Origin of the sequence: Comamonas sp. MYb21, assembly GCF_037479395.1 — a bacterium.
In the GTDB taxonomy this organism is placed as follows: domain Bacteria; phylum Pseudomonadota; class Gammaproteobacteria; order Burkholderiales; family Burkholderiaceae_C; genus Comamonas.
This window is the reverse complement of sequence record NZ_JBBGZC010000006.1, coordinates 205588-262275: the sequence shown is the minus strand read 5'-3', so window position 1 is coordinate 262275 and position 56688 is coordinate 205588. Positions and strand designations below refer to the sequence as shown.

Sequence of the window (56688 nt, the reverse complement as noted above, 5' to 3'; positions counted from 1 at the left end):
CTTGGAGACGGCCAGCAGCTGCACGCTGCCCTCGGGCCGGCCGCTGGCACGACAGGCGTTGTCGATTTGCAGGCGAACCTGCTGAATTTTTTCGGGAATCGTGCTCATAATGTAAAAATATGCACGGCCTTGGAACTGGTTGACAACGAGGCCTTGCACGCAAAGCGTACCAAAACAACGAGGGAACTGCAGTGGATATCACCCAATTGCTGGCATTCAGTGTCAAAAATAAAGCGTCGGACTTGCACCTGTCTGCAGGCCTGCCGCCGATGATCCGGGTCCATGGCGATGTGCGCCGCATCAATGTCGATCCGCTGGACCACAAACAGGTCCATGCGATGGTCTACGACATCATGAGCGATGCCCAGCGCAAGCAGTATGAAGAGTTTCTCGAGGTCGACTTCTCGTTCGAGATCGAAGGCCTGGCCCGTTTCCGCGTCAATGCCTTCAACCAGAACCGCGGCTCCGGTGCCGTGTTCCGGACCATTCCGAGCAAGATCCTGACCCTGGAGCAGCTCAACGCCCCCAAGATCTTTGCCGACCTGTCGCTCAAGCCGCGCGGCCTGGTGCTGGTGACCGGGCCGACCGGCTCGGGCAAGTCCACCACCTTGGCGGCCATGGTCAACTACCTCAACGAAAACGAGTACGGCCACATCCTGACGGTGGAAGACCCGATCGAATTCGTGCACGAGTCCAAGAAATGCCTGATCAACCAGCGCGAAGTGGGCCCGCAGACGCTGTCGTTCAGCGCAGCGCTGCGCTCTGCGCTGCGTGAAGACCCGGACGCGATCCTGGTGGGCGAAATGCGTGACCTGGAAACCATCCGCCTGGCGATGACGGCCGCGGAAACCGGCCACTTGGTGTTCGGCACCCTGCACACCTCCAGCGCCGCCAAGACCATTGACCGGATCATCGACGTCTTCCCCGCCGAAGAAAAGGAAATGGTCCGCGCGATGCTGTCCGAATCGCTGCAGGCCGTGATCTCCCAGACCCTGTGCAAGACCAAGGACGGCCAGGGCCGCGTGGCCGCGCACGAGATCATGCTGGGCACCCCCGCCATCCGCAACCTGATCCGCGAGGCCAAGGTCGCGCAGATGTATTCCACCATCCAGACCAGCAACAGCATGGGCATGCAGACGCTGGACCAGAACCTGACCGACCTGGTGCGCCGCAATGTGATCAGCCCGGCCGAGGCCCGCGCCAAGGCGAAGACGCCGGAGAACTTCCCGGGCTGATCGCCGCAGTGACCAACTGACAAACGGTTGCACGAAGGGCACCAGCGGTCATTGCCAGTACCGCAGGTGCCCTTTATGCTTTGCGGGATCAAAGGAGACCCTGGGCCATGAACCGCTTGCATTCCGCATCCCCGGCAGACGATGCCGCCGAGGCAGACACCGGCTTCTTCCTCCATGGTTTCCAGCAGGCCAGCACGTCGGAGGTCCCCTATGTGCTCTGGAGCCAGCGCCGCAAGGCCATCCACGCCCAGCTGCTGGCCCCGGCCGACCCGGCCACGGCGCTGCGCATGGTCTGGGCCCAGGATGCGGCGCTGTCCCTGCTGCAATCGCCCTTTATCGACCAGATGGTGCAGTACCTGGAGTTCTACCAGGTGCCGGCCGGGCAAACCCTGATCCAGCAAGGCGAGCTGGGCGACTACCTGCTGATCGTGCTGAGCGGCCAGGTGCGGGTCGATCGGCAACTCGCCAATGGCCAGAGCGTGCATCTGGCCGACACCCACCCCGGCGAAGTGCTGGGCGAAATGTCTCTGTTTGACAGCAGTCCGCGTTTTTCTTCGTGCACCACCACCACCGACTGTGCACTGGCCGTGCTGAAGGCCGATACACTGGATGCCATGATGGAGTTGGACGCGTCCACGGCCGCCTATTTGCTGGCCTTGTTCACGCGCAAACTCTCCACGCGGCTGCGGCAGACCAGCGCCCGGATCGAGCCCTGAGCCCCTCAGGGCGGCCGTTCCCAGGGCGCTTCTGCTGCATCCGCAACAATAACGGAGCGCAGAGAGGATTGTCATGGAACGGGATCAGGCCAGTAAGTTCATCAACGACCTGTTGAAGCTGATGGTGCAGCGCAATGGCAGCGATTTGTTCATTACCGCTGACTTTCCGCCGGCCATCAAGATCGATGGCAAGGTCACCAAGGTCTCCAGCCAGCCGCTGTCGCCCACCCACTCGCTGACGCTGGCCCGCTCGATCATGAGCGACAAGCAGGTCGCCGAGTTCGAAAAGACCAAGGAATGCAATTTCGCGATCTCGCCCTCGGGCATCGGGCGCTTCCGGGTCAATGCCTTCATGCAGCAAGGCCATGTGGGTCTCGTGCTGCGGACCATTCCATTGACCCTGCCAACGATTGACGGCCTGGGCGTGCCCCAGGTGCTCAAGGACCTGGCGATGACCAAGCGCGGCCTGTGCATCATGGTGGGCGCCACCGGCTCGGGCAAGTCCACCACCTTGGCGGCGATGGTCGACTGGCGCAACGAGAACTCCCACGGCCACATCATCACCGTCGAAGACCCGGTGGAATTTGTCCACCCGCACAAGAACTGCATCGTGACCCAGCGCGAAGTGGGCCTGGACACCGACAACTGGGAGGCGGCGCTGAAAAACACCTTGCGCCAGGCGCCCGACGTCATCTTGATGGGCGAAATCCGCGACCGCGAAACCATGGAGCACGCGGTGGCCTTTGCCGAAACCGGTCACCTGTGCCTGGCCACCCTGCACGCCAACAGCGCCAACCAGGCGCTCGACCGGATCATCAACTTCTTCCCCGAAGAGCGCCGCGCGCAACTGCTGATGGACCTGTCGCTCAACTTGCGCGGCCTGGTGTCGCAGCGCCTTTTGAGCAAGCAGGACAGCAAGGGGCGGGTGGCTGCGGTGGAAGTGATGCTCAACTCGCCGCTGATCTCCGACATGATCTTCAAGGGCGAGGTGGGCGAGATCAAGGAGATCATGAAAAAGAGCCGCAACCTGGGCATGCAGACCTTTGACCAGGCGCTGTTTGACCTCTACGAGGCCAACATGATCACCTACGAAGACGCGCTGCGCAACGCCGACTCGGTCAACGACCTGCGCCTGCAGATCAAGCTGGGCAGCCAGCGCGCCAAGCGCAGCGACCTGGCCGAGGGCACGGAGCACCTGACAATCGTTTAAGCTGTCAGCGTTTTGGGTTTTCAGCGACACGGCACCCAGGCCCGCCTTGGGTGCCGCTCTTTTTGGAGTCACCACAATGGCATCGAGTATTCAAGCACGCAGCTATGACAGCACCCCTTCCCTGAACGTCGCCTTCCTGGGCCTGGGCGTCATGGGCTACCCCATGGCGGGCCACCTGGCCCAGGCCGGGCACGCGGTCACCGTCTACAACCGCACTGCGCAAAAGGCGCAAGGCTGGTGCGACGAATTTGCCAGCTCCAAGGCACCCCGCCATGCGGCCACGCCGCGCGAGGCCGTTGCCGGCGCCGATATCGTGTTCTGCTGCGTGGGCAATGACGATGACCTGCGCTCGGTCGTACTGGGCGCCGATGGCGCGCTGGCCGGCATGAAGCCTGGCGCCATCTTTGTCGACCACACCACCGCCTCGGCCAATGTGGCCCGCGAGCTGTATGCCGCGGCCCAGGCCCAGGGCCTGCACTTTATCGATGCACCCGTCTCCGGCGGCCAGGCCGGGGCCGTCAACGGCCAGCTCACCGTCATGTGCGGCGGCGATGACGCGGTGTTCAACACCGTCAAGCCGGTGGCCATGGCCTTCTCGCGCGCCTTCACCTTGCTGGGCAGCAGCGGCGCGGGCCAGCTGGCCAAGATGGTCAACCAGATCTGCATCGCCGGTGTCGTGCAAGGCCTGTCCGAGGCGATTGCCTTTGGCATGAATGCCGGCCTGGACATGCCCCAGGTGCTGGATGTGGTCAGCAAGGGCGCAGCGCAAAGCTGGCAGATGGAAAACCGGGGCAAGACCATGGTCGAGGGCAAGTTCGACTTTGGCTTTGCCGTGGACTGGATGCGCAAGGACCTGGGCCTGGTGCTCGACGAGGCCAAGCGCAATGGCTCGCGCCTGCCGCTCACGGCCCTGGTCGACCAGTTCTATGCCGATGTGCAGCAATCGGGTGGCAACCGCTGGGATACGTCGAGCCTGATCACCCGCCTGGGCAAAAAAGCCTGAAACGGATCACCCCATGCAAAAAGGCCGCTGATGCGGCCTTTTTGCTGGAGGATCTGTGCAGATCAGGGCTTGGTCGTGAAACCATCGTTGAGCGGCTGCACCGGCGTGGTGTTGACCGGCGAGGTGGTCACGCCCGTCGACACGGGTGCTGCCGCAGGCGCTGCCGGTGCGGCGGCAGGCGCGGACACCACGGTCGCAGGCTGGGTGGTGATGGCCGATGCGCTGCTGTCGTTGACGACCGGGGCGGCGTTGCCGGTGCTGCGGTTGTTGCTGAGCGACTTGAGCTCTTCCTCGCTGATCACCTCGAACACGCGCACCACCTTTTGCACATTGGCCACGCCCCGGGCGATTTCGGCCGCGCGCTTGGATTCGCGCTCGGTCACGCGGCCCATCAGGTAGACCACATTGCGCTCGGTCACCACCTTGATGGCGCTGGAGCTCAGGTCCTTGGCATCGATGATGCTCGCGCGCACCTTGCCGGTAATCAGCGTATCGGTCGAGCGCTGCGACAGGCTGGAGTTGAACATCACACCCACATCGTTGACGACGGAGCGCACATTCTGCGCGGCCTTGGCGGCCTCTTCGGCCTTTTGCTTGAAGGCCTCGTTCGGCGCTTCACCGGTCAGCAGCACCTGGCGGTTGTAGCTGGTGACATTGATATGGCCGTCATTGCCAGCACGTTCGCGGATGGCGCTAGCCACACGCATCTCAATGCTTTCGTCCTCCACCTGGATGCCGGCGGTGCGGCGGTCGATCGCCATCACCGTGCCACCGACGGCGGCGCCGCCGATCACCAGCGGAACGCAGCCGGACACGGCCCCAGCGACGGCGCCAGCCGCCACCAGACACAGGGTCAATCGCTTCCAAGACACAGGCATCATTCCTCTTCTCCTAACAATTGGGTATCGATTCCGTCAATCAGACAGTGCAGCACCAGCTGGTGCACCTCGCGCACGCGGGTGCTGCGGTCATGCGGCACGCGCATCAGTACATCGGTTTCGCTCAAGGCATTGGCCAGCAGGCCACCGCTGCGACCGGTCAGCACCACGGCCGACATGTCGCGCTCATGCGCCGCCTCGATCGCAGCCAACAGGGCCCTGTCATGGCCATCGGCACTGATGACCAGCAGTAGATCGCCAGGCTGGCCCAAAGTTCGCACCTGGCGCGCCAGCGCCTGCGGCAGGCCTTCGGGCGTGAGGCTGCTGCCCAGCTGGGCCTGCGCCAGTGCATCGTTGTCGAGCACCAGGGCCGCCAGCTCAGGGCGCTCGCGCTCCATGCCGCTGACGCACATGGCGGCAAATTGCGCCGCCTGCGCCCAGGACAGGCCATTGCCGCAACACATCACCTTGTTGCCGCTGGTCACACAGGCGAGCAGCGCGTAGACCGCGCTGGCGACGCTTTCGCTCATCTCCTGTGACACCTGGTAGTGGAGATCGGCGCTATCGATAAAGTGCTGTTGGATGTGTTGCTCAAGCATGGAGGCCCGATGATAACCTTGGCCGGTTTCCCCCTTGGGTCGGGATGATGACTTTTCTCAGTCCCCATGCGCATGCAAAGCCCAGCAACTGCGCGCTTCAGGACTCGTCTGGCACATCAAAGGCCGCGCGCAGCCAGACGATCTCCTGCTCTACCAGCACCGCATCGAAACGGCAGGCGGGCTGTTGGCGCAGGCTGGCCAGGTAGTGGCGGGCGGCCAGGATGATGCGCCGCTGCTTGCTGCTGCCAATGCTGCCGCCCGCACCGCCAAAGCCGCTGTGCTGGCGCTGGCGCACCTCGACAAACACGACGGTACCATCGCGCTCCTGCATCACCAGATCGATCTCGCCGCCGCCGCGCCCGGGCGTGCGGTAATTGCGCGCCAAAAGGCGCAGCCCCTGTTGTTGGAGATAATGGAGCGCGGCATCTTCTGCCTGCTGGCCACGCAGCTTGCTGTTGTCTGCCCCTTCGCTGGTGGCGCCGGGCGATGCAGCAGACGGGCCCTGGCCGCGCCATTTTTCAAGGATCTTCCACGGTGTCTGCATCTTTCACCTCCGCTTTGCAAGCAGCCCAGGCTGCCGCCGGCACCCAGCACTACCCTGCCTCCACCCTGTATGTGGTGGCCACGCCCATCGGCAACCTGGCCGACATCACCCTGCGCGCGCTGCATGTGCTGGAGCTGGCCGATGCCGTCGCCTGCGAGGACACCCGCCACACCCACAGCATGCTACGCGCCTATGGCGTTGGCAAGTCGGGCGGCCAGCTGATTGCGCTGCACCAACACAACGAGGCCGAGGCGGCCGAGCAGGTCATCCACCGCCTGCAGCAAGGCCAGCGCATTGCCTATGTGAGCGATGCCGGCACGCCCGGCGTCAGCGACCCGGGCGCGCGCCTGGCCGCCGCTGTGGCACGCGCGGGCCTGCGCGTGAGCCCCCTGCCCGGCGCCAGCAGCGTGACCGCATTGGTCAGCGCTGCCGGTGCGGTGGCCGGCGAAGGCGCCAGCAGCGGCTTTGCGTTTATCGGTTTTCTGCCCACCAAGGCGCAGGAGCGCCAGCAGGCCGTCGCCCAACTGGCGCAAGACCCGCGCACCCTCGTGCTGCTGGAGGCGCCCCACCGCATTGCCGACCTGGCCCAGGCGCTGGCCGTGCTGCAGGACCGGCCCGTGACCTTGGGCCGCGAGCTGACCAAGCAGTTTGAAGACATTGCCACCATGCCTGCGGCCGATGTGCCCGGCTGGCTGGCGGCCGACCCGCACCGCAGCAAGGGCGAGTTTGCACTGCTGCTGCACCCGCAGGCGGTGCAAACCGATGGCCTGGCCGATGCCCACCGCGTGCTGGCGCTGCTGCTGGCCGAGCTGCCGACCAAGACCGCCGTCAAGCTGGCCGCCGACATCAGCGGCGCGCCGCGCAATGCGCTGTATGACACGGCACTGGCCTGGAAGCGCGATGCCGAGCAAGGCGGCGACTGATCGCCCTTAACCTTTAAAGCGCCTGGCCGTGCACCAGGCCCGCCGCCACCCCACCAAACAGATCGCCCTCGACCTGCGGGGTATCCGGAAAAGCCTGCGCCAGCGCCGCGCGCAGCGGCTGCAAGGCCGATGAACCGCCGGTCAGGTAGATCGCATCGATCTGCCCTTGCTGCAGGCCCGCAGCCTGCACACAGTCCAGCGCGCACTGCGCGACCTGGGCCAGCAAGGCCTGCAGGCACTGCTGCAGATCGTCGGGCCAGACCTCGGGGCTCAGGCCCGGCTCCAGCCAATCGACTTCCAGCTTTTGCACGCGCTGGTGGTTGGACAGGCCGATCTTGGTCTCCTCGACCGCATTGGCCAGGCGGTGGCCCCAGTGCTCTTGCAAGAGCCGCACCAGCCGGTCATGCAGAGCCGTATCGCTGTAGCTGCTGCGCAGCGCCTGCACCTCGCGTTGGCGCTGCGGGCTGTACAGCCACTGGATCAGGTGCCAGGTCGACAAGTCATGGAAGACCGCGCTGGGCACCTCGCGCCCGCTGGGCCCCACATGCTGCAGACCCAGAAGCGGCATGGCCGCCATCAGGCTCAGGCGCCGGTCAAAATCGGTGCCGCCAATGTGCACGCCGGTGGTCGCCAGAATATCGCTGCTGCGCTCGGGTTTGTTGCGGCGCTCGGGGCCCAGGCGCACCACGGTGAAGTCCGAGGTACCGCCGCCAATGTCGACCACCAGCACCAGCGCCTCGTTGGCAATGCGCTGCTCATAGTCCAGTGCTGCGGCAATGGGCTCCAGCTGAAAGCGCACATCCTTGAAGCCTGCTGCCTGCGCGGCATGCTGCAGGGCCGTTTGCGCCGCCTGGTCACGCCCCGCATCCTCATCGACAAAATGCACCGGCCGGCCCATGACGACGGTGCTTGGCAGGTGGCCCATCTGGCGCTCGGCCGTGGCCGCCAGCTGCTGCACAAACAGCGCCACGATGTCCTGGTAGGCCACCAGCTTTCCGTGCACCACCGTTTTCTCCTGCATCAGCGCGCTGCCCAGCAGGCTTTTGAGCGAGCGCATCAGCCGCCCTTCGGTGCCCTCCAGATAGCGCGAGACGGCATCGCGCCCATAGTGGGTGCTGTGGTCCTCGGTGTTGAAGAACACGGCCGTCGGCATGGCTTGCGCGGCGCCCTCGGCCTGCAGGAGTGTGGAGGGCCCGGGCGCAGCCAGGTCGGGCTTGAACGCCATGGCCGAATTGGAAGTGCCGAAATCAATGCCCAAGATGGCGGATGCAGATGACATAAAGACCAGATCCGACACGGGGATCGGACGAAAAAATCAAGGCATGCCGGTTGCAAAAATGCAGATCCGGTGCCGGTATAAAAAGGGAAAAGCCTCTGTACCCTAGCGGATGCAGAGGCCCAAATGCGACTGGCCTGACACGGAGTCGGTTGACCCAGGCGTGCGCTGCAAGAACGGTCTTTGCGCGCCGCGACCGGAAAATTATAGGGCAAGCGCATGCGGCGACCGCAGGCAAACCATAGACCCCTCTAATAGCCCTATACAAAATCCATGGGTGTGCTGCTATGCTCGGCGCTCCCTGCACCACCGCTGGCAACGCCCATGCCCACCATGCAAGTTACCCATACCATCGCAGAACTCCGACAAGCCCTGGCCGAGCGCGGCCGGCCCGCCTTTGTGCCCACCATGGGCAATCTGCATGCAGGCCATATCTCGCTGGTGCATGAGGCCAAACGCCATGGCGCGGTGACGGTGGCGAGCATCTTTGTCAACCGCCTGCAGTTCCTGCCGACCGAAGATTTCGACAGCTATCCCCGCACCTGGGAGGGCGACTGCGCCCAGCTGCAGGCGGCCGGCTGCGACATCCTGTTTGCCCCGCGTGAGAAGGATCTGTACCCCGAGCCCCAGCTGTTCAAGGTGCAGCCGGACCCGGCACTGGCCGACATTCTGGAGGGCGAGTTCCGCCCCGGCTTTTTCACGGGGGTCTGCACCGTCGTGATGAAGCTGTTCAGCTGCGTATTTGCCAGCACCGGCGGGGGCGCGGCCATTTTTGGCTGGAAGGACTACCAGCAGCTGATGGTCATCCGCCGCATGGTGGCGCAGTTTGCGCTGCCCATCGAGATCATCGGCTGCCCCACCGCGCGCGCCGACGACGGCCTGGCGCTGAGCTCGCGCAATGGCTACCTGAGCGCCGCCGAGCGCCAGCAGGCCATGGCCCTGTCCCAAGCATTGAAGGCGCTGGCCGCCGCCGCCCGCAACGCGCCCGCCAACCTGCCTGCGCTCGAAGCCCAGGCCATGCAGTCGCTGCGGGCCCTGGGCTGGGAGCCCGATTACCTGACCGTGCGCCAGCGCCACAACCTACTGGCACCGGCCGACGGCGAGCTGGCCAGCGCGCCGCTGGTGGCGCTGGGCGCGGCACGCCTGGGCAGTACGCGGCTGATCGATAACCTGGAGTTTTAAGGCGCTGCGCCAGCCCCAGCGCGGTGGCCGATGGGCAAGCCGCCCGGCTGTGGTCTGGGCAGCCAGAGTGTGATGGGCGCACCAAGGACCTGCGGCGGGCAGGGCAGACATTTCCAACCTTAAAACGCTCCACTTTTGATAGCAATTAAGAAAGCAGGCAGGCGGCAGTGAAGGCTGCCTCTGGGCTGACAATTGTTTGCTGCATTCGCGCTGCAGGCGGGCAAAAACATACACGCCCAATCATCAATAGACAGTACATTCCCATTTAATTAATCAATACATGACCTGGATTGAAGGTCCATGCATGGCTTTGTCGAGCGCCTGCATCGGCCATTACACGCCTGGTTTATGATTCATATTGATACATATAGCATCTACTAGTTACATTGCTGGATGAGGCTATGTGCTGCGTTTTGTGGCTGAGCAGATTCCATGGGAAGAGACATGACCAATCCATTGATGTTTTTCAGGCTGCTGCTGGCAGCTTTTTTGTTGTGCCTGGGTGCGCAGCATGCGCTGGCACAACAGGTTTTGCTGCTTACCACCAACTCGGATCCCGCAGGGCCCAATCCTGAAGACGCCGATGCCATCGCGGCCTACCAAAATCTTGAGAACGAATTTACCAGTGCACTGCCCAGCTCTGGCCAACTGACACGCAGGTCCGTGCTGGGCAATGCCAATGCGATCTCCGCGGCAACCTTTACCGCCGCGTCTGGCTCAGCCTATGACATCGTGATTGTGGCGAGCACCTACAAGGCGGTCGACCCGAGCAACTGGGCCGTGCTGCAGACGGCGGTGGCCAATCGCTGGGCCAACTCCATCGTCTTCTTTGTCGATGGCTGTTGCGAGAACCGAAACGCCCAAAATGCCCAGCGAATGGTGGATACGCTCAATGCCGGCACCCAGTCCACGTTTAGCTTGGGCACCACCGTCAATGCATATGGCGCTTTCCCGTTGAACACCAACTCGCCCTATGCGGGCTCGTTCACGGCACTGAACCCCTTGCAGGGCGGCTACATCACCTACATCAATAACGTGCCCGCCAACAACGCACTGTACGTAGCCGGAGCGCTGCCACCGGCAGGCACAACGCCAACCAATAATGTCTATGGGCTGTTGATTCCCACCGTGCAATCCAATGCCGGCCGAGGCGCTTGCGTGTTTGCCGTGGTCGATATCTCGATTTTCTACGGCCCACCCTGGACCACCAACCAAGGCAAGGTCGCGCCCGCCTTCCTCAATGCCGCTACCTCGGAAAGCGGCGCCTGCGGCCTGCCCAAGGTCAGCAAGCGCTTTGACAAAACGGACCTCTATCTGGGTGGCAGTGACAACACCACGCTGCTGACGATCACGCTGTCCAACAGCACATCGCAGGACATCGGCAACGTGACGCTGAGCGACAAACTGCCTGCCCCCCTGGTGGTGGCACCGGGCGCCGTGAGCAACTCCTGCACCGCTGGCACGTTCAGTGCCGTGCCAGGCTCGGACATCATCAGCGATAGTGGCATGACCATTCCTGGTGGCGGTTGCACCATCACCGTGCCCGTGCAATGGCCCAACACCGATGCCGGCCGCCAGGCATGCATCAGCACCCCGTCGGTGACCAACACCATCACGCCAGGTACCGACTTTGTCTCGCCCACCGGCCAGGTCAATACGCCAGCGACCGCAAGCCTCGCCTGCCATGCCGCGCAGCTTGCCATCTCCAAGCAGGTGGTCTGGCCCGCCAACGTCACGCCCGTGGATCTGACGGGCAGCAGCTTCCCCGTCTCGGTGGTCTGCACCGGCAGCGACGGCGTGGTCGCGCCAGCGATCAACACCTCGATCACGCTGGACACGGCCACCACCGGCAGCGTCTCCACCACGCCGGTGATCGCCAGCGGCAGCTGCGTGGTGACCGAGGGCACGCGCCCCACGCCGCCCGCCAACCATCTCTGGGTGGAAGACCCCGCGCCCATCGTCTCCGTCACGATGGCAGCGCCCCCAGCGGCCAATAGCGCGCAGCTGGTCAACACCTTGGCGCGCGCCAACACCGATATCACGATCAGCAAGGCCGTGGCCGGCGGCCCGGCAGCGGGCATCAGCGGCAGCTTCAGCTTTAGCGCCAACTGCGGTGCAGACGGCAGCTTTACTACGGCAGTGAGCTTGAGCGGCAGCAACGCAGGGGCCATCGCCATCACCAACGTGCCCCAGGGCGCCAGCTGCACCGTGAGCGAAGCGCCCACCATGCCCGAGGCGCCGGCAGGCTACACCTGGAGCACCAGCCTGCCCGCGCCAGTGACGCTGGTCACCGCAGCCAATGGCAACACGGCCTCCTTCGTCAACACGCTGGTGCGCACGGCGCCTGCTGTGCCCGCTGCAGTGCCTGCGCTGGATACCATCAAGCTGCTGCTGATGGTGGCCGCCATGGCGCTGTTGGGCATGCTGGTGCTGCGACGCGCGCAGCGCCGCTGAGAGGCTGGCGGCGCGAGCCGCTGGTAGTGGTACAGCGTCCGCCGATAAAAAAAGGCCTGGGTTCGGCATGGTGCTGAACCCAGGCCTTGTGCCTTGGTGGAGGGAGCTAACCCGGTGCTGCGCTGGCGCAGCGCGCCAGATCAGGCGCGGTTGCGAGCGGCCCGCAAGCTGGCAAAGCCTGCGACCAAGGTCGACAGCAGCAGCACGCCCCAAGGCGCATTGGCGGGAACCGGTGTTGGGTTGGATGGCGTGCTGGGCGCAGTGAAGGTCACGGTGGACACCTGCGGTGGGTTCAAGCCCGCCGATTCAATGTTGTCCGGGCCATTGGCATAGGCGCCGGCCGTGGCGGATGTGACGCTGACGGACACCGTGCAGGACTCCATCGCATCGGCCAGATTGCCGGTCACATCGATGCTGGTGGCACCAGCTGCTGCCGTCACGACGCCGCTGGGGCAGGTCGTGGCGGTTGCCGGTGTGGGCGCCACCACCAGGCCGGCGGGCAGGTTGTCGGTGAACGACCAGCCGGCCTTGGCACCCAGCTCCGTCGTATTGGTGATCGTGAAGGTCAGCACACTCACGCCGCCTACTGGCTGGGTTGCCGGGCTGAACGATTTATCCAGGGTCGGGCTGACATCCAGCAACTGGATATTGTCAAAGGCATGGTCATTGCCACCGCCACTGCCATTGGCATTGGTCATGCGGATGCCGACGGAGGCGCTGTTGACCAGTACACCGCCACTGGTATAGGTGCCCACCCGCGCACCTTGCCCCGCCGTCGCGGCGCCAGCAGCGCCCAGCGCCGGCATGTCCTGCAACGTGCCGCCACATCCATTGATCTGACCACCGGCAGCAACTGGGGTGCCATCATCGAGCAAAGCGAACTGCAACTGTGGTGCGCTGGCCCGGTAGCAGTTGGCGGCTGCCACATCGATACCCACGGCGATGAAGCGGCTGGGGATCGGCAGCGTCAGCGGTGTCACTGTTTCAAACTCCACATTGCCCGCGCCAGGATTGTTGGAGGTATAGGCCGACACGGCGAAATTGGTCGCGGGGGTCGCCTGGCCCTTGAAGGTGCCAATCGCCTGTGCCAGCTGCTGGGTCACATTCCATGGCTCTTGGCCGCCACAGCTGGCTGCCTGACCATCCGCTCCCGCAACCGGCTGGTCTGCCGATGACATCAGCCCGTTGCAGCCTGTGAGCCAAGACGGGGCTGCCGTATAGGTTTGGCCCGTTACACCCACATAATCCGTCAGAATATCCCCGCTGGTGGCTGGCTCGATATTCTGAAAGTCTTCTGTGAATATCACAGACGGTGCCTGCGGCACCCCCGGCACTGCATTAGCAGCACCCGATGCCAGCAATGCCGATCCACCTAATGCGCACAGGCTTAAATAAGAAGCTAGGCGCGATGGGATGCCAGGAAAAGCAACGCCGGCAATACCAGCGGACTGCGTGCTAGATTTAATCATGCGCATCCTTTGAAATTGAAATTACCAAACAAATACAGAGCAGAAGCGCTCACAGTCACCTGCCAGGGGAGATCGCTACAAGAGAGCAAATAGCCAATTCCTATGCCGCCTCTTCATTACTATTTCGCACTGCTTACATTGCCATACAACTGCAAAAATGGTCAAGCGCTATAGCGATTGCTGTCCATTTCCAGAGCTGCTTGTTCAAATTTGCCACAGTCGGATGCGACCATTATTTGGTAAATATCAATTTCCTTTGTTTTATTGCAAAGGTCATTTTATTGAATTTATAAATTAATCATCGATAGGGCATCGGCTGCACTTAATCATGCCTGTCGAGGAATGGACTTTTAGCGCATTTATTGCGCCAGGATTCCTGTCCGCGTCACCGGGACCAGCGCGCAGATAGCGCTGCACACCGCTGGCATGCCGTAGCACAACAAGCACATGGGGCGGGATGGGAGGGGAGCTAAGCAGGGGAAGCCAGCAGCGCCATACCCGAGGCGGGCTCAGCAACGCTGCTTGTCCAGAGTGAGGTGTGGGGGGTGCAGAGGATAGAGGTCAGCGCAGACGCAGACGCACCGGTCAGCGCAACCGTAGTCGGCAGCGCTGCTGCAAATAGGACAACAAAGACAACTGTCCCGATTAGCGGATTTTTCCGTTGCCTGGCGGCACGTAGCGCTGGCCTGGAAAGTAGACGCGCTCAATCTCGCGCAGCGAGCCCTCGCCCAGCGAGCGGATCTTCAGCAGTTCATGGGGGTAGGCCTGGCGCAGTTGCTCGGGGGTGGTGATATCGCCGCGCGCCAGTGCACGCACGATGGCCACGGGCAGCGAGCCATTGAGACAAGAGCCGGAGACAAAGGGCAACTCGGGCATCGCATGCATGGGAACATAGGACTGGCCGGGCAAAAAGGCCTTTTCAATCTTGCGCAGGCGCAGCAGGCCGATGCCCTTGATGGCGAGCAGCCCCAGCGGGTAAGCCTTGCGCACCGCCTCGACGCTATCGATGCCGTGGTGCACAAGAATCCGTACCAATGGCGCAGGCAGCTTCCCTTCTAGTGAAGTGCCAGGGTGTGACGCGGAACCATTTGCCATATTGATGAAATCATAATCATCTTTGCTTAATCGTGTTACTTATGGTTTTTCTTGATTTCATCGGCTCAAAGCGCTGCCCATCAAAAAACGTGGCCTCCACTTCACGCAGCGCCTTGATACCAAAGCCCGTTATCTCCACCAGGCGCCGGGGATAGGCGGCGACCAGCTGCTGCACGGTCTTGATGCCATGCCGGCGCAGGGTGATCAATACGCGCCGGGACACCAGGCCTTCGAGCGAGGTGCCATCCAAATCTTCTGTCTCGATCGGTGCCAGCACAGGCACCTCATAGCGCCGCCCGGGAAAAAGCAGCGCCTCGATCTGCCGAAAACGCACCGGCCCCAGGTAATGGATTTTCAACAGCTTGGCCGGATACAGCGCTTCAACCTGGGCCAGCGTGGTGATGTCGTGCCTGGCCAGCAGCTTCCACAGATCTGGCGGCAGCAGACCCTGAAGCGGCTTATCAGCGCGGGCAGACGGTGGGGATGGTGATGTAGTCATCTGTAACCATCGTAGCCCCTTGGCCTTGCAAAATATTACATGGGCGGCTGAAATTAGATTTGTTGACATGTCTTATACACAGAGCAGCATGTCCGCATGCTTTTTTTCCTGCCGCCATCGCTGTTGTTGGCGATGCCCAGCGCCAACCACCGCCTCATTCGGAGGGCGTGGTGGGCTTAGCGCTTACCGCTGCCTTGCGGCGCCCTACGGCGCCTGGCCACCTTGACCATGTATATCGCCCCCAGAACGCACAGGCTCAGCGCCGGCCAGCCCACCAGGACCAGGCCCCAAAGACCTTCGACAAAGAACAGCACGCAAATGCCAATCTGTATCGCGCCAAACCGGCGCTGCGCCGCGGCCGCTGGCTTGGCAGCCGGCCTTGCTGCGGTGAAGCTGGTCTGCATCACGGCCTTGCGCCCAGCCGTCTTGTCGCTCGCTGGGCGGTGGCGCTTGTGCGGCTGTGCCTGCTCCATGGCGCGAAGTTCCTTTCATTAGGTGATGTGCATGCCAGGATGCTCTGAAACCGTGCCTGCCCATCCCCTGGCAGCGCTCGGGGACGGCAACACATATAGCGAAATTGCATTGGATTCCACATATTGCATTCTGGCCCATTCCGCACCGGCACACAACCATAACTGTTGGATTTGAACTAGACAGATATGATCAATAAGAAGCTTGCCGAGAAGCCCTTGGCCCAACTGCTGGGCCAGCGCATTGCCCAGCTGCGCAAGTCGCGCCAATGGACGCAGGCGCAGCTGGCAGAGCGTCTGCAGGTGGAGCCCGAGACCATCAGCCGCTTTGAGCGCGGGGCCTCCGTGCCCTCACTGCATACACTCGAAAGCCTTGCCTCGATCCTGCGGGTAGGCATCGCCGATCTGCTCGCCCACAGCTCCACCGCCCCCGATGACCAGGCGATGCGGATCAGCGCCTGGCTGTCCGAGCTGGAACCGGCGGACCGCGCCTTTGTCACCGGTATCGTGCAGCAGCTTTGTGAGCGGCTGCGTTCACACAGTGCTTGATCTAGGCGCCTTGTCGGCCGCAGCACTGCTGTGTGCCGCCCACGCCCTCCCTTCCACACAAGGCCGCACTCGTTGGCCATAGATCCATCGCTCACCTTTTGAGCTCCTTTCCCAAGCCATCTCCTCCCTGCCTCTCCATGTCACGTTTTTCGTGACGACAGCTTACCACAAAGTCACGAGACTCGTGACATGCCTTCCCTCCTTACGCCTACCTCGACCGTTCTAGGCCGCCGCATGCGAGCCCGACGCGAAGACTTGGGTTGGTCGCAAGAAAAAGTGGGCGTGTTGATTGGCATTGATGAATCCGCAAGCCGTGCGCGCATCAGCCGCTATGAGCTGGGCACGCATGAGCCACCCATCAAAACGGCACGGCTGATCGCCGATGCGCTGCAAGTGCCGCTGGCCTATCTGTACTGCGAAGATGACGACTCCGCTCGGCTGCTACTGGCCCTGGGAGCCATGAGCAAAACAAAGCGGGGCAAAGCGCTGGCACATTGGCTGAGTGAGATCGCCTGAATCCTTGAAGCCGAGACGGATAGATGATGCGAATGCCACGCTTCAGCATCCACACCCGTACGCCCTAGCCTTTAGCAAGAAACAAGCATGTCTGTCACCCCATGGCGCCCACCCCAGCACATCAAAGTCAAAGCCATTGGCCTGCACTGGCGCAATGGCCAATTGCTGGCGACCGAGGTCCTCGATGATGCGGGCCGCCTGACAGGGGTGCGCCCCCTTGGCGGCGGCGTCGAGTTTGGCGAGCGCTGGCAGGCAGCGCTGCAACGCGAGTTCCACGAGGAGCTGGGCGTGGCGGTGCAAGTCCAGGGACCGCCCATCGTGATGGAGAACCTCTACACGCACCACGGGGCGGCAGGCCACGAGGTGCTGTTTATCGCCAATGTTGTGTTTGATGCAGCGCCCTTTGCGCAGCTGGACCAGATCCGCTTTCGCGAAAACAACGGCACTTGGTGCACAGCGCGTTGGTTTGATGTGGCGGCGCTGGACATGCCGGGCGGCCCGGCGCTCTTCCCGGCAGGGCTCAAGCAAGTGCTGCTTGACAGGGCTGCCGGCACGGCGCCGCCCAGCCGCTGAGCCCGCGCCAGACGCAAAAAAGCCCATCACAGAGGATGGGCTTGGGAATGCGTTTGGTGGCCTGGCGCGGAATCGAACCACGGACACGCGGATTTTCAATCCGCTGCTCTACCAACTGAGCTACCGGGCCAACACAAGCTAGCATTATAGCCTGTGCCGCGCGCCCGTTCGGAAATTTGGGGGAATTGCTGCACATGCGATGCAGGTGCAGGTGCAGATACAAGAAAGCCTCTGCACCATCACTGATGCAGAGGCTTGTTGTTTTGGTGGCCTGGGGCGGAATCGAAAAACCTGCCAGTCGCCATTATCCACGCGCCTTCCGCGAAGTTACAAATTTCTCGGGGTACTGGCGGGGGTACGGTAGCGCTAAAACAACAAATACGCTCCATGAAGCACGTCTTTCAAGGTGCGTACACAGAGCGCGAGCACACCACCTAAGCCGTGGACAAACTGCGACATCTTTTTGGCAACCGCATAGAGTGAGGGCCGTCGGCCCAGAGATACCAGATCCATCAACTCCACCACGGTGGCCATCAGCAGTGCCCTGTAGTTCTATCGGCCCCATCGAACAACGGGTGAGCCTTGGAACGTGGGGCATATAACCAGCCCGAGTTTTATTCGCAGACCCGGTCTTTAGGCGGGCCACAGATCAATGTGTAGGAAGCCGATGGCGTCTGGCACAGAGTCTCCCGTCTCGTGAACTTTCACTGTGAGTTCATGGAGCTTATGCGTGAACTGAGCCGGAAGTGTCAGTTGCTTGGCACTTAGCACGGCATCCAAAGCATTGCGAAGCTTTTTCGGCATCCCCCCCTGCGGGGACTCGCCGGGTGGGGCGTCCTCCTCTACACGGGCGCGCAGCCACAAGCGAAACTCGTCGGAAAGAACGAGCGTAGGAACCTTCTTTCGGACTACCCCGTCATTCTGTTCGGAATACGTGAGAACGGCTGAAACGAACTCGTCCTTCGGTGTTTCATTCTCGCGAAATCCTTTGCCATCCCACTTCCAACGAACCCTCGCGTGGTATGCCATTGTGGGTGGGGGATCGATTTGGGTACCAACCCTCCCCATAGATCTGAGCACCTCCTCCTTGACCTCTTGTGCGAAGAGTTCGTTCATTAAGGCAAGACGCTCGAATCCTGCGGTGGCGAGTTCACTGACGGTATGCATGACCGCCATCGCGGGTTTCCAGCTAATCAGAATAGAGGTGCTCTTGTCGGTGTCGATTTGGGTGAAGAGGTGGCATACGCGACCATCGTCTTGCTTGCCATACAGCTTCTCTCTCGCGAACGCTTTCGAGCCGACAAATGTCTCTCCTGCCCCCTCCACACACAAGACTGGCTTCGTTGGATCGCAACGCTGCAAGTCGCAGGCTGGCGTTAGAACCAGGAGATATCTTGGCGTCCCCTTGTATCGAAGCAGTTCTCCAAAACGAATTGTTTTCCCAGAAGGCACTGGCGGGCCAAAGACAATTTCCGCGAACTGATCTGAAAGGACCTTTCCTTGATCGAGCTGGCCAGTGAAGCCAATAGCCTCTTGGGGAATCGCCGTCGCCGCCGTCGCCGGCAGCGCTATGCGACGCGTCTTTGCCGCGACCGACTCAGAGAAGAGCCAGGTCAGGTACTCGCCTAGGGATTCACCTTCTGCGTTGAGGCGCGCAAGATCCAGCATTCGCAAGTCGTGCAACTCAAGCTCCTGACACTCTCCCTCGAACTCGGACAGTGCGCTCTTGGTGGATTCAACTAAGTCGTTGATCAAGCTCTCCAGGGATTTGTTGCCCGCGTAGGATGCCCGTTTTGCCTCAAGCTTTGATGCAACGAACTCAGGTTCAATGTCTGACTTCCGCATGACGTCGAAGAAGGCGCTTCTTACTTTCACCTTATCCCTCACGCTTTTCTGAACCTCAAGAGATGCTCTTGAGGACATGAAGAAGAGCAGCTTTGGTCGGCGAAGGAACTCTGCGGAATTTGTGATGCGCTCTATCGCCGCATCTTCCGACTCACTGTTACTCAAGTAGAAGTCAACAAAGGCTACGTCAGCGGACTCCAAGGCCGTTGAGGCTGCATCAATAGATGGAAAGGGGTAGACGTTCGCAGCTCCAAGCATGTCCGACAATTTATCGACGACGGTCTGCGCCTTCTCAAGCTTTGCATCGCGGTGAAGAATGGCACTCTTGAACAGCACGTCCAATAGCATCGCTTTGTCGGCCCCCTTACTATGCTCCGCCCAAAGTAGGTCTAGTTTGGCGGATTGCCCGGTGAGTTCTTCCAGCATAGCGTCAAGCTCCGGCCCTGCCTCTGAATAAACAAGCTTTCGCAGAGCTACCTGCGCCACTGCGTCCCCGGCAATGAGATCGGCCCATGCGTCTTTGTCTTCAGGATTGACTGTTCCGCGTGCAGGCGCGCCCAGTGCATCATCAATCACAACTGCCCGCACAATTTTCAGATCCTCCACTGTCGCCCCCTCTGACATTTTTTTACCCCTCAGTACCGCTATCCTCACTGCCAAAAGCGAGAACAAATGTGCGAAGTAAGCCATCATTTCCCGGCGGCGCGAGCCTGAGGCTGGCCTTGTTTTCCTGTGCAAGTTTTCTAGCGATGAAGAGTCCAAGGCCTCGTCCCTCCCTCGGCGGCTTAGTCGTGTCGAACTGATCAAACACACGTTCCCTGCGGTCTGGCGAGATGCCTGGCCCGTTATCGGTAACGCGCACTTCCCGCCCGACTCTATCCAGGTCAATGCGGATCACCCCCTTCTTCGACGAATCTAGGCGGTTAGCTAACCAGTAGAAAGAGTTGCTCAGCAGATTGTCCACAATCTGGAGAAATTGTCCCTTCTCGAGCCGCTCTGTCCACTCGCGCTTATCAGCAGCGGGAACAATTTGCACCTCGATATTGTGTCTCGCAGCCTTGGCATCGTGAAATTCGACGAGCATCTCCACAAGATCACGCACGCTTTCAGGCTTGCGAATCTGTCGGCCAGGAATACTCAATTCGTCAAGTATCCGGACCCGCTTTTCCAGTGTCTTGAGCTGCGCTTCAACCGCCGCTGCGGGCATTCTTCCGCTTGCAACGGCCTTGAGCGTGTCCTGTGTGACCCGCGTCAGTTCATGAGCAATGAACTCCAGCATCAATCCAACGCCAGCCAAATGGATGTACCGGTCGATCTCCTTGTCGAGATGCGCGATGCGAAGTTTTGCGCGCTCCCAAGCCTCGCTCACTTCCTCAAGGTGATGCCGTACTGTCTCAATGTTCAGTCTCTCGGCGGGCACATTGGTCTCAATCTTTCGGAGGCTGGACATTGCCACATCTTTAGACGTGGCAATTCGCTCTTCAACCTCCTCCACGACTTCTCGGATCGGTGGCTGAACCTTACGCTCCACCTCCTCCAAAAACTGACGCGTTGAGCCGATCACTACATACCGAAGTAGACGCCGCAGTGCTTCCTTATCGACGGTGTCGCGGAACCCTTCCCGGTTTGTCTGGTCCTGCAGCAACGGGTTCGCAATCGAGGACAGTCGAAGGTATCCCACGATCTGCGCCCGATTCAGCTTAAATGCACCGCTGGCTAGCGCCTTTCGGTCGAGATCCAGCCAGTCGTCCGAGCGTTCCCCATACGGATACACCCTGAATCCATCCCTATACACAAGGAAGCCCCCCCCCCACTGGTTGAGAAAAGACTTGATGGATAAATCCCAGAGTTCGCGCTCATCGCGTTGCAACCTACCGCGATTGAACCAGTAGAACTTGAGCTCCCAAGGACCCAGGTGACGCAATGCGCGAGCGACGACTTCTGCATCAAGCAACAATTTAGGCTTTTTTAGCTTCTTGGCAGAAAGTTCCTCCCGCACGCACGCACGTAGGTGGTCGCCAACGAGCTTCTCAGTCTTCTCCCGACCATGCTTCTTGTAGTTCACATTGATGGATAGAGCAGGCTCGCCCTCCAAGTCATAGCGAAACGTCGCTTCAATGACCGCGTCGGCAGCCTCCAATGGCTCGCGATCAAGGGGATGGACCTTTACGACTTCCCCTTGGTACGTCACCTTCAAAAACTTGTTGGCTCGGAACGACGCGAATGGATCAGCAAGCTTTGCCAGATCATTTCTTACAATCGTCGACACCTTCTCGAGCGACCAATCGCTCTGCAGGTCTCGAATATAGATAGTCGTGCCTTGTTCGTTGTACTCTTCCCCCTTAACGGCAACCGTAGCAGGCCGAAAATCCAGCAAAGGATCAGTCGCGTCGAGGGTAGGATCGGCAAATGCGGGACGCCAATCCATGACTAGTCGGTTCCACGTACGCTCGCCAAAGTTCTTAGTTCGCACGCGCACCAAATGACCAAGGCGCATCGCTGCAAACCGCCCAATCCCTTTTTCTCCCAAAGGGATCCGCTCGCTAGTCTTGATGAAGTGCAACCGCGATCCCGATCCGATCGCCTTGGTCGCGATCTCCCGCTTCTCGTTTAACCGATCAGGGGTGCCAACAGTCAGGTAGTTGTCGGTAAGTTGTCGCTCGGACATGCCGTCGCCGACGTCTTTCACAAAGATTCGATTGGACTCCGCGTAAGCACTTGTGAGGGATGCGATAGCGTGATTAACGGTTGTTGGGGTGCCATAGTGCTCCACAAAGGCAGCGCGGGACCAATCGGTCGCTTTCGGGTCCAGTTCATCAAAAACTGCCTCGTTAAATGTATCTGCCACGAAGTCGGACGCACCATGTTCCTCCTCCTGCAAAGCGTAATCGTTCAGCAGATCCATCAGTTGAGCATACGCAGAATGCTGCATGCCGATTCTGATGTCAATTTCCACTGTTGGCGACTTAGCATCCAGGGAGTTCTTCACCAATTCAAACAGCGCGACTGCGTCGGAACTGATTAGCTCGGCGCCCAGTTCGAGTAGAACTCGCGCTTTAAAGTCAAACGCCATGTTCAGGCCCAGCAGTTAAAGCTGGCAGACCAGGCATCCCTGATCGTCATCATCGTCAGCGGCTTCTGCTTCGGTGGTCTGAGCAAACACCTCCGCGAGCGTGGCATTTTCCTTTCGGGCCGCCTTACGCTCGATCCGGATCACGTGCTCACGCTTTATCTGATCCATGCGGGCCGGAGCCTCCATCTCCGCGAGGCTTTCACCTTGGCTCCAAGTGAAGAAGTTGCCCGTCTTTTCATACGGCTTCTCGTAGGCTTTGGCTTTTTCGTAAAGATCAGGATGAGTCTCTTTCAATCGCACCCATTCGATCTTCTGCTGATAGAAACAAAAGTAGCACCCTGAACGAGTCCGACCCCACTGCGTATACGGGGGCATTCCCACCCCAGAAGAACGCAGGATTTCTTCGATGTCGCGGAGCACGAGACCGTCCTCCTTGAACGGATAGACCGCCTTGATATTTGCCTTATGGCTGATATAGCCACTGCGCTCCTCATCAGCTCGAAGGCCGACGTAGTTCACTACCTCATCGTCCCCGCAGTGAATCTCAAACGGCTTCAATTTGAGCGCGCGCGTGCACCAGCGCCGATGATTGGAGGGGATCATTCCGCCGTACATCTCATACCAGTGGTCAAAGCCGATATCGGCGTTCAGCCGGGTCACGGGTTTGCCTAGATAGCTTGAGATGCGCTCGAGGTATTCGTAAGTCTCGGGCAGCTCTTTGCGCGTATCGCTGAACATGTACTCCATCTCAGGTACACGGTCGCGCATGTAAATCGCCAGTGCCGCGCTGTCCTTACCACCGGACAGACTCAGGATGTGCCTAACCCGCTTTTCGTTCGCCATTGGTCACCTCCGCATCTTGTTGTGTTGCCGTTGCGCCGTTAACTTCCAGCAGCACCTGGGCAAGTGCTGAAGCAGCCAATTGAGTATCGCCCTTGGTGGCGCGCCGTACCAGTTCGCTGATTTCTCGGGCGACGCCTTCGGAGGCCTTCGAAGCCGAGAAGAAAAGGGATGACTCCTGCCCCCCCGCCATGGTGAGCGTCACGCCAACGTAGCGTTCCGCCTCCCTGGGGACCTTGCCACGTTGGGAAATCAGTCTCAGCCAGCGCTTGTACTGTCCGCACAGCTCATTAAGTTCCCGCGTGAAACGGGCGACGGTGTCGTCCACCCACGCGTCAAGCGGTCGATGAACAATTAAGCTGGCCAAAGAGTCCACCCATTTCTCATCGGTTAGGGATAAGTCCGTGCACCGAAGGATGAAGCTCTTCAGCCGAGCATCTGCGAGGTCGGCTGCCGCGTTCGCGCACTCGGCTTGCAGTTGATTGCGAATGCGACTCAAGGGTCCGGACATCTCGAACGCGACACCAATCTCCGCAACAGTTTGCTCATGCAATTTTCGATGAGCCATACCCAGCTCCGACAGCGTCGCAGTCAACCAATCCGCAAAGCTCTCTTTTGACTTCGATTCGTGATGCTCTCTCGGCAGGCTCACAGTCAACAGTTCGATAGGGTCCTGCGCTTTACCGATGATGCTGCGTACGAGGGAGGCGGCCTTGGAGATGCGGGTCGTCTGCCGACTGAAGTCTGGCAGCCTTCCCCACCAACGATAGAGACTGCGAGCCACTTCCACAAACGTCAATTCGCCGCCAATGTTTGATCCGATGGCGGCGATAGCATTCCGATAGTCATGCAGCAGCCTAGTGCTGCTCTCGTTCGCGGAAAGCTCGCGCAACTCAAAGACGGCGGGATTTTTGTAGAGGCGATGCAGTACCTCATTCGTGACCTCAAGCGTCAAGGTGCCGCGTTCGAAAAGCGCGCACCGGCTGCGACGCACAAGCAGATACATCACGATCCAAACACCGGCAGGCCCGTTTCGAATGCCCAAGGGCGGAGCGGCCAACGCATCTAGCAGGAGCTGGAAGCTCGGCGGCTTCTCTGCACGAAGCAACTCGGAGATGCGCTGCCATGCGCCTGCTATATCGACAGTGGCGCCCTCAGACGGCTCACTCAAAGCCCACCGCCCGTCCTCTTCAGTCCATAAACCTGTTTGGCGCAACAGCGTGTGGTGCAGGAGGCGTTCGGGCGGAAACTCAGAAGCCCAGGAGATCGGCCGCGACCGATCGCCGCCCAGGATGATTTCAAACATGCGCTGCCGCGCAAGGACAATTGCGGACGGCGGACGATCCTTGTTGATCAACTCATTGACGATGCGCGGGGAAGCGTCGTACACCTTGTCAAACAACCAGGAGGATAGCTGACTGAGGTTCATCAGCTCGCTCTTCTGGACTGGCTTACCCTGATACCAGTACTGCGGACCTGGCCGCTCTGGCGCAGGCATTAGCTGAGATAGAACCAGAAGCTCAATCGACTCGCGTGTGGTCTGTACACGTCCCGCCACGTACTGGCTGGTCCAGGGATCCAGACGCCTTTGATCAACCTCGCGTTGCACGGCAAGCCACACCGCGTATTCGGCGAGTGCGGCGCGGCTCTCTGGCTGCAGAGAAAGCACGGCCGAAACCGTGAGCAGGTTCCCTTCCTCTTTGACGGCTTCTCGCGCCTGGCGTTCCGCGTCCGAATCTTTAACAGCCAATATGAGCTTGAGCCATGCGTCCGGCTGCAACTCGTCAGCCTTGACCTTAGGGTGCTTAGGCCAGTTGTTGGGCGATCCAGCAATGACCGCCATGGTGCGGATTGTGCCCGTGTCGTCGTAGTGCTTGTTCGCGACGATCAGTCGCTGGGACAGTGCATGCGACAGGCCGCTGATGGCCAACTGATCCTCTCCAGTTCGAGCAGCCTTCTCGTAGACGGCCTCGATGTTCACTGCGTCAGAGACGGCAAAACCATAGCCTGCGGCGCCGCGGCGCAGGAGGACACCCTTGCCCTTCAAGTCGTCACAGCATGCCGCCACGCCCGCTTCGCGATCACCAAGGGCGAAGGCGATCAGCTTTGGCGTGACCGGCAAAGCCTGACCAGCGCCGAGCAGCTCCAGAACGGCAACGCTCTTAAGGACACGAAGGGAAAGGTCATCGAAATCCTGGCGCACGACTGCCGCCAACGCAAAAGCCCAGCGACGCTCGGCCGCCAAGTCGCGAAAGCGCATTCCATAGCCATGCGAGAGGTAGTCGAACAGGTCCGGAAGCCTGTACCAGGCTTGCGCATCCACCTCGTGGCGCTGCGCAAATTCCCGCAAGCCAAAAGGCTCGTCGCCGCGCAAGAACGCGTGGAACGAGCGCTCGCTTTGTCCATAACGCTTGGATACAACAGCCAAAGACGCTAGCGTGAGCGGATGCAGCGGGTAGAGCTGCTCCGCTTGCGAAAACAGCAGACGGTCGCCCTCAGAGTTCGCACGCAGGACGTACAGCTTCCTCGCGGTGGCATAGAGCTCATTCGCCGCTGCGGCCACCGATTCGTTGTTGCGAATGGCTGGCTTGACGCTCAGCGCGTGGGCGGCGAAATGCGCGTAACGCTCAACTGGCTCATCAAAGGCGATTTCGTCGAACCGTGAGGCGATTTTGTGCCATTCATCACCAAGCGCGCGTCCCACGCCGGCATCCCCCTCATTGACCGTAGAAGCTGACCGGCGCTGACGTGTACGGCGTCCCCTCGCCCTGAAACCGCCGACGCACCTCGCGCGCCCGCTCCTGCACCGCCACTTGGCGTGCCTGCTCCAGTGCCATCGCCCGGTCCTGAGTGATCTGCAGCTGCTGGGCCTGCATGGCCTGGCGCGACTGCAGGGCCAGCAACTGGTTCGTCGCCTGCATGGCCTGCAGCGCACCCACGGCCGACTGGCTGCGGTTGACCAGGTCCGTGAGCGTGCGCTCGTCGCTCGCGAAGTTCTGCACCGCCTGCGACTGCACCTGGGTCGCAGTACGCAGCGCCTCCAGCGAGTTCTGCCAGCGCTGGCGCGCATCCAGCGCCATCTGGTTGCCCGAGATCGAGGCGGTGTAGGCCTGCGGGTACAGCCGCCGGAATTCGGCTTCCATCTGCTGAACGTTGAAGGCCAGCCCCTGCGCCTGGCGGATCAGTTGGTTGGTCGCACCCAGCGCTGCCCGCAACTCGCCCAGCGCGCTGGAATCCAGCTTGGCCAGGTTCAGCGCATCGTTCTGCAATTGGCGGATCTGGTTGTTGATCTGCTCCAGCGTGCGCGCCGCGGTCAGGATGTTCTGGGAGAAGTTCGAGGGATCGAACACGATGCGCCCCCCGAACATCTGGGCCTGCGCAGGCACCGCCGCGCCGAGGGACAGCGCCGCAATGGCCGCCAGTGCCACGCGCCGCAGTTGAGACTTCATCTTGCAGTTCATGAAAACCTCCTTCAGTGGTTTGAAATCGCAGGAAGCGGTGGAAACGAAGGGATGAGGCTCGCAGCCCAGTCCAAACCGCGATGGCGCAGCCAAGCAGCTGCAAAGTCATCGGGAGCTGCAGAACCCACCGCATCGATGTCGCGCTGGTGCTCCTGCGAGGACGCCCCCGCAAACGCCAGTGCCACGGGCCCCAGCCCCAGGTCAAACACCCGGTTGCCCAGCCGAGACTGGTAGTAGTAGTCGCGCTTGGGCGTGGCCTGCGCGACGATGTCGATCTGCCGGCCGTTGAGCCCGAAGCCCTCGTAGATCACCCGGATCTGCGGCTCGGTCGCCTGCGGGTTCGGCAGAAAAATCCGGCTCGCGCAGCTCTCCACGATGGCGGGCGCAATGCTGGAGCCCTGGATGTCCGCCAGCGACTGGGTGGCGAAAATGACCGACACGTTCTTCTTGCGCAGCGTCTTGAGCCACTGTCGGATACGCGTGGCGAACACCGGGTCGTCCAGGAACAGCCAGGCCTCGTCGAGGATCAACAAGGTTGGTGCCCCATCAAAGCGCTCGTCGAAACGCGCGAACAGATAGGACAGCACGGCCAAGGTCGCTGCCTTGCTGTGCATGAGCTCTTCCATCTCGAAACACTGGACCGACGAGGACCCCAGCCGGTCCACGTCCGCATCGAGCAGCTTGCCGTGGGCACCGCCCAGCACATAGGGCTGCAGCGCCTGGCGCAGGGCATTCGACTGCAGCAGCACAGACAGTCCAGTAAGGGTGCGCTGTTCCACCGGAGCGCTGGCCAGGCTGTTGAGGGCTGACCAGACCGCATCCTTCTCCGCAGGACCGACGGATATTCCTTCGTGTATCAACCGCCCCTCAACCCACTCCGAGGCCCATGCGCGGTAGCCCTCCTGGTCGATGCGCGCCAGCGGCTGAAAAGCGATCTCGCCGTCAAGTCCCAGGTCATAGTGCTCACCGCCGAGTCCCAGGACCGTGGCCCGCATCGAGCGCCCCATGTCAAAGGCCAGGATGCGCGAGTTCGAGTACCGCCGGGATTGCAGCGCCAGGGTGGCGAGTAGTACCGACTTGCCCATGCCCGTGGGCCCAACCACCAACGTATGGCCCACATCGCCAATGTGCGTGACCAGCCGGAACGGCGTGGCGCCATCGGTGCGCGTGACGATCAGCGGCGGCCCGTCGAGATGTTTGTTGCGCTCTTGCCCCGCCCATACCGCCGACACCGGCATCATGTGCGCCAGGTTCAGGGTGGAGACGATGGGCTGGCGCACATTGGCATAGGCATTCCCAGGGATCGAGGACAGCCAGGCTTCGACCGCGTTCAGGGTCTCGGGGATGGTCACGAAGCCCCGGCCCTGGATGGTCCGCTCCACCGCGCGCAGCTTCTCGTCTGCGGCGGTCGCATCGGCATCCAACACGGTGACCGTCGCAGTGACATAGCCAAACGCCACCTGGTCGCTGCCCAGGGCCTGCAGTGCTGCATCGGCGTCTGCCGCCTTGTTGGACGCGTCCGAGTCCACCAGCGGGCTCTCCTGCTGGAAGATGGTCTCGCGCAAGAGCGCCACGATGTTCTTGCGTTTGGCAAACCACTGCCGACGCAGGCGAGTCAGTTCCCTTTCAGCCTCAGCCTTGTCCAGACACAGGAAGCGCGTGCACCAGCGATAGGCAAAGCCCAGCCGGTTCAGGTCATCCAGCACACCCGGCCAGGTCGACGTCGGAAATCCCCGCACCGACATCGTGCGCAGATGCATCCCTCCCAGCATCGGCGCCAGTCCACCCACCAGCGGCTCATCCGCCAGCAGCGCATCCAAGTGCATCGGTACCTCCGGCACCGCCACCGGATGCCGGCGCGTGGACACGCAATCGTGGAGGTAGGTCAGCGTCTGCGCATCGTCCAGCCAGTCGATCTCCGGCATCACGCCATCCAGCAAGTCCAGGAAGCGCACCGACTCGGACACAAAGGCCTCCAGGCGCTCGCGCCAGTCCACGCCTTCGGTCTTGCCGTTCTCATAGAGCAGCTTGGCGGCGCGCGCCCTGCCCTCTTCGGGAGGCAGGTAGACCAGCGTGAGGTGGTAGCGGCTCTCGAAGTGGCTCGCGTCCTCTTCAAAGGCAGAACGCCGCTCTTCGTCGACCAGCCAGGACAACGGTTCAGGAAACACAGACTGTGGGTAGTCACCCGCCTCCCGGCGCTCGGCCTCCACAAACAGCGCCCAGCCCGAGCCCAGGCGCCGCAGCGCATTGTTCAGGCGCGCCGAGGTGGCGATCAGCTCGCCCTGCGTCGCACTGTCCAGGTCCGGCCCCCGGAACCGCGCTGTGCGCTGAAACGCACCGTCCTTGTTGAGAACGACACCCGGCGCAACCAGCCCGGCCCAAGGCAGCCAGTCGGACAGCAATGCGGGGCGCCGCCGGTATTCAGCGAGGTTCAGCATGGGGTGTTCTCCATAGCTGACCTCAGACATCCAGCAGCACACGGTGCTTGATGTGCCGCGCGAACACCTGCATGAACTGCGCGTCCATGCGCGCACCCCAGACCGCCAGCGAATGCCCGGCGATCCAGAGCACCAGGCCCGGGATCCACAGCTGCAGGCCCAAGCCGACCGCGGCGGCCAGCGTGCCATTGGTGATGGCTACCGTGCGGGGTGCCCCGCCTATCAGAATGGGCTCGGTCAAGGACCGGTGCAAGGGGACCTCGAAGCCTGGAATGGCCCCAGAGACAAGTCCGCCGCTCATGCCAGCACCGCCCCACCCGCGAACGAGAAGAACGACAGAAAGAAGCTCGATGCCGCGAATGCAATGGACAGCCCGAAGACGATCTGCACCAGCTTGCGAAAGCCCCCCGACGTATCACCAAATGCCAGCGTCAGCCCCGTGGCAATGATGATGATCACTGCCACGATGCGCGCCACCGGCCCCTGGATGGATTCGAGGATGGACTGCAGCGGCGCTTCCCACGGCATGTTGGAGCCAGCGGCGTGCGCGGGAACGGCAATGGCCAGCAACACGGCTGCCACGGCGGCAGCGTGCAAAAGAGGTTTTACGGAAACGCGGGAATGTGTCATGGCTGTTCTCCAGGGGTTGAGGAAGGGGAAGAAGTGGAAGCCGTAGACGACGAGACCCAAGGCAATCGCCCCAGCGTGGTGTCGAGTTGGTAGCCCTGGCTGTCATATCCAACGACGCGGGCGATCTCGCGCACGCGGCGTGCGCGTCCCCGTCCGGCGATGAAGACGATCACATTCACTGCCTCGGCAATCAGGGCGCGCGGCACGGTGACGGAGACTTCCTGCACCAGTTGCTCCAGACGCGTGAGCGCGCCCAGTGCGGAGCCCGCATGCACGGTGGCGATGCCGCCCGGGTGGCCGGTGCCCCAGGCCTTGAGCAGGTCCAGTGCCTCGGCGCCGCGCACCTCTCCAACGACGATGCGGTCCGGCCGCAGGCGCAGGGTGGCGCGCACCAGGTCGGCCATGGTGGTCACCCCTGGTTCGCTGCGCATGCCGACGTGGTCGTCGGATCGGCACTGCAGCTCCACCGTGTCTTCGAGGATCAGCACCCGGTCCCGGGTCTGGGCGATCTCGTCCAGCAGCGCATTGGCCAGCGTGGTCTTGCCGGTGCTGGTGCCACCCGCCACGACGATGTTCAGGCGCTGGCGCACGGCGGAGCGCAGAAAGGCCGCCTGGGCCTCGGTCATCACACCATCGGCCACGTAGTCCGCCAGGGTCAGGATGCGCAGCGCCCGCTTGCGGATAGCGAATGAGGGCGCACGCACCACGGGCGGCAGCACCCCCAAAAAACGTTCCCCCGTCTCTGGCAGCTCGGCCGAGAGGATGGGCAAGCCTGCATGCACCTCGGCACGCACATGCGCAGCCACCAGGCGGATGATGCGTTCAGCCACTGGAGCCGACAAAGAGGCACCCGTGGGCTCTCGCCCCGAGCCCAGCCGATCCACCCACAAAGAGCCGTCCGGATTGAGCATGACTTCGACCACCTCCGGGTCTTCGAGGGCTGCAGCGATCTCCGGTCCTAAGGCCGTGCGCAGCATGCGGACGCGCCGGTCCAGAGAAACCGCCGCATTGCTGACGCCCTCGCGGCCCGGTTCCTGGTCAGGCCTGCGCGCCATCGGCACTCCCGGATTCAGGCTTGGGCTCTAGACTGTTGCCGGCAGGCTCAATCTCCTCGTGCACCTCCCGGACCAGGCTGCGGCCGCGCTGCAGATGGCGGGCCAGTTGCTCGATGAACTGGGCATAGCGCGCCCGGCCCTGCGCGCGCGCAGCGTCCTGGTGCCCCTCCGGCACCGGGATCGACACCGTAAGGAAGTAGCGGACGTAGAGCGCCACCGTCTCGATCAGGATGTTCTGGTCGCGCTCCAGGCGATCAAACTGCCGGGAGAGTCTGTCCAGCCGCTTGGTCATCGCCGCTTCGCGCTGGTCGCCGCCATCGGGCGAGAGGAACGAAGAAAGTGCCGCCGCCACGATCGCGGACTTAGATACGCCCTTGTGCACGGCCAGTTGGTCCAGCCGCTTGGCGTGCGCAGGCTCGATGAAAATGTTCAGGCGCGAGCGGCTCATAGCGCAATCCCGTCATCCGGATCCAGTGCCGCCAGCCGCGCGGTGCGCATGAGCTGCCTGTCCACGTCCTGGGGCCGCAGCGGAACATCGTCCTCGTCATCCAGCACGAGCAGGTCGCCAGTGCCCGGTTCGTCCACATCGACCGGCGAAATCTCCAGCTCGGGCTTGAGCTGGTGCCCGCCTTCGTCGGCAAAACCACCCTCCTCGCTCACACTCGACGCGCCAGGCGCCACCAGCGGCGCCAACCCACTCCAATCGTCCGCCCGCGTCGCCGGCCGGTCCGCATAGGTGCCTGCGACCAATACCGGCGCCTTCAAAACCCTGCCCGTGAAATTGCGATCCAGGTAATAGCGCAGCTTCTTGGCCTTGATGGGAGGATGGCCGGAGACCATCACCACCTCATCCTCAGGCGGTAGCTGCATGACCTCGCCAGGCGTGAGCAGCGGCCGTGCCGTCTCCTGCCGCGACACCATCAGGTGGCCCAGCCAAGGAGCGAGCCTGTGACCGGCATAGTTGCGCTGGGCGCGCAGTTCGGTCGCGGTACCCAGCGCCTCAGATATCCGCTTGGCCGTGCGCTCATCGTTGGTCGCGAACGCGACGCGCACATGGCAGTTGTCGAGGATCGAGTGGTTGGGTCCGTAGGCCTTGTCGATCTGGTTCAGGGATTGGGCGATCAGGAAGGCTCGCAGGCCGTAACCCGCCATGAAGGCCAGGGCCGATTCGAAGAAGTCGAGGCGCCCGAGGGCTGGAAACTCGTCGAGCATCAACAGCAGCTTGTGCCGGCGCTCGATTCCGTCCGAGCCATCCAGCGACTCGGTGAGGCGGCGGCCGACCTGGTTGAGGATCAGGCGGATCAGCGGCTTGGTGCGGCTGATGTCAGAGGGCGGCACCACGAGGTACAGCGAGACCGGGTGCTCGGCGGAGATCAGGTCGGCAATGCGCCAGTCGCAGCGAGAAGTCACCTCGGCCACCGTGGGGTCGCGGTACAAGCCCAGGAAGCTCATGGCGGTGGACAGCACGCCCGAGCGTTCGTTCTCGCTCTTGTTGAGAACTTCGCGGGCGGCAGATGCCACCACGGGGTGAACACTCTCCGCCAAGTGATGGGTGGTCATCATCCGGTGCAGCGTCACTTCAAAAGGGCAAGCTGGATCAGACAGAAAGTTGGCCACGCCGCGCAGGGTCTTGTCTTCACCCGCATACAGAACGTGAAGGATGGCTCCAACCAGCAATGCGTGGCTGGTCTTCTCCCAGTGGTTGCGGCGCTCCAGGGCCCCTTCAGGGTCCACCAGGATGTCAGCGATGTTCTGCACGTCACGGACTTCATGGTCACCGCGACGAACTTCGAGCAACGGGTTGTAGGCAGCCGACCTGGCGTCGGTGGGATTGAAGAGCAGGCAGTGCGAGAAACGCGCGCGCCACCCCGCGGTGAGATTCCAGTTCTCGCCCTTGATGTCGTGGATCACGGTGGAGCCAGGCCAGGAGAGCAGCGTGGGCACCACTAGCCCGACGCCCTTGCCCGAACGGGTGGGCGCGAAAGCCATCACGTGCTCCGGGCCTTCGTGGCGAAGGTAGGACTCCCCCTTGCCGGGAGCCTTACCTAGGAAAACCCCGGCAGGGTCCGTCAGGCCAGTCTTTGCGATCTCGTCCTGCTCAGCCCAGCGAGCGGAGCCGTAGGTGGTGACCTGCTTGGCCATGCGGGCGCGCCAAACCGCCATGGCGATGGCTGCGCCGGTAGCGAGCAGACCGCTGGATGCTGCAATAAAGCCGCCGCGCTCGAACACATGCGGAGCATAGGCATCGAAGAAGTACCACCACTCGAAGAGCTTCCAGGGCTCGTAGACTGGCACGCCGGACAGCTCGAACCAGGCAGTTCCAAGCCTGGGCTGGTAGCCCAATGAGCGAGCCGTCCACTGAGTGGCCGTCCACACGCCGCCCATGGCCACACCAGACACCACGGTAATCTGTCCGAACAGGATGCCAGTGGCTGATGCAGGCATGGGCCCCTCCTTTGCGTGTATGTTGATTCAGTGCTTGTGCGCGTTGGTGGCACACAGGCATGAGTCTGGAATCAAGCCGCCGCTAGGCACACCCATCAGGGCGTGAAGCGGCGTACGCTGGCGGGATAGCTGGCTATGGCTTGGGGGCCGAGGGCAGAACCTTCAGGTCGTCACGCGCGGGAGTCTTGCAACGGAGGGGAGCTTTGTCCAAAGCTTTTGACGCGGGTCGGGGCACGGGCCCGAGCAATGTAAGTAACATTCAATGCAAAGTTGTGGCGTGCGTGAGAAATCGTTGCAATGCGCCGTGTAGTCCGAAGCGCTGGTGTTTGTGCAGCACGAACGTTGTCACGCGCTCATCTTCACTCAGAGGGACGACTGCTACGTCGCCACGACGTAGCATTGCCATATGCCCCTCATCTGCCAGGCCAACTCCCATACCAGCAGCGATACGCGTTACGTAACCTGCCAGCGTACAAGCTTCTCCCGCGACTGTGGGCGTTGTCGAGTGTCCGCGCACGATGGTCCGCAGTTGATGCGAGAAGCCTGGCTGCCGCTCGGGATGATAGGAAAGCAAAGGAAAAGCCAACAATTCCTCCATGGAAAGGACCGCTTGCATCGCTAGTTCATGTCCCATGGGAAGTAGCGCCATGACCGGGTAGCTCCACGCCGGATGCTGCGCAACAGTTTCGTTGTCGAGAAGACCGAATGAAAAGCCAGCATCCAGTTCCCCCCTTTCCAACCCGTCTGCGAGTTCCGAAGCGCGCATTTCGTTCAGTTCTAACGGGATAGCAGGTTCCAGCTTGCACCAGCGGGCGAAGCATTCAGAGAGCTTTGGCTGGGCAATGCCATCGGCCACGCCAATGCGCAGTGGAGCACGAAAGCGCGCATCCGTCTCACGCACAACGCGATAGGCGCGGTCGACGCGGATGAAAACCTTGCGAGCCTCTTTCAGAAGGCGTTCTCCGGCAGGAGTGAGGTGCAGCTTACGCGGGCTGCGAACGAACAACTGAAGGCCGAGCCGGTCCTCAAGGTCGCGGATGGCACGCGAGAGGGGAGTTTGATCGATGTGAACGCGCTCCGCAGCACGACGGAAATTCAGTTCCTCTGCGACCGCGACGAAGTAGCGAAGGTGTCGTAGTTCGATCATTGAGACGCTTCGCATTTCAAAACTAGATCTCTCGGTGGTGGCGTGCGACCTCAAAATACCGACCAATTCATTCGCCGCGCCAGCATTTCCAACGCGGCGATTCCCAAAGCAGAGTTGCCCTGCGTGTTCAGCCCAGGAGACCAAGCCACTACGGAAGCGACGCCGGGAACCACGGCAAGAATCCCGCCGCCAACGCCGCTTTTCGACGGTAAGCCAACACGAAAAGCAAAGTCACCAGAGCCGTCATAGTGACCACACGTCATCATCAAAGAATTGATACACCGCGCTTTCTCAGCAGAGACGACGCTGAGCCCCGTAGTGGGATTGCGGCCAGCTGCAGCTAGAAATCCTCCAGCACGTGCTAACTGGGTGCAATCCATCGCAATGGCGCATTGGTGGAAATAGACACCCAGCACGTGCTCTGGGGGGCTGAGGAGATTTCCACAACTTTTCAAAAAGTTGGCATGTGCAATATTGCGAAATCCAGTGGCTTTCTCCGCTGAAGCTACACCAGGATCGACCAAGATTTGTTCACTGCCGGAGAGGACGCGCATGAATTGAAGAATTTCGCCAATGGTCTCGCGCGGAGCGAGACTCGATAGAAGCACATCTGTAACTACAAGCGCTCCCGGGTTGATGAAGGGATTGCGAGGGATGCCCTTCTCGTGCTCCAAAAGAACGATGGAATTGAAAGAATTCCCCGATGGCTCCCGCCCCACTCGCCGCCAAAGCGAATCGCCTATAGAACCGAGTGCCATAGTCAGCGAAAAGACTTTCGATATCGACTGAATTGAGAAGGCTACATGCGCATCTCCAGAAGAGAAGAGCTGACCGTCTGTCGTGAAAACCGCCAAGCCAAACTGCGATGGATCAACCCGCGCGAGTGCCGGGATGTAGTCAGCGACTCTTCCGCGATCTCTCCGCTTGGAAACCTCGAGACTGATCTCATCCAACACAGACTGAAGGCATGAACCGTCTGTCGCTGCGGCCGCTTTGGTTGATGCGGTCCTTTCTTCGCCGGACACTTTTTGAATCTTGAAAGAACCGGTTCAGTCGACAGTCGCTCCTGACTCCTGAATGATCTTGGACCACTTAACGGTATCGCTTTGAATACGTTGGGCAAATTCTGCAGGAGTCGAAGTGAGTGGAGTTGCTCCAAGTGCGGCGAGCTTCTCCACCATCCCTTTCTCCTGAGCGATCTGCGTAACCTCCTGAGAAAGCTTGGCCAGCACCTCCTTAGGAAGATTCTTGGGAGCGACTAACCCAAACCAAGCATCTACGACATAGCCAGGCACGCCAGCTTCGGCCATTGTTGGTACGTCTGGCAAAACGGGAGAGCGCTTCTCGCTGGTTACGGCGAGTGGGCGAAGAGCGCCCCGCTTCACATGAGGCAAGGAGCCTGGCAGGTTGTCGAACATGAGATGTACTTGATTCGCCAGCAAGTCGGCCATTGCCGGGCCACTGCCCTTGTACGGCACATGAGTGAAAGTTGACCCCGTCATAGATTTAAACAATTCACCCGACAAGTGGTTCGTAGTTCCGCTACCTGCAGAACCCATGAAAAGGCTGCCTGGCTTGCTCTTGCTGTACGCAATCAGTTCAGAGACCGTTTTCACGGGAAGCTTGGGATTAACAACTAGTACGTTGGGGACACTCGCAAAAATAGCTATGGGTGTGAAGTCTTTCTGAGGGTCAAACGGGAGACGCTTGTAAAGAGACACGCCGATGGATTGCGTCGCCACACCTGTAAGAAGCAGGGTGTATCCGTCGGAGGGCGACTTGGCCACCAAATCCATCCCAATATTCCCCCCTGCGCCGCCACGGTTGTCTACCACCACTGGTTGCCCGAGCTTCTCCGACAACCGAGTTGCCAGCAATCGACCGACGTTGTCGGTGGTGCCTCCAGCGGCAAACGGCACAACAAGTCGAATCGGCTTGTTCGGATAGATATCCGCGAAGACGGTGATGGAAGAGAGAGAGATCATGGCTGCAGCAGCGATCTTAAAAATTGAATTCATACATAGCCTCCTTTGGCGATCGGGTGAGTTGGTAAAAAAAAACGTATGAGTGGTTAAGTTGACGGCTAGCCGGGGGATGTCCCGGAAGGAAACCCAATTGCTTTAACTATCGCCGTCATTGCCGAATCTTTCCGGTATCGCTGATGACAGTGAGTTCCACGCGCTTTGACCCGTCTCGCATACCCGGCTTGAACCCGACAACGTAGCCGCCCAGGTCGAGGCTGTCGATGCTGTCCAGCGCAGCGGCCATGCCCTCGCGGGTAGGGCGAGCGCCCTGACGCCGTACAGCTTCGGCGATCACTTTCGCTGCGATGTAGCCTTCCATCATGACGTAGCTCACAGGCGTATCCTGTTTGCCCTTTCCCACCATATCCGTGAGTTCCTTGGCCAGCCTGGATACGAATAACGGATTCGGAACGACCTGCGCGATGGCCACCCCCTGCATGACGCTGGAGACGAAGGCAAGACGGTTCTCCGAAATCCGCTTAGTCACGCGCTCCATGTCGGCACCCGAGTGCACGAAGAGTTGTGCAGCTCCGCCTTCCGCACGGTATCGCTCGATGAACCGCGCGCAAACCTCCCCGTTGCACACGAGGATGATGGCTTGTGGCTTGTCCGTGATGAAGGTGTCGAGCGCGTCCGTTAAGCGTTTGGTATGGGCTGCGTAGGCGGCTTTCGAGACGACGCTCGCGTTGGTCCCCCTCAGGATCTCTTCAAAAGTCGTTATGAGCGCAGCCGCTCCGGGACCTTCCTCGTAGAGCAGACCCAGGCGTGTGACGCCCAATGTCGTCAAATGCTTACCCATCGCACTGAGTTCGTCACGCAGGCTCGCGCGCACGTTGTAGAGCTGAGGTGCGGCAAGCCGAACATCGGCCGCCCGGTAGCCCACCAGAGCGATCCGTTCCTTCTCCAAGATGCCGGAGCTGACCAGTTCGGAAATGTTGCGGCTACCGAAGTAGCCTGCCAGCAACGTAGGCTGGCTCTCACTCAGTAACTGCTGAGTGAGTTGAACCGTATCTCCCGATCGACCACCGTCGTCCCTGCTCACCAGGGCAAAGGTGTGGCCGTTGACTCCTCCCGACCGGTTGATCGCAGTGAAGAGCAACTGCATGCCTGCGGCGTAGGCGCGTCCTTGGCTGGCGTTTGATCCGGACAGCGGCGCCACTTGGCCGACAACGATTTGCACGGCATGCGCGGATTGCGACCCTCCCAGCGCCGCCCACCCGAGAGCGAGCGGCAATAGCCACCTCTTGAGCTGATTCATGGACGTCTCCATGAGAACCTGAACGCCCCAACTGCAAGCCGGTCTCTGGTCCTGGTCTGTCAATATGTTCATGGTGATCTGGCGGTTCGTGGATAAGCGAATAGCGATTGCTCAGCGCTCGACGGTGCGGTTCCAGCGGCTGCCCGAGATGGCAAACATGAGGGACGACAGAAGGTGTTTTTTCATTTGAAGATCTCCGATAAAATTACCCGGCGCGGGGCGACTTGTCATAGTTGCGTTGACTGCCTCTCCTCTTTCCTGAAAGCAGACGCAGCTCTATCCCTGCGCGGCCCAAAGCGGGTTCGCATTCGATAGGTTTAGGGACGATCGGCAAAAGGAAGCCCGAGCTCTCGGCTCGAAGCAAAGAGACGGCAACGGATTCAGCAGATGTCCGGGTCTAGTTCGCTATTGCATTGGCTCTCCTTTGTGCGCTGTATTCAGAATCAGGCCACCAGCAGGGCATCCTGAGCTACGAGATGGCCAGGCGCTACTTCCTCTAGCCGCAGCTCCGGCGGGATGTAGGCCAAGTCGTGCACGGGGCTGGGAATCTCCCCATCCAGCATCTGGCGCAGATTGCGGCGCTCAGGGTCTGCTACCGGCACGGCGGCCATCAACTTGCGGGTGTAGGGATGAAGAGGGTTCTCGAAAATCTGCTGGCGGGAGCCGATCTCCACGATGCGTCCCAGGTACATCACAGCGACCCGGTGGCTCACACGTTCGACCACGGCCAGGTCGTGCGAGATGAATAGAAAGGCGATGCCCAGTTCGCGCTGCAGGTCCTGCATCATGTTGATGACCTGCGCTTGAATGGAGACATCGAGCGCGGAGACCGACTCATCGGCGACGATCAGGCGCGGCGACAGTGCCAGCGCCCGCGCGATGCAGATGCGCTGCCGTTGTCCGCCAGAGAACTCATGGGGGTAGCGCTTCGCATGCTCAGGCAGCAATCCGACCTTGCGCAGTAGTTCGCTGACCCGCTGGCGCGCTTCCTCGCCGTGCGCGATACCGTGAACCGTGAGCGGCTCCAGCAGCGAGTCTTCGATTGTTCGGCGGGGATCGAGCGAGGCGTAGGGATCCTGGAACACCATCTGGACTTCACGCCGCAGCGCCTTAAGCCTGCCGCCGGTCATAGCGCCGATAGGCTTGCCATCGAACTCGATCTGCCCTCCCTGAGTTTGCAGGAGTCGCGCCACCGCGCGAGCGGTCGTGGATTTTCCGCAGCCCGACTCACCGACGAGGGCGAGCGTCTCGCCAGCAAAGAGGTCGAAACTCACGTCCTCTACCGCATGAACGCGGCGCTGCACACGTCCGAGAATGCCGCCGCGCAGGTCGTAGCGGGTCACCAGATTGCGCACGCGCAGCAACGGCGGCTGTGTGTAGTCCGGCGCATGCGCGTTCAGAGGCAACCCCCAGTGTGAGATCGTTTCCGAATCGCCGTCTGCGGCTTCAGACTCGATCAGCGGAAACTTGGCAGGCAACTCGGTGCCTCGCATGGCGCCAAGCCGAGGCACCGCCGCCAGCAGATTTCGTGTGTATGGATGCTGGGGTTGCGCAAAGATGCAGCCGACTGCGCCGCGCTCGACCGTCTCGCCATTGCGCATGACCATCACTTCATCAGCGATCTCGGCCACCACGCCCATGTCGTGGGTGATGAAGACCACGCCCATGTGCAAGTCATCCTGCAGCCCGCGGATGATCTGCAGGATCTGCGACTGCACCGTCACATCAAGCGCTGTGGTGGGCTCATCGGCAATAAGGAGCGTGGGCTCGCAGGCCAGCGCCATGGCGATCATGATGCGTTGGCGCATGCCGCCGGAGAGCTGGTGCGGGTAGCGACCCATCACCTGGCGCGCGTCGGGGATACGCACCATGTCCAAGATGCGCAGCGCTCGGGCGAGCATGGTGGCGCGGTCACCAGGCTGGTGCAGGCGAATGGCCTCCAGCAATTGCTCGCCCACCTTGAACACCGGGTTCAGCGAGGTCATGGGTTCCTGGAAGATCATCGCCATGTCCGCACCGCGCAGGCGGCGCAGTTGAGACTCTGGCGCCTGCGTCAAATCCAACACACCGTGGTGGCGCGTGCGCAACTCCATCTGGCCCGAAACGATGCGGCCGCCACCGAGTTCGACCAGGCGCATGAGCGCTAGCGAAGTCACCGACTTGCCCGACCCGGATTCCCCGACGATGGCCAGCGTCTTGCCGCGCGCAACCTCGAAGGACACTTGACGTACCGCCGGCGCCTCTCCCAAACCGCCAAAGGACACGCTCAGATCCTGCACTCTGGCAACGAGATCGGCCCTCATGCGGTTCTCTCCAGTGCAACGATCCCCCCTACCGCCGCATCCAATTCCTCGTGGGCATGGGCCAGCTTGGCACGGGTGCCTGCCATCCAGCGGCGGTCAGCCTCGCGTTCCGAGTGGGCATGGGCAAGCAGACGAGTGACCTGTAGAGGTGCCACGCTGCCATCGGTGACACGGGTTTCGACGAATCGGCGCGGATCGAGCGCATCGCGCACGACTTGGTCGCCGAGCTTGAGTTCAATACCCGCCGTCTCAAGCGCCGCTTCGTCCAGGAGCGCACTGGTCAATGCGCTGGGACGAATACCCTTTGCCAGAGCATTGCGCACGACACGGGCCACGATATGGTGCACTTGGCGGAATGAGAGGCTGCGCTCGCGCACAATCACGTCAGCCAGGTTGCTGGCCGTGCACCAACTGTTGTTGAGGGACGCAGCCATGCGTTCCTCGTGCACGATTAGCGTCTCGATCACACCGGTGAAGAGGTCGAGCATTCCCTCTGTAGTGGTCAGCGCTTCGTCGATCAGCGGCAGGTCCCGAACAGCCTGGTCCCCTGTCCCTTCGGCACGGAAGGTGGCCAGAGCCGTGGCCAGCCAAGTTGTTGCCGAACCCGCCGCCTTCTTGATGGTTTCCAGGCCCGCAGGGTTCTTCTTCTGGGGGAAGATGCTGCTGGTGCCGCAGTAGCTGTCGTCGCTTTCGACCAGCCCGAACTCGGTGCTAGACCAGACATGCAGGTCGGTTGCCAAGTCGTTGAGATCAGCCATCACGAACGCGAGCGCGCCGATGGCCTCAGCCGCATAGTAGGCTTCTCGGCCGAGTTTGGAGTTCTCTACCAGGCCGTCAAAACCGAGCAGTTCCGTGGTGCGTGCGCGGTTCAACGGCCAAGAAGTGCCGGCCAAACCCACCGCCCCCAGCGGATTGCGGTTCACACGCGCCCATACTTCGGTCAGACGCTGGAAGCTGTCGTGCAGTCGTGAGCTGAAGCTCAGCAGGTAGTGACCGAAGACCCATGGCTGCGCATGCTGCATATGCGTGTAGCCGGGCATGATGGTCCGAGCATGGTGACGCGCCTGCTCGGCGATGGCATCCTGCAAATCGTTGATCCGGTCCATCACGTTCAGCAGACGGTTGCGTTTGTAGAGCCGGCGGACGGTGGCGCCCTGGTCGATGCGACTTCGACCTGTGTGCATCTGGCCGCCCACGTCTTCACCGATGGCTGCGAAGAGGTAGGACTCGACTTGAAGCAGGAAGCTGCCCTTGCGCACATCAGTCGGAAAGTCCGACGGCTTCATGTGGCGGATCGCGAGAAGTTGCTGCAGGATGGCGCGGCCCGCAGCGGCCGAGATGATGCCCTCCTCGACCAGCATTGTGGTGTGGGCCATATCGACGGCGACGAACTCCTGGAACTGTTTCTTCTCGCGTTCAAGGCCGGGCAGGTCGTGGTACTTGATCAGCCTCGGCGCCGGTGGCGCGCTCAGCCTGGCATCGGTTAGCAGGATCTCTTGCGAAGTGGGGTATGTCATTGATGTGCTAGTGCAAAGGCCAGATGCGGGCTCAGCGTCCCGAGATGGCGTTGTGGAACTGGATGGATTCGTCGCTGTAGATGGACAGGCCCTTGACACCCTTGCGCACGCCAATGAGCTGCACTTGATCGAAGAGCGGTATGGTGCTGGGATCAAGTTCCCAGGCGATGCGCTGGATTTCTCCATAGGCATCCATGCGCTTTTTGTAGTCCATCTCAATAGAAGCCTTCGTCAACAGACCATCGACCATCGGATTGGAAAAGCCGGTGAGGTTCGACGGATCGTTCGTTGCCAATTTGCGCCGCAAGCGGATGTCGGCCATCGGAACGCCGGTGCCGAGCAGCCACATATTTGCGTCGCTGCTGCCCTTGCCCGTGCCCTTTCCAGGCTCGGGACGGTACAGAGCCTTCTGATAGGAAGCCCACTCCCAGACCTTGAAGTCCGTCTTCAGGCCGATGGCGTTGAGGTAGCCCTGCACAGCTTCCGCAACGGCGCGATCCTTGGTGTAGCGGCCAGAAGGCGTCCACATGGTCACCACGCCGGAATAGCCCGAGGGGAACACTTCCTTGAGCAGCCGACGCGACTCGTCAGGGCTGTACTGGTACGGGTGGAAGGCTCGACGGCCCTGGGTACCGACGGGGAAGGGACTATTAGGCGGTCGGCCGTAACCCAGCAGAATCTTCTCCACGATTGCCTTTCGGTCGATAGCGAGGTTCACAGCCTTGCGCACGCGCACGTCGTCGAAGGGCGGCTTAGTGACGTTCAGCTCGAAGAAAACCTGAAAGGAGCTGGGTTCCTGCTGCAGCAGAATCTTGTCATTGCCCTTGAACTCTGCGGCAAGCTCGGGCGCCACGTTCGCAGCCACGTCCGCATTGCCGGCCTTTAGTTCGATGACGCGGGCCGCGTTCTCAGGCACGGGCCGGAATACCAGACGGTCGGTCTTGCCCGGCGTGCCAAAGTAGGCGGGGTTGCGGACCAGTTCGGCGCGCTCATTGGGCACCCAGTCCTTGAACATGTAGGGGCCGGTGCCCACCGGGTTGCGCCCATAGGCACGCCCCCGTTTCTCGATGGCAGCCGGGCTGCTGATGAAGGACCAGTTGCCCGCGAGAACCTCCAGCAGTGTGGGCGAAGGCTCCTTAGTGGTGATGGTCACCACGTAGGCGCTAGGCGTCTCCACAGCGTCGATGGCGGCGTAGTAGGACCGATTGGGTGAAGCAAGTTCAGCGCTACGCAGGCGGTCAAGATTGAACTTGACGGCGGCAGCATCGAAAGGCGTTCCATCATGGAACTTCACATCCTTGCGCAGGTTGAAAGTCCAGACTTTGCCGTCGGGCGAAACGCTCCAGGACTCCGCCAACTCCGGGACGATCTTCTTGAAGCCGGGACCGTCCCAGTTCACCAGGCGGTTGAATATGTGAGCCATGACGATCTGCGACGGCGTGCTGCGGCTAACGGCCGGATCAAGCGTATCGATCTCGGTGCCCTGCACATACCTCAGGCTGGTCTGCGCTTGAACATGAACGGCATTGCCCAACAGTCCGAGAGTCAGACTGGCAGCGACTAGCGGATGGGCGAAGAATGGGTGTAGGGGACGCATGGAATGTCTCCGTGTTGTGTTGAAGTCGAAACGTGATCGCGGCGTCAGCGTCGCGACGTGCGGGAACGAGGGTCGACGTAGTCGCGCAGTGCATCGCCGACAAGGTTGAAGCTCAGGATCACGATGCACAGCACCAGGCCCGGAGCCAGCAGCACATGAGGATGGCTGGCAAGATGTGCACGGGAGTTGGCGATCATGGCGCCCCACTCCGGAATGGGGGGAGGCGGCCCCAGCCCTAGAAAACTCAGCCCAGAGCCGATCAGAATGGCTTCGGCTAAAGAAGTCGTCGCCTGCACGATGATGAGCGAGCCGATGTTGGGGATTACGTGCGCAGCCAGCAGGCGCAGATCACCCACTCCAATGGCCCGCGAAGCCAATACGAACTCACGCTCCTTCAGCGCCCGCACCGGTGCGGCGAAAAAGCGCACGTAGATCGGCATCGTCGAGATTGCGATGGCGATCGTCAGACTCATCACGCTGTTGCCAGCAATGGCAACCACCATGATCGCCACCAAAGTGCGCGGGAAGGCGATCATGAAGTCCATGAGCCGCATCACCGCACCAGTTATGGCGTTCGCGTAGAAGCCGCAAATTGCGCCCAGCGACACCCCCACCGCCATACCGAGGCCCACGCTGCCGAAGGCCACGACCAGCGTGATTCGCGCACCCCAGACGATGCGGCCCAGCAGATCTCGACCGAGTTCGTCGGTGCCAAGCCAGAGCCCGGCTCCCGGTGCGACGAGCGCCTGATTGAGATTGACCTGTGTGACCGCCTCCCAGCTAAACAGCCATGGAGCCAGGGCAGCGATAGCGAAGATGCAGCACAGGACGCTCAGCGATATCAGTGCAATCCAGCGGCGTGCGCTGAAGAGGTAGCGGACGAACCCGTCAGTACGGCCTCTTGCTGCCCGGCCAGCGCCATCGGCCACTGACTTGCCTGTTGAATCTTTGCCAACCGAGGCAGCGGAGGCGTTTGGGGGCATAGCGATTTGCGCTTCAGGCATAGGTGATGCGAGGGTCAAGGAATCCATAGACCAGATCGACAATGAGATTGATGAGAATGACCATCGCCGCAAACGCCAGGATGGTTCCCTGAACGACGTATATGTCTCGAACCATGATCGCGTCGATCATGTAGCGGCCCATTCCAGGCCAGGCGAAGACGGTCTCGACAATCACTGCGCCGCCAAGCAGACGGCCGAAGTCCATGCCGAAGGCCGTCACCAACGGAATCGACGCGTTGGAGAGGGCGTGGCGCAACACAACCCGCGGCCGTGCAACCCCCTTGGCATAAGCGGTGCGGATGTAGTCTTCGCCAAGAACATCGAGCATGCTGGAGCGCGCTAGCCGTGAGAAGGTAGCAACATAGGGAAGACCCAGCGTGATGGCGGGCATCACCAGTTGCTGCCAACTGCCGCGTCCGGTGGGCGGTAGCCAGCCCAAGGTCGCGGCGAAGAGCAGCATCAGCAGTAAGCCGAAGAAGAAACCGGGAATGGAGATTCCTGCCACGGCCAGCGCGGTCAGAGCGCTGTCGAACGCCCCTCCCGGACGGAGTGCTGCAGCGATGCCAAGCGGTACACCCAGCGCTACCGCCAGCAGCATGCCCGATGTAGCCAGTTCCAGTGTCGCTGGCAGGGTTCGGGCGATTCCCTCGGTAACGGGCGCGAAGGTTTGAAAGGAGTCGCCAAGATCGCCCTTCAACGTCAAGCGCTGCAAGTACAGCCAGTATTGCTCGTGTAGAGGCTTGTCGAGCCCGTGGGTCTTGCGAATCTGCTCCACATCGGCTTCGACCGCATCGGGTCCAGCTGCCATGCGTGCAAGATCACCTGGGATTGCATGCATAACAAGAAAGATTGCTAGCGAGATGCCGACGAGCATAGGCACGAACAGCAAGAGACGTCGGATCACGTAGTTCAACATATGTGGGTCTTGAGTAAGGGGCAACTAACATTGTTTGATGACCCGATGATGAGGCACAGTTACCTAAAGACACAACGCCATACAGTGTTGGACGCACATAAGAAAACGTTATGCACTGACATCGTGCAAGCTGTGGCAGCATCTCGTTGTCCATTCAAAATGGCAACGCATATGGAACTAAATCCCCGACAACTTGAAGCCTTCCGTCACGTCATGGTGACGGGCAGCATGACCGTTGCCGCAGAGCATCTAAAGGTGAGTCAGCCCGCGGTGAGCCGGCTTGTCAAAGACTTGGAAAAGACTCTTGGAATACGGCTTTTCCGGCGCGAAGGAAATAGGCTGATCCCTGGTGCAGAAGCGCAGCGACTCTTCCGCGAGGTCGACCGCTTTTACCTAGGAATGGAACAGGTCGAACGAGTTGCGCAGGATCTGAAGTCCGTGCGCACGGGCACGTTGCGCGTTGCATCAATGCACACATTGGGTCTCAGCGTCCTCAGTGAAGGCGTCCGGCGGTTCTCGCTTGCAAGACCTGGCGTGGACATCTCCTTGGATGTGCGCCCTTCGCTAGGCATCCTCGAACTCACGGCAGCTCACCAAATTGATGTTGGCTTTGTTCAAATGCTGGGCACCGAGTACCCCGGGGTGTCCGTCTTCCCTCTTCCAAGTGTTGCGGCGATCTGCGTCCTTCCGCGCGGCCACCACCTGGTCCGCAGGAAAATCGTGCGAGTCACTGACCTTCAAGGTGAATCGCTGATATCGCTGAGCCGCAACAGTCCTATGCGAATGCGGATAGAAGCAGCGCTAGAGACTGCTGGCGTGTCATGCAAGCGCTCAGTGGACTCAACTCTCGCCCATGTCGCCTGCAGCTTGGTTGCCGGAGGGCTGGGCGTCACCATCGTTGACCCCTTTACGGCTAACAATCTGCGAGATCCAAAAATTGTTTGCCGCCCTTTCACACCCACCATTCCGTTTGAATTCTCAATGGTGCTGCCAGCCCATCAGCCACGATCAAAGGTTCTCGACGACTTTATTCAAGTCATGAAGAGACTGTTTGATGGTGAGTTCTCTGCCAAATGACCGCTGGACAGCGATAGCCGCTACCTCTAGCGGTGTGCAGCACAACTAAGCTCCAGATTACTCCTGCAGTCGCGCTACCGCGCGACAGAACATGCCATCGATGCAATGAGCCAACCGAATTTCCCCGCCGTAGCTCTATTTTCCAGGACGCGCTGTCTCACGCAGTCGCTGAGAGTTCGTCGCCTACGCGTCGCTCAATGCGCGGTCGCCACGGTACAGATGTGAAGACAATCCACCTTCCAGCATTGCGAAGCGCGCTGACCACGAGCTTCGAACGGGGCGAAGCCTTCCAGCTCGACCGGAGCGAGGAGGGGCATCTGGTCGGCGGCGTGTTCTACAAACCGCGAATGACCCGTCTCTGGCTGGTTACCTACCCTGGGCACGGTCATAAGATGCTGTTCGATGTTCAAAGCTACGTAATGATGGAGGGCAACGTCGAGGCAGCACGCAGAATGGAGGCGCGTGCAAGTAGGCAGGGATTCGTCCAGGCTTTCGATTCAATCGGCATGTTGGACCTAGATGGCTACAAGTTTGGCTTCAATCCGACGTGAGGTCTGAGATGACGACCGTGACCGCGGGAAAGATCGGCCAGTAAGCATCTGCTTGCGCACAGGTTTCAAGAATTTAAATTCCTTGCCCGCGCCCGAAATGCCAGTTGACAAAGGGACCTCTGACCTGCGCCGACACCTGCTGACCTAACCTTGGTTCCACAACCGGCCGCCACGGTACTAAGGAGAATCCCAGTTCGCTGTCGAGCACTGCGTACCGGCCACTTGTCAGTTGAATGCTGTGGCTGTATGTCCCGCTGACTTGCTGGCCAGTTCGAGCCGGTTGGAACGTCTTCCCGGTCTGCTTCTCGAGTGCATGGCCTGCGGTAGAGACATCCCGATCCTGGAGGGTCGCAAGCAAGTCTTGAGCAAAAATCACGTGGCGTCCGCGCCGCTCTGCAAGTCCTTGCGTAACAAGAAAATCCACACGTTCGCGCATCGCGTCGCGCACTTCAGCCGCAAAGCCTGTGCCGGACGCGATCGACCTATTGCCTACCAATTGCCTGTCCAACCAGGTGACACCCATGGCGCGCACCTGCTGATCCATTGACAGATGTGATCGCAGCTCGACTGCCAGCCCCATATTTTTCTTGGCATCATGGGTTCGAGCCTTCTGCAGCAGGTCCGGCGGAACTTTCCAGATGCCATCGGCCAAGCGCTCGACGATGCCAGCGCGGCGCAGCGCTTCGAGCCGGCGGACGTGCGCATCGACAGCGGATCGCGGGTCACGGTTCTTGGCCTGCGTCAGTTGGGCCACATGCTCGGCCGTCCGGTAGACGCCGTCTTTCGCGGCGGTCGCGATGTTGCGATCCACTGGCTTTTCCTGATTCAGGGGCCGCGCCTCCACTATGCCATTCGTCGGAAGGTCATTGAGTTGGCTACTGGCTGGCAGCTTCATGTAGTGCGCCCGTCCGTCGACGCCATCGACCACCAGATAGCCCCGGTCATGCAGTTCGTCGGCCAGGCCCTTGCCCGCAATCCGGCCCGTGACGGAGTAGGTCGGCACCTCGTGGACCACGCATTCGCGTAGCTGGCCCTTAAGCGCACGGCGCACCGTCTCCAGTGCGTCCTCGCGCTGGCCCATAGCGTCGAGCGTGGTTGCCATGCCGGGCTGGAGCTTCCAGCGATATGCATCCTTCCGCTCTGCCAAGCCCATGCCCTCGAGCCGCTGCAAGCGTGCCCGAAGTGCGTTCTGACTCAGCGGATGTCGCGCGTTGTCCGTCAGGTCGATGCCATCCGGACCGGCTTGCCGGATCAGAACCCGGTCCAAAATGGTGAGCCTCTGTTGGTCAACTTCGTGCAGAAGACTTTGACGGATTTCCGCCTCGGTGCGAGGCCCGAGCCATTCGGTGGCCAGCTCGCTGGCCCGCATGCGCATGCCTTGGGCAATGTAGCCAGGGGCGATCACAAGATCTTTTCTGCTGCTAGCGCGGCCTCCAGTGTGGCCGTGCAGTACGATGTGAGTGTGCGGATTGTCTGTGTCCCAATGGTCCACGGCTACCCAATCCAATTGGGTTTCCAGATCGATCTCCATTTGGCGCATCAAGTGGCGGGTGAAGCCCTTCAGATCCTCCAGTTTCTGACCATCCTCAGCCGAGACGATGAACCGGAACTGGTGGCGATCACTCTGCCCTCGTTCCTGAAAAGCTTTCAGGTCGGCCACGTCGGTCCCGGCGCCGTAGGCCTGGCCCTTCCGCCCGTCCCGGTTGACGCCATCCCGTTCGATGTAGCGCAAGTGAACGGCTGCCGAGTTTGGGCTGGCGCGCCGCAACACAACCAAGCGGGACTTGATTACCACACGCCGCGCGTTCGGCCCCAGGCGCTGCCCTGCAATGGAAGCCGCAACACGGCCACGCCCGAAAGTGTTGGCTGGCCTGCCAAAGTTCTTGCCGGATGACTTCGCCCCCGCCTTCGACACCCGCTTGAGAACCTGAGAAACGAGTCTTGGCGAGCGCGCCCCGCCACGCGACTTCGGGGCCGCAGGCTTTACCCGAAAGCCTTCGTCTTCATTGCGAGCCATGTTGACTCCAGCGCACCATGGCGCAGCGCATCGCAAGCGGCACGCAGCAGAAGCCGCTGCCATGCAGCTCCCAGTCTCTGCGCGGCACGCGCAAGACCTCTTGCGGTGCCGCCGCAAACCCACGTGCAGACTGGCTTGACGGGGCGCGGCGTGCCACCCCTTTTATCTGGCCCTCCGTCTTCGCCTTCCGCATCCGCTCCCGGCTCCGACCCGCCGCCAGCCACGCACCGAGTGCGAAGCGCTGCCTCAAAGGCAGCGAAGGTGCAGCAGGCGCTGCACGCTGGCGGCAAAAATTCTGCACGGAGGTACGCAACCCACGCACGTGCGTCGGTGCAATTCGGCAGCATCTGCGGCGTAGTAAAGAGCACGCTCGCAATGCAGGCTGAGTACAGTCCCGCACCAGAAGTGCACGCACCACACAGTTTGCGCAGACGCGAGAAGTAGTACCGTTCATGGCGTACCCCGGGTCCACAACGGATGCGCGCTGCCAATCACTGCTGACGCATCGACAGGACCGAAGTAGCGGCTATCGAACGACGCCGGATGGACATCGCTGAGCAGGAAAAGCTCCCCAACGGCAAGCGCTCGGCACTGCGCCCAAGGCGTCAGCAGCCGGCCCCTACCATCCTCCGCAAGCACCGCCGCCACGGCCACGCCATCGATGCGCACACCCCCCTCCCCCACGCACACCGACTGCGGCGCCACAGCACCAATCCGCTTGAGCAAAGGAACGCCCGCAGGCAGGTATCCGCGCTGCGCCGCGAGGGCCGCCACACCCGCCGGAAGGCGGACCAAAACAACGCCACCGATATGCAGCGAGTTAGGCGATCCAATGCTGTACCAGCCACGAGGAACGCTGTCGCTTGGGTTGTAGACCAACCGCGCGGGGAACTGCACCACCGCTGGCGCACACAGCACAGCGACGCCGATGCTCATGCAGGCCAAGGCCATGCGGCGATTCATCGCAACGCCTCGCGCGCAAGATGCGCCGCATGCCGCTCGGTCGTATAGACCGGCAGTGGTTGGCGTGCAGCCAATCGGTTGCCCACTGTGCGCCAGTAGGTGGCGGCAATGGTGCAGGGATTGATGCCCAGTACCTCGATGGCATCAATGGCCGCAAGCACCGCCTTGACCTGCATCTCGCCATCGGCACGCAGCAGTATGCGCGCGCCCGGCAGCACACCCGCTACGCGCTGCGCGCCCTCAAAGGGTGTCGGCGCCTGCATCACCAGAAGCTGCCAGAGCACCGTTCCATAGATGTTGCCGATCCACTTCACACGACAGCACACGGTACCCGGCATGAACATGGCCACGCGCCGCCAGCGGTCCAGCACAACCTCCACCGTCGGCTGCCCAAACCGCAGCCAGACGTTCACCCGGTCTTCGACGAAAGCGAGCGAAACGCGCATGCGGGTCGGCCTCTCCGGCACCCTCGCCTGCAGCGAAGTCTGCCGGACGGCTGGCGCCAGATGGGATCCCGGCGCCGTCATGTCCCGTCCTCCGGATACTCGCGCTCCAGCAACTCGCGCAGCATGTCCGCCGCTGTGATGCCACGCCGGAACGCTGCAACCTTGATGCGCCCGCGCAGCGCCGGTGTCACATCGATGGTGAGCCGCGCGGTGTAGATGGAGGCCTTGGCCGGTGTCTCAGGCGCGTCCGCCTGCCGCACCCAGGTTGATGCAGGATCCGCACCGGGCCTGCGTCCGATCGGCACCCGGTGCGGCGTCACTGCTGGAGGGAGTGCCGTCATCGCAGTACCTCCCGCACGGCCTGCGCGAGCGCCACGATCTCGCGCGCAGCTGCACACTGCGGCGCCACTTCGCAGGCCAGTCGCCCAGCAGCCACGCTGTCGGCGAACACGATGCGCTGCGAGACTTCGGTCTCCAATGCGGCGAACGGCTGGTCCGCGAGCGCTGCACGCGCTTCGCGCCCGATGACCGTGCCGACCACGCGCCGGTTGATCACAAAGGCCGCGCGCAGCTGCGGCCGGAACACCCGAGCCTCCGTGATGAGCTGCACCATCTCATGGCTGGCCCACACGTCGTAGGCGCTCGGCTGCACGGGTATCAGCACCAGGTCGGCCGCCAGCAGCGCGGAGCGCGCCAGCGCTGCGACCCTTGGTGGTCCGTCGATCACCACAAAATCCGCCTGCAAGGCGATCTGCGGCGCTTCCTGGTGCAAGGAGTCCCGGGCCAGCCCGAACACCCCGTACAGCCTCTCCTGCCCGCTCTGGAGCCGCCGTTGCGCCCAGTCGAGCGCGGAGCCCTGCGGATCGGCATCGAGCAGCGTGACGCGGCTACCCTGCAGGGCCAGTTCGCCCGCCAGATGCGTAGCAAGCGTTGTCTTCCCTGCCCCGCCCTTCTGGTTGAGCAGGGCGATCACTTTGCCGGGGCGGCGGCCTTGCCTTTCTGGTGAAAGGCTCTGGGGTTCTGGACCTGCCTGATTTGCCATCGCAGAACCATTGCCCAAATTTTGAGCAGCGTCTGCTCGCGCGCGCGTGACTTCCATTTATGTATCCCTTTAGTTGTTTAGGGAGGGCCCAAACCGTTACTGGGCATGGCTTTCCGGTCGATCGGTGCGGGCGATCCACCGATACTTCTGCGGGTGATACCCCGAGGGTCGTGCGGGCGATCCACCGATCCCGTCCCCAAGCCATCCACAGGTTCTTCAACAGAATCTGTGGACAAGTCGCTCCGGGGTCGGTTGTCCGGATCGGGCAGAAAAACCAGCCACTCGGTGCCGCCATTGCGCTCAATGGACAGCCAGTAACCTGGCAGCGCCTGGCGCCGAGCCAGGTGGCGCACCTGGATGGCGAAGTCGGAGGGCCGCTGCAGGCTGCCCGACTTCAGGTGCAGGTGGCGCATGTCGAAGCGCCATCCCGCCTGTTGCCGGCCACCGTGCTTGCGTACCAGCCGGTACAGCCAGCGCTCAATCCCCCCTGAAAGCCGGAAGTACGTCGGATCGAGCGTGAGCACCAGCCCCTCGTCCATCACGCCGGTAAAGAACCAGTCGGCCAGAATGAGTTCGATGCCGTCGGAACGCCCAGCTGGCTGGACGTACTCTTTCCATTCGTTGATCCAGGAGAAGCGGTGCACGCGCATGGCGCCGTTCGGGCGCTCGCGCTGGCGCAGCGTCGTGGCGACGGTGGTGGACTGCAACCGGTCCAACGCGGCGCGCAACGCCAAGTAATCGCTGCGGCCGGTACCACGCTGTGCAAAACGCAGAATCTCGTAGGGTGTGGCCACCATCAGGCGCGAAGGCGCAATGCCTTCCTTCTTGGCCTGGATGATCTGGCTCGCAGCCCAGATCAGCACATCGGCATCCCAGATGGTGGCGATGCCGTGCTCGGGTACCCCCTCGACCGTGAGAGAGATTCCGCCCGCTTCAAATCGGATCGGCACAATGCGCGGCGACTTGGCGAGCGAGAAGAACGGGTAGGCCATCAGGTCCTGCGCATCGCGCAGCGCCATGTCGCTGCCCGGCAGCGCGCGGAACAGCGACAGTTGCTCGCGTTCGTTCGGGCGCTTTGACATCCGTAGTGCCTCTCTCGTCCGGTCAGATCAACGGACGGAGTCACGCTGCACGTAGCCGGGGTCCGAGGTCATGCCGTAGGCACGGCCATCGGCCCAGGCACGCAGGTCAGTGGCCGCATAGACCACCCGTGCGCCGAACTTGCGGAAGCGCGGGCCACCACCGAGAACGCGCTGCTTCTCCAAGGTGCGCGGTGAAAGCCGCAGAAAGGCTCCCGCTTCTTCGGTGGTCAGGAACTCAGGATTTGCAGACGCTGCGGGGACAGTACCCGCAGAGGACTGCGGCGCAGCCACTGCAGCTGCACGGAACGGAAAAGAACTGCCAACGGCCATGACGTACTCCATCGCTGTCGATGGGCCGCAAACCATTCGCGGCCCGATGGAGGCAGTCTCGGGAATCGGGCCCGATCCAGGCAGGGAGAGATTCAGCGCACCGGTTCGTCTCCGGGGGGCTTTGCAGCGGGATCCAGCACAGCCGCCAGAGAAAGATACCCGCCATTCATGAACGATTCAGCGCGCCGCAGCAGATGACGCACCTGCGCGCGGAGTTCACCATCCTCGCTCCAGCGCAGGACGACGGCTTCGAGGCCAAACAGGGCCTGGGCGATGTCGCGATGCGACGCTCCCGACTGTGAAGCATCGAGCGCCTGCAGGGCGCGCAGGTGCAGCAAAGCGGCACGGGTGGCCGCCCGCACGTGCGAGATCTGAGGTGCATGGCCTTCCAGGGCCTGTGCCTGTTCGCGGTACCCGTCGAGCTGACCGCGAAGACCCGGAGTCAGTGGCACAGCGCCCGCATAGGCATCACCATCCTCCAGCATGCCTGAGAGCGACAAGCGCATGCGCAGCGCGCTGATATCTGCGGTGAGTGCCAGGTCGTGGCCGTCCATCGCCAGGCGCTTGCGGCCCGGGATGCGCCACAGATCGAACCGACGGGTTGCGGCACCGTGCGCATGCACGGCACGCACATGCAGCAGTCCGTCAGGGGACGACAGCCACAACGGGTGCGCAACCCGCCCGTCCAACGCAGGATCTTCGGCGACATCGCAACCCCCAGCGGGCAAAGGACACCACGCGCCTGCTTCGGGCCCAATCCGCGCGGTAACCGGGGTGGCGACGCAGGTACTCCCAAGCGAGGGCTGGATCGTCGAGGTCCAGCACGTACAGGTAGGCGGCCAACACACCCCACTGGGCATGGTGAAGATCTTCGGGGGTTGGCGTGGTCACGGAATCCTCCAAGAAAAAGGGGAAACCTGCCACAGAGGGAAAGTTACAGGGTGGCTTTTTCGGCGACGGCACGTCGCGCACCGCGCGATCGAGAAAGGACTGTGTCAATCAGTCGTTGATCGAACCGTCGCGCTGCGCGTCGGCCAGGTAGCCCGAGAGCGTCTGGCGCGGCTTGAAATGCAGATCGGCCACGATGCGCATGCCCCGTGGGCCCCGCACACCCTCCAGGGCCGAGAGACTGACATGCCCCAACTCGGGACACCCCGTGCCAGCATCGCAGAGCCCGAACGCCCGATCACCGTCGACATCCAGTTCCGTCAGCAACCACACGGCCCCAGCATCCAGCGTGTAGAGCTTGACGACTGGCAGAGGATCCAATGCCTCACCGCGCGCACGCGCAGTGCCGTTGGCCAACATCTGGCTTTGCTGTTCGTTGGTAAGAAAGGGCATCGTGGTCGTATCTAAGAGTTACATCCTAGTACAGAACGCAAACACTTCAACGGGTATTCCGTTGAAGGGCTTCCGTAGCCGTCATCGCATGCCACGTGCGTCCGGCCTGTAGTACCAGTGGATTTCAGTAGCACTCCTAACTGGGTATCTTATCCCGTGGTGTTATTTCCCGTCACCCGAGACAGTGACGGTTGTGGCCAAACCGTCTCCGTCTTTCGCAAAAGACCCGATCCTCATCGCAATAGGCGATGCGATCAGACGTACGCGTGCCACTCGCAATATTTCTCAGGAAGCATTGGCGGACCTCGCTGGCATTGACAGGTCCTACATGGGTGGAATCGAGAGAGGCGAGCACAACGTGGCAGTGATCAACCTAAGCAAGATCGCCGAGGCGCTCGAGGTTCGCCCATCCACGCTTCTTGCCACTGCGGGCATTTAGTAGGCGCCTGCTGCGAACGCTTCGGCCCCGAACAAAGCACTGAAGCGACCGCCTATGTCACAGTGAAGGGCACCACCGAAGCGGCGCCCGGGACTGCTACGCCACAATCCGCCCCGCAAGACGCGCCTCACGCGCGTAGACACTCAGCCGCTTCAGCGGAGTGAAGTGCCGGTCCCGTTCCACCGGAAGTCCCAGCCGGCCACGCACAGTTGCAAGTTCTGCCAGGCTTATCCACCCCAATTCGGGATAGCCCAGACCCAGGTCGCACAGCCCAAACACGTGGTCGTGATCGTCGGGGTCCATCTCGGTCAGCAGCCAGGTCGCGCCGGCGTCCGGGGTGAACAGCTTGACCACCGGAGCGGGGTCGAAGTTTTCTTGTTCAAGAGACTGCCGGCCATTGGCCAGCAGTTGCGCGCGTTGTTCGTCCGTGATGAGCTTCGTCATGGTCTTCTCCTTGGAAGGAATCAGGGCGGGATTGCCCGAGACCGGAAGCAGCACGGCGCAGCGCAGCCGTCAGGGTTCGCAGACGGCCGCCAGGACGCCAGCGTGCACCGCACGCGCAGACCTTGACGACGAGAACGGCGTGATACGGTGAAGGGAACAGCAAGCCAGCCCCGCCCGACCAAACAAGTCGGTCATCGAAGTCACAGCCCTCCCTGCCGATCCGGCGAGCCGGTTCGGCGGTATCGAAGGGGGCGCCAAGCCCAGCGCGGCGGGGATGGGCCGCAGGTCGATCCCCAGGAGGTAAGCACAGCGCGCAGCACCGCAGGGGCGAAGGCGTCAGCGATGAAAGCCCGCAGGGACGAGACGCCACCGGTGGCTCGGTGCAGAGCACGCCAGCGCGATCCGGCAAAGCCGGAGACGCACAACTCAGTAAAGCCACAAAGACACATTTACGCAAAACCGCAGTCCAGTGAACCCATCACGACGGATTCACGGAAACCCACAGAGCAGCAAACCCACAGATCCAACAATGTGCGAATCCGCAAACACGGATGAACGCTTTGTCGTACTTCCGTACTACCGGGCGAAACAACGCACGCACCGCCCTCCCCTCCAAAGAGACGGGACAAAGCGCCCCGCTGAGCGGGGCGCCGAGGGCGGCGTCAGTCGCCCTTGCTGCGCGACCAGATCAGGTTGTGCGCACCATCCTCGCCTTCGACCAGGCGAGCATAGAGGGTGGCAGGGAAGGATGGATCGTCCAGGGTCACGGACAGGTAGGGACGCTCTGCCTTGCTGAGTTTCTTCCACGCTGCGCCGATCTCCAGTCCATTGCCAGCGACGACGCGGTAGTCCGGAGCGTTCTCGCTTGTCTTGTCGCTGGGCACAAGCCGGACCTTGACGTTGAGCGTCAGGGTGCGAACCGTGCCGGTGTAACTGCCGTTCTGTGCGGTGAAGGTGCCGATGTTGGCCATGATGAAGTCCTTTCGAGGTTGTCCAGGTCGCGCCCATCGCGGCCTTGGCGTGATCCGATGGGCGAGGGTCGGGCGCGCCGCATCCCGCAGCGAGGCAAAGGGGCCGCAGCGAAGCGAAGGACCGGGAGGCCCAAGAAATTTGCCGCGCGAGGAATCCGCACAGCGGAGGGGAAATTTGTCGGGCCGGACGGTTGCGGCGAACAAGCCCGAGGCGGCGCAAACGAAGTGCAGCACCGCCATGCCCGAGCCAGGATTCACGGCAAATACAAGGCCGCTGTGGGGGTGATCCTGTACAGAAAGGATTCATGGCCCCGGCACCTGGTCGTCTCACCATCGCGCAGCGCTCGCGGCACACCACCCGAAGCGATTTACGCCAGCCGTCACCGACGCTCAAGCACCAGGCAATTCACGTTGCGGCAGGTATGGCGCACGTCCTGAGCACGGCTGCGGGAGAAGGTCAGGAAGTCGCCCTGGCAGTACGGACGCATGCTCGCATCCACGGGCTATCGCGCCATTCCCATGTGCTGGTGCACACGCTGAAGCGCCTCGACCTTGGCCGCGATGCGCGTCTCGATCGTCGCCCGCTGCACCGCCACCAGTGTGACTGTGGCCTCGCACACGATTTCCTCCTTGTCGCAGGCCTGCACACGGAACGTCGCGCTCCGCTCTCCCATCCGTTCAAGCCATCCGCGCAGCCGCACAGAGGATCCTGGCGGTATGGGTCCTCGGTGGTCGATGCGGATCGTGCGACCCACCACCACTTCAGCTTCATCGACGTACTGCTGCATTTCCCGGATGCAGACGGATTCGATCACCGCCACCAGGTAGCCGGTGGCAAGGCACTCAATCAGCCGCTCGGCATAGCCACGGCCGTGAGGCAGCCGGGCAAAGAGCGACTTCGCCGTCTGGTCTGCCGGCACGGTGTAGGACTCTTCAAAGAAAATCTCGCTGACGCCTTGGTGATTCATGGGTTGTCCGGGTGCGTTGTCACAAGCCAGATCTGCGCGGGATTGCGGGTGATCGGTGCTGCTCGATGCTCCCGTGTCCCGCGGACTCCTCCCACCCACCGCAGCGAGTTCTGGCGTAGCGCCGCTCTGGGCCCTGCGGAACTCGTGCGCCGGAAGTCCCAACGCGCGCGGCAGACCTGCCGCGCGCGGGGCGCCGATTAAAAAAACCCCCGCCCCACCGCCCGGGGGTGAATCTCACGCCACAGCCGGTGGGGGCCCGGGGGCCGCCGCATC

53 protein-coding genes, 1 tRNA gene and 2 pseudogenes (1 of these 56 only partly in view) are annotated in these 56688 nt (G+C 61.7%); 13 read left to right on the top strand and 43 right to left on the bottom strand.

The features are described from left to right. On the bottom strand, positions 1-108 hold the 5' portion of the coding sequence (locus WH367_RS11055) for a YggS family pyridoxal phosphate-dependent enzyme (RefSeq protein WP_027011006.1). The gene continues 621 nt to the left of window position 1, outside the view; 108 of the gene's 729 nt are visible here — the first part of the coding sequence; the start codon lies at positions 106-108; its stop codon lies off the left edge, out of view. A gap of 83 nt (positions 109-191) precedes the next feature. Between WH367_RS11055 and WH367_RS11050 the strand changes: the two genes are divergently transcribed. The 4 genes from WH367_RS11050 to WH367_RS11035 all read left to right on the top strand — a co-directional run bounded on the left by WH367_RS11050 (position 192) and on the right by WH367_RS11035 (position 4164). Continuing rightward, on the top strand, positions 192-1235 hold the full coding sequence (locus WH367_RS11050; protein WP_021027363.1) for a type IV pilus twitching motility protein PilT: 1044 nt from the start codon (positions 192-194) through the stop codon (positions 1233-1235). Positions 1236-1342: 107 nt separating this feature from the next. Continuing rightward, positions 1343-1951, top strand: coding sequence for a cyclic nucleotide-binding domain-containing protein (locus WH367_RS11045; RefSeq protein ID WP_021027362.1), 609 nt, complete (start codon positions 1343-1345; stop codon positions 1949-1951). 73 nt (positions 1952-2024) lie between these two features. Next, positions 2025-3161 carry a PilT/PilU family type 4a pilus ATPase gene (locus WH367_RS11040; RefSeq protein WP_021027361.1) on the top strand — a complete coding sequence of 379 codons (1137 nt, stop codon included), beginning with the start codon at positions 2025-2027 and terminating at the stop codon, positions 3159-3161. Between the two features lie 76 nt (positions 3162-3237). Next, positions 3238-4164 carry an NAD(P)-dependent oxidoreductase gene (locus tag WH367_RS11035; RefSeq protein WP_339536052.1) on the top strand — a complete coding sequence of 309 codons (927 nt, stop codon included), beginning with the start codon at positions 3238-3240 and terminating at the stop codon, positions 4162-4164. A gap of 218 nt (positions 4165-4382) precedes the next feature. On the opposite strand, the pseudogene WH367_RS11030 reads toward WH367_RS11035, so the two are convergent. The 3 genes and pseudogenes from WH367_RS11030 to WH367_RS11020 form a co-directional block, all read right to left on the bottom strand. After that, a pseudogene (locus WH367_RS11030) lies at positions 4383-5042 on the bottom strand (BON domain-containing protein); the annotation flags it as partial. Continuing rightward, positions 5042-5641, bottom strand: a complete 600-nt coding sequence (locus WH367_RS11025; RefSeq protein ID WP_021027358.1) for an SIS domain-containing protein — start codon at positions 5639-5641, stop codon at positions 5042-5044. The pseudogene WH367_RS11030 and the gene WH367_RS11025, both read right to left, overlap by 1 nt. Positions 5642-5738: 97 nt before the next feature. Further along, complete coding sequence (locus WH367_RS11020) at positions 5739-6185, bottom strand: YraN family protein (RefSeq protein WP_339536050.1); 447 nt, start codon at positions 6183-6185, stop codon at positions 5739-5741. Here WH367_RS11020 and rsmI point away from each other — a divergent pair. After that, positions 6176-7108, top strand: a complete 933-nt coding sequence (rsmI, locus tag WH367_RS11015; RefSeq protein ID WP_339536048.1) for a 16S rRNA (cytidine(1402)-2'-O)-methyltransferase — start codon at positions 6176-6178, stop codon at positions 7106-7108. The genes WH367_RS11020 and rsmI overlap by 10 nt on opposite strands. A gap of 13 nt (positions 7109-7121) precedes the next feature. On the opposite strand, the gene WH367_RS11010 is transcribed toward rsmI, so the two are convergent. Further along, a complete protein-coding gene (locus WH367_RS11010) occupies positions 7122-8387 on the bottom strand; it encodes an Hsp70 family protein (RefSeq protein ID WP_116927807.1) in 1266 nt (421 codons plus the stop codon). Positions 8388-8717: 330 nt separating this feature from the next. Between WH367_RS11010 and panC the strand changes: the two genes are divergently transcribed. Further along, positions 8718-9566 (top strand): pantoate--beta-alanine ligase, encoded by an 849-nt coding sequence (gene panC / locus WH367_RS11005; protein ID WP_339536046.1) that lies wholly within the window; start codon positions 8718-8720, stop codon positions 9564-9566. 444 nt (positions 9567-10010) lie between these two features. After that, positions 10011-12020 carry a DUF5979 domain-containing protein gene (locus tag WH367_RS11000; protein WP_339536044.1) on the top strand — a complete coding sequence of 670 codons (2010 nt, stop codon included), beginning with the start codon at positions 10011-10013 and terminating at the stop codon, positions 12018-12020. Positions 12021-12160: 140 nt separating this feature from the next. On the opposite strand, the gene WH367_RS10995 is transcribed toward WH367_RS11000, so the two are convergent. From WH367_RS10995 to WH367_RS10980, 4 genes are all read right to left on the bottom strand, one after another. After that, positions 12161-13123: a DUF7933 domain-containing protein gene (locus WH367_RS10995; protein ID WP_339536042.1), complete on the bottom strand. Its 963-nt coding sequence runs from the start codon at positions 13121-13123 to the stop codon at positions 12161-12163. 1011 nt (positions 13124-14134) lie between these two features. Continuing rightward, entirely contained in the window at positions 14135-14509 is a 375-nt protein-coding gene (locus tag WH367_RS10990) for a hypothetical protein (RefSeq protein ID WP_339536040.1), read from the bottom strand. 91 nt (positions 14510-14600) lie between these two features. Continuing rightward, entirely contained in the window at positions 14601-15152 is a 552-nt protein-coding gene (locus tag WH367_RS10985) for a DNA-directed RNA polymerase subunit alpha C-terminal domain-containing protein (RefSeq protein ID WP_339536038.1), read from the bottom strand. 107 nt (positions 15153-15259) lie between these two features. Continuing rightward, positions 15260-15556: a hypothetical protein gene (locus WH367_RS10980; protein ID WP_339536036.1), complete on the bottom strand. Its 297-nt coding sequence runs from the start codon at positions 15554-15556 to the stop codon at positions 15260-15262. 186 nt (positions 15557-15742) lie between these two features. Between WH367_RS10980 and WH367_RS10975 the strand changes: the two genes are divergently transcribed. The 3 genes from WH367_RS10975 (at position 15743) to WH367_RS10965 (ending at position 17191) form a co-directional block, all read left to right on the top strand. Then, positions 15743-16102, top strand: coding sequence for a helix-turn-helix domain-containing protein (locus WH367_RS10975; RefSeq protein WP_339521036.1), 360 nt, complete (start codon positions 15743-15745; stop codon positions 16100-16102). 189 nt (positions 16103-16291) lie between these two features. Then, positions 16292-16618, top strand: coding sequence for a helix-turn-helix domain-containing protein (locus tag WH367_RS10970; protein WP_339536035.1), 327 nt, complete (start codon positions 16292-16294; stop codon positions 16616-16618). Between the two features lie 87 nt (positions 16619-16705). Then, complete coding sequence (locus tag WH367_RS10965) at positions 16706-17191, top strand: NUDIX hydrolase (RefSeq protein WP_339536034.1); 486 nt, start codon at positions 16706-16708, stop codon at positions 17189-17191. 54 nt (positions 17192-17245) lie between these two features. Here the strand turns inward: WH367_RS10965 and WH367_RS10960 are convergent. The 21 genes from WH367_RS10960 to WH367_RS10860 all read right to left on the bottom strand — a co-directional run bounded on the left by WH367_RS10960 (position 17246) and on the right by WH367_RS10860 (position 44744). Then, positions 17246-17321 (bottom strand) — tRNA-Phe (locus WH367_RS10960). 503 nt (positions 17322-17824) lie between these two features. Continuing rightward, the gene (locus WH367_RS10955) at positions 17825-19729 is read right to left on the bottom strand and encodes a hypothetical protein (protein WP_339536032.1); all 1905 of its coding nucleotides are present in this window, start codon (positions 19727-19729) and stop codon (positions 17825-17827) included. Continuing rightward, the gene (locus WH367_RS10950) at positions 19665-22109 is read right to left on the bottom strand and encodes a sensor histidine kinase (RefSeq protein WP_339536031.1); all 2445 of its coding nucleotides are present in this window, start codon (positions 22107-22109) and stop codon (positions 19665-19667) included. Before WH367_RS10950 ends, WH367_RS10955 begins: the two co-directional genes overlap by 65 nt. Before the next feature lie 15 nt (positions 22110-22124). After that, complete coding sequence (locus WH367_RS10945) at positions 22125-22952, bottom strand: phosphoadenosine phosphosulfate reductase domain-containing protein (protein ID WP_339536029.1); 828 nt, start codon at positions 22950-22952, stop codon at positions 22125-22127. Then, positions 22930-25653, bottom strand: coding sequence for a hypothetical protein (locus WH367_RS10940; protein ID WP_339536028.1), 2724 nt, complete (start codon positions 25651-25653; stop codon positions 22930-22932). The genes WH367_RS10945 and WH367_RS10940 overlap by 23 nt, the downstream gene beginning before the upstream one ends. Positions 25654-25666: 13 nt before the next feature. After that, a complete protein-coding gene (trbJ, locus tag WH367_RS10935; protein ID WP_339536131.1) occupies positions 25667-26398 on the bottom strand; it encodes a P-type conjugative transfer protein TrbJ in 732 nt (243 codons plus the stop codon). A 23-nt stretch (positions 26399-26421) separates the two neighbouring features. Next, the gene (gene trbE, locus WH367_RS10930) at positions 26422-28848 is read right to left on the bottom strand and encodes a conjugal transfer protein TrbE (protein WP_339536026.1); all 2427 of its coding nucleotides are present in this window, start codon (positions 28846-28848) and stop codon (positions 26422-26424) included. Between the two features lie 22 nt (positions 28849-28870). Then, positions 28871-29149: a VirB3 family type IV secretion system protein gene (locus WH367_RS10925; protein ID WP_339536024.1), complete on the bottom strand. Its 279-nt coding sequence runs from the start codon at positions 29147-29149 to the stop codon at positions 28871-28873. Beyond that, positions 29146-29478, bottom strand: a complete 333-nt coding sequence (locus WH367_RS10920) for a TrbC/VirB2 family protein (protein ID WP_445228101.1) — start codon at positions 29476-29478, stop codon at positions 29146-29148. The genes WH367_RS10925 and WH367_RS10920 overlap by 4 nt, the downstream gene beginning before the upstream one ends. Beyond that, the gene (gene trbB, locus WH367_RS10915; RefSeq protein WP_339536022.1) at positions 29475-30533 is read right to left on the bottom strand and encodes a P-type conjugative transfer ATPase TrbB; all 1059 of its coding nucleotides are present in this window, start codon (positions 30531-30533) and stop codon (positions 29475-29477) included. Before trbB ends, WH367_RS10920 begins: the two co-directional genes overlap by 4 nt. Next, a complete protein-coding gene (locus tag WH367_RS10910) occupies positions 30517-30981 on the bottom strand; it encodes a CopG family transcriptional regulator (protein ID WP_339536021.1) in 465 nt (154 codons plus the stop codon). Before WH367_RS10910 ends, trbB begins: the two co-directional genes overlap by 17 nt. Further along, positions 30978-32978, bottom strand: coding sequence for a conjugal transfer protein TraG (locus tag WH367_RS10905; RefSeq protein WP_339536020.1), 2001 nt, complete (start codon positions 32976-32978; stop codon positions 30978-30980). Before WH367_RS10905 ends, WH367_RS10910 begins: the two co-directional genes overlap by 4 nt. 259 nt (positions 32979-33237) lie before the next feature. Beyond that, a complete protein-coding gene (locus WH367_RS10900; protein WP_339536019.1) occupies positions 33238-34125 on the bottom strand; it encodes a LysR family transcriptional regulator in 888 nt (295 codons plus the stop codon). Between the two features lie 50 nt (positions 34126-34175). Continuing rightward, a complete protein-coding gene (locus WH367_RS10895) occupies positions 34176-35078 on the bottom strand; it encodes a glutaminase (protein WP_445228100.1) in 903 nt (300 codons plus the stop codon). A gap of 96 nt (positions 35079-35174) precedes the next feature. Beyond that, on the bottom strand, positions 35175-36143 hold the full coding sequence (locus WH367_RS10890) for a Bug family tripartite tricarboxylate transporter substrate binding protein (RefSeq protein ID WP_339536016.1): 969 nt from the start codon (positions 36141-36143) through the stop codon (positions 35175-35177). 115 nt (positions 36144-36258) lie between these two features. Continuing rightward, positions 36259-37407, bottom strand: coding sequence for an ABC transporter substrate-binding protein (locus tag WH367_RS10885; RefSeq protein ID WP_339536015.1), 1149 nt, complete (start codon positions 37405-37407; stop codon positions 36259-36261). A gap of 443 nt (positions 37408-37850) precedes the next feature. Further along, a complete protein-coding gene (locus WH367_RS10880; protein WP_339536013.1) occupies positions 37851-39710 on the bottom strand; it encodes a dipeptide ABC transporter ATP-binding protein in 1860 nt (619 codons plus the stop codon). Beyond that, complete coding sequence (argH, locus tag WH367_RS10875; RefSeq protein ID WP_339536011.1) at positions 39707-41227, bottom strand: argininosuccinate lyase; 1521 nt, start codon at positions 41225-41227, stop codon at positions 39707-39709. The genes WH367_RS10880 and argH overlap by 4 nt, the downstream gene beginning before the upstream one ends. Positions 41228-41258: 31 nt before the next feature. Continuing rightward, positions 41259-42824, bottom strand: a complete 1566-nt coding sequence (locus tag WH367_RS10870) for a glutathione ABC transporter substrate-binding protein (RefSeq protein ID WP_339536009.1) — start codon at positions 42822-42824, stop codon at positions 41259-41261. Between the two features lie 44 nt (positions 42825-42868). Beyond that, complete coding sequence (locus WH367_RS10865; RefSeq protein WP_339536007.1) at positions 42869-43828, bottom strand: ABC transporter permease; 960 nt, start codon at positions 43826-43828, stop codon at positions 42869-42871. Continuing rightward, positions 43821-44744 (bottom strand): ABC transporter permease, encoded by a 924-nt coding sequence (locus WH367_RS10860; RefSeq protein ID WP_339536005.1) that lies wholly within the window; start codon positions 44742-44744, stop codon positions 43821-43823. Before WH367_RS10860 ends, WH367_RS10865 begins: the two co-directional genes overlap by 8 nt. 171 nt (positions 44745-44915) lie before the next feature. Here WH367_RS10860 and WH367_RS10855 point away from each other — a divergent pair, with 171 nt between their 5' ends. Both WH367_RS10855 and WH367_RS10850 read left to right on the top strand, forming a co-directional pair. Next, the gene (locus WH367_RS10855; RefSeq protein WP_339536004.1) at positions 44916-45821 is read left to right on the top strand and encodes a LysR substrate-binding domain-containing protein; all 906 of its coding nucleotides are present in this window, start codon (positions 44916-44918) and stop codon (positions 45819-45821) included. 221 nt (positions 45822-46042) lie between these two features. Further along, complete coding sequence (locus WH367_RS10850) at positions 46043-46372, top strand: hypothetical protein (protein WP_339536137.1); 330 nt, start codon at positions 46043-46045, stop codon at positions 46370-46372. A 73-nt stretch (positions 46373-46445) separates the two neighbouring features. Here WH367_RS10850 and WH367_RS10845 read toward each other — a convergent pair whose 3' ends face one another. From WH367_RS10845 to WH367_RS10800, 10 genes and pseudogenes are all read right to left on the bottom strand, one after another. Further along, a complete protein-coding gene (locus tag WH367_RS10845) occupies positions 46446-48389 on the bottom strand; it encodes a DUF3363 domain-containing protein (protein ID WP_339536003.1) in 1944 nt (647 codons plus the stop codon). A gap of 450 nt (positions 48390-48839) precedes the next feature. Then, positions 48840-49352: a S26 family signal peptidase gene (locus tag WH367_RS10840; protein WP_339536002.1), complete on the bottom strand. Its 513-nt coding sequence runs from the start codon at positions 49350-49352 to the stop codon at positions 48840-48842. After that, complete coding sequence (locus WH367_RS10835) at positions 49349-49879, bottom strand: DUF2840 domain-containing protein (RefSeq protein ID WP_445228099.1); 531 nt, start codon at positions 49877-49879, stop codon at positions 49349-49351. The genes WH367_RS10840 and WH367_RS10835 overlap by 4 nt, the downstream gene beginning before the upstream one ends. Continuing rightward, on the bottom strand, positions 49876-50139 hold the full coding sequence (locus WH367_RS10830; protein ID WP_339535998.1) for a ribbon-helix-helix protein: 264 nt from the start codon (positions 50137-50139) through the stop codon (positions 49876-49878). The genes WH367_RS10835 and WH367_RS10830 overlap by 4 nt, the downstream gene beginning before the upstream one ends. Next, the gene (gene parA / locus WH367_RS10825) at positions 50136-50897 is read right to left on the bottom strand and encodes a ParA family partition ATPase (protein ID WP_339535997.1); all 762 of its coding nucleotides are present in this window, start codon (positions 50895-50897) and stop codon (positions 50136-50138) included. The genes WH367_RS10830 and parA overlap by 4 nt, the downstream gene beginning before the upstream one ends. Before the next feature lie 200 nt (positions 50898-51097). Continuing rightward, positions 51098-51922 (bottom strand): annotated as a pseudogene (locus WH367_RS10820) (replication initiator protein A); the annotation flags it as partial. A 27-nt stretch (positions 51923-51949) separates the two neighbouring features. Next, positions 51950-52252 (bottom strand): helix-turn-helix transcriptional regulator, encoded by a 303-nt coding sequence (locus tag WH367_RS10815; RefSeq protein ID WP_339535995.1) that lies wholly within the window; start codon positions 52250-52252, stop codon positions 51950-51952. Positions 52253-52344: 92 nt separating this feature from the next. Further along, positions 52345-52917, bottom strand: coding sequence for a DUF2285 domain-containing protein (locus WH367_RS10810; RefSeq protein WP_339535993.1), 573 nt, complete (start codon positions 52915-52917; stop codon positions 52345-52347). After that, the gene (locus WH367_RS10805) at positions 52898-53077 is read right to left on the bottom strand and encodes a transcriptional regulator domain-containing protein (protein ID WP_339536129.1); all 180 of its coding nucleotides are present in this window, start codon (positions 53075-53077) and stop codon (positions 52898-52900) included. Before WH367_RS10805 ends, WH367_RS10810 begins: the two co-directional genes overlap by 20 nt. Positions 53078-53251: 174 nt before the next feature. Beyond that, positions 53252-53593 carry a DUF2958 domain-containing protein gene (locus tag WH367_RS10800; RefSeq protein WP_339535992.1) on the bottom strand — a complete coding sequence of 114 codons (342 nt, stop codon included), beginning with the start codon at positions 53591-53593 and terminating at the stop codon, positions 53252-53254. A gap of 184 nt (positions 53594-53777) precedes the next feature. On the opposite strand from WH367_RS10800, the gene WH367_RS10795 reads away from it, so the two are divergent. Then, complete coding sequence (locus WH367_RS10795) at positions 53778-54032, top strand: helix-turn-helix domain-containing protein (protein WP_339535990.1); 255 nt, start codon at positions 53778-53780, stop codon at positions 54030-54032. A gap of 96 nt (positions 54033-54128) precedes the next feature. On the opposite strand, the gene WH367_RS10790 is transcribed toward WH367_RS10795, so the two are convergent. The 3 genes from WH367_RS10790 to WH367_RS10780 all read right to left on the bottom strand — a co-directional run bounded on the left by WH367_RS10790 (position 54129) and on the right by WH367_RS10780 (position 56415). Further along, positions 54129-54476 (bottom strand): DUF2958 domain-containing protein, encoded by a 348-nt coding sequence (locus WH367_RS10790; protein WP_339535988.1) that lies wholly within the window; start codon positions 54474-54476, stop codon positions 54129-54131. Between the two features lie 662 nt (positions 54477-55138). Beyond that, positions 55139-55447, bottom strand: a complete 309-nt coding sequence (locus WH367_RS10785; RefSeq protein WP_166159241.1) for a DUF736 domain-containing protein — start codon at positions 55445-55447, stop codon at positions 55139-55141. Between the two features lie 503 nt (positions 55448-55950). After that, positions 55951-56415: a thioesterase family protein gene (locus WH367_RS10780; protein WP_339535984.1), complete on the bottom strand. Its 465-nt coding sequence runs from the start codon at positions 56413-56415 to the stop codon at positions 55951-55953. Positions 56416-56688: the final 273 nt, after the last annotated feature.

What these genes read in the sequence shown, in the direction of transcription:
- trbE (WP_339536026.1), bottom strand. Translation starts at nt 28,848, where the DNA reads ATGCTGAACCTCGCTGAATACCGGCGGCGCCCCGCATTGCTGTCCGAC.
- WH367_RS10905 (WP_339536020.1), bottom strand. Translation starts at nt 32,978, where the DNA reads ATGCCTGCATCAGCCACTGGCATCCTGTTCGGACAGATTACCGTGGTG.
- WH367_RS10815 (WP_339535995.1), bottom strand. Translation starts at nt 52,252, where the DNA reads ATGGCCGTTGGCAGTTCTTTTCCGTTCCGTGCAGCTGCAGTGGCTGCG.
- panC (WP_339536046.1), top strand. Translation starts at nt 8,718, where the DNA reads ATGCAAGTTACCCATACCATCGCAGAACTCCGACAAGCCCTGGCCGAG.
- WH367_RS10890 (WP_339536016.1), bottom strand. Translation starts at nt 36,143, where the DNA reads ATGAATTCAATTTTTAAGATCGCTGCTGCAGCCATGATCTCTCTCTCT.
- trbJ (WP_339536131.1), bottom strand. Translation starts at nt 26,398, where the DNA reads ATGAAGTCTCAACTGCGGCGCGTGGCACTGGCGGCCATTGCGGCGCTG.
- WH367_RS10910 (WP_339536021.1), bottom strand. Translation starts at nt 30,981, where the DNA reads ATGAGCCGCTCGCGCCTGAACATTTTCATCGAGCCTGCGCACGCCAAG.
- WH367_RS10855 (WP_339536004.1), top strand. Translation starts at nt 44,916, where the DNA reads ATGGAACTAAATCCCCGACAACTTGAAGCCTTCCGTCACGTCATGGTG.
- WH367_RS10800 (WP_339535992.1), bottom strand. Translation starts at nt 53,593, where the DNA reads ATGCCCTTTCTTACCAACGAACAGCAAAGCCAGATGTTGGCCAACGGC.
- WH367_RS11025 (WP_021027358.1), bottom strand. Translation starts at nt 5,641, where the DNA reads ATGCTTGAGCAACACATCCAACAGCACTTTATCGATAGCGCCGATCTC.
- WH367_RS10950 (WP_339536031.1), bottom strand. Translation starts at nt 22,109, where the DNA reads ATGGCGTTTGACTTTAAAGCGCGAGTTCTACTCGAACTGGGCGCCGAG.
- WH367_RS10965 (WP_339536034.1), top strand. Translation starts at nt 16,706, where the DNA reads ATGTCTGTCACCCCATGGCGCCCACCCCAGCACATCAAAGTCAAAGCC.
- WH367_RS10885 (WP_339536015.1), bottom strand. Translation starts at nt 37,407, where the DNA reads ATGAATCAGCTCAAGAGGTGGCTATTGCCGCTCGCTCTCGGGTGGGCG.
- WH367_RS10865 (WP_339536007.1), bottom strand. Translation starts at nt 43,828, where the DNA reads ATGCCTGAAGCGCAAATCGCTATGCCCCCAAACGCCTCCGCTGCCTCG.
- argH (WP_339536011.1), bottom strand. Translation starts at nt 41,227, where the DNA reads ATGACATACCCCACTTCGCAAGAGATCCTGCTAACCGATGCCAGGCTG.
- WH367_RS10920 (WP_445228101.1), bottom strand. Translation starts at nt 29,478, where the DNA reads ATGACACATTCCCGCGTTTCCGTAAAACCTCTTTTGCACGCTGCCGCC.
- WH367_RS11045 (WP_021027362.1), top strand. Translation starts at nt 1,343, where the DNA reads ATGAACCGCTTGCATTCCGCATCCCCGGCAGACGATGCCGCCGAGGCA.
- WH367_RS10925 (WP_339536024.1), bottom strand. Translation starts at nt 29,149, where the DNA reads ATGAGCGGCGGACTTGTCTCTGGGGCCATTCCAGGCTTCGAGGTCCCC.
- WH367_RS10945 (WP_339536029.1), bottom strand. Translation starts at nt 22,952, where the DNA reads ATGGCGAACGAAAAGCGGGTTAGGCACATCCTGAGTCTGTCCGGTGGT.
- WH367_RS11010 (WP_116927807.1), bottom strand. Translation starts at nt 8,387, where the DNA reads ATGTCATCTGCATCCGCCATCTTGGGCATTGATTTCGGCACTTCCAAT.
- WH367_RS10845 (WP_339536003.1), bottom strand. Translation starts at nt 48,389, where the DNA reads ATGGCTCGCAATGAAGACGAAGGCTTTCGGGTAAAGCCTGCGGCCCCG.
- WH367_RS11035 (WP_339536052.1), top strand. Translation starts at nt 3,238, where the DNA reads ATGGCATCGAGTATTCAAGCACGCAGCTATGACAGCACCCCTTCCCTG.
- trbB (WP_339536022.1), bottom strand. Translation starts at nt 30,533, where the DNA reads ATGGCGCGCAGGCCTGACCAGGAACCGGGCCGCGAGGGCGTCAGCAAT.
- WH367_RS10835 (WP_445228099.1), bottom strand. Translation starts at nt 49,879, where the DNA reads ATGACGGCGCCGGGATCCCATCTGGCGCCAGCCGTCCGGCAGACTTCG.
- WH367_RS11000 (WP_339536044.1), top strand. Translation starts at nt 10,011, where the DNA reads ATGACCAATCCATTGATGTTTTTCAGGCTGCTGCTGGCAGCTTTTTTG.
- WH367_RS10785 (WP_166159241.1), bottom strand. Translation starts at nt 55,447, where the DNA reads ATGGCCAACATCGGCACCTTCACCGCACAGAACGGCAGTTACACCGGC.
- WH367_RS10985 (WP_339536038.1), bottom strand. Translation starts at nt 15,152, where the DNA reads ATGTCAACAAATCTAATTTCAGCCGCCCATGTAATATTTTGCAAGGCC.
- WH367_RS10980 (WP_339536036.1), bottom strand. Translation starts at nt 15,556, where the DNA reads ATGGAGCAGGCACAGCCGCACAAGCGCCACCGCCCAGCGAGCGACAAG.
- WH367_RS10860 (WP_339536005.1), bottom strand. Translation starts at nt 44,744, where the DNA reads ATGTTGAACTACGTGATCCGACGTCTCTTGCTGTTCGTGCCTATGCTC.
- WH367_RS10830 (WP_339535998.1), bottom strand. Translation starts at nt 50,139, where the DNA reads ATGACGGCACTCCCTCCAGCAGTGACGCCGCACCGGGTGCCGATCGGA.
- WH367_RS10975 (WP_339521036.1), top strand. Translation starts at nt 15,743, where the DNA reads ATGATCAATAAGAAGCTTGCCGAGAAGCCCTTGGCCCAACTGCTGGGC.
- WH367_RS10955 (WP_339536032.1), bottom strand. Translation starts at nt 19,729, where the DNA reads ATGATGGCTTACTTCGCACATTTGTTCTCGCTTTTGGCAGTGAGGATA.
- WH367_RS10790 (WP_339535988.1), bottom strand. Translation starts at nt 54,476, where the DNA reads ATGACGAAGCTCATCACGGACGAACAACGCGCGCAACTGCTGGCCAAT.
- WH367_RS10880 (WP_339536013.1), bottom strand. Translation starts at nt 39,710, where the DNA reads ATGAGGGCCGATCTCGTTGCCAGAGTGCAGGATCTGAGCGTGTCCTTT.
- WH367_RS10840 (WP_339536002.1), bottom strand. Translation starts at nt 49,352, where the DNA reads ATGAATCGCCGCATGGCCTTGGCCTGCATGAGCATCGGCGTCGCTGTG.
- WH367_RS10900 (WP_339536019.1), bottom strand. Translation starts at nt 34,125, where the DNA reads ATGATCGAACTACGACACCTTCGCTACTTCGTCGCGGTCGCAGAGGAA.
- WH367_RS11040 (WP_021027361.1), top strand. Translation starts at nt 2,025, where the DNA reads ATGGAACGGGATCAGGCCAGTAAGTTCATCAACGACCTGTTGAAGCTG.
- WH367_RS10870 (WP_339536009.1), bottom strand. Translation starts at nt 42,824, where the DNA reads ATGCGTCCCCTACACCCATTCTTCGCCCATCCGCTAGTCGCTGCCAGT.
- WH367_RS10970 (WP_339536035.1), top strand. Translation starts at nt 16,292, where the DNA reads ATGCCTTCCCTCCTTACGCCTACCTCGACCGTTCTAGGCCGCCGCATG.
- parA (WP_339535997.1), bottom strand. Translation starts at nt 50,897, where the DNA reads ATGGAAGTCACGCGCGCGCGAGCAGACGCTGCTCAAAATTTGGGCAAT.
- WH367_RS11020 (WP_339536050.1), bottom strand. Translation starts at nt 6,185, where the DNA reads ATGCAGACACCGTGGAAGATCCTTGAAAAATGGCGCGGCCAGGGCCCG.
- WH367_RS10780 (WP_339535984.1), bottom strand. Translation starts at nt 56,415, where the DNA reads ATGAATCACCAAGGCGTCAGCGAGATTTTCTTTGAAGAGTCCTACACC.